42 protein-coding genes and 4 pseudogenes (1 of these 46 running past the window's edge) are annotated in these 57,671 nt (G+C 69.6%); 36 read left to right on the top strand and 10 right to left on the bottom strand.

Going from position 1 to position 57,671, the window contains the following annotated elements:
• From ACFV9M_RS19240 to ACFV9M_RS19220, 5 genes are all read left to right on the top strand, one after another.
• Window positions 1–756: the 3' portion of a class I SAM-dependent RNA methyltransferase gene (locus tag ACFV9M_RS19240; RefSeq protein WP_385070608.1), read on the top strand. The gene continues 600 nt to the left of window position 1, outside the view; only the last 756 of its 1,356 coding nucleotides appear in the window; its start codon lies off the left edge, out of view; its stop codon occupies window positions 754–756.
• A 47-nt stretch (window positions 757–803) separates the two neighbouring features.
• Complete coding sequence (locus ACFV9M_RS19235) at window positions 804–1,589, top strand: hypothetical protein (RefSeq protein WP_385070611.1); 786 nt, start codon at window positions 804–806, stop codon at window positions 1,587–1,589.
• A complete protein-coding gene (locus ACFV9M_RS19230; RefSeq protein WP_385070613.1) occupies window positions 1,586–2,872 on the top strand; it encodes an MFS transporter in 1,287 nt (428 codons plus the stop codon). Before ACFV9M_RS19235 ends, ACFV9M_RS19230 begins: the two co-directional genes overlap by 4 nt.
• Window positions 2,873–3,031: 159 nt before the next feature.
• On the top strand, window positions 3,032–3,889 hold the full coding sequence (locus ACFV9M_RS19225) for an IS5 family transposase (RefSeq protein ID WP_385070616.1): 858 nt from the start codon (window positions 3,032–3,034) through the stop codon (window positions 3,887–3,889).
• Window positions 3,890–3,905: 16 nt separating this feature from the next.
• Entirely contained in the window at window positions 3,906–4,310 is a 405-nt protein-coding gene (locus ACFV9M_RS19220; RefSeq protein ID WP_385070619.1) for a hypothetical protein, read from the top strand.
• 788 nt (window positions 4,311–5,098) lie between these two features.
• On the opposite strand, the gene ACFV9M_RS19215 is transcribed toward ACFV9M_RS19220, so the two are convergent.
• The 3 genes from ACFV9M_RS19215 to ACFV9M_RS19205 all read right to left on the bottom strand — a co-directional run bounded on the left by ACFV9M_RS19215 (window position 5,099) and on the right by ACFV9M_RS19205 (window position 8,690).
• Window positions 5,099–5,254, bottom strand: coding sequence for a hypothetical protein (locus tag ACFV9M_RS19215; protein WP_385070622.1), 156 nt, complete (start codon window positions 5,252–5,254; stop codon window positions 5,099–5,101).
• A gap of 17 nt (window positions 5,255–5,271) precedes the next feature.
• Window positions 5,272–8,322: a glycosyl hydrolase gene (locus ACFV9M_RS19210; RefSeq protein WP_385070625.1), complete on the bottom strand. Its 3,051-nt coding sequence runs from the start codon at window positions 8,320–8,322 to the stop codon at window positions 5,272–5,274.
• Between the two features lie 245 nt (window positions 8,323–8,567).
• The gene (locus ACFV9M_RS19205) at window positions 8,568–8,690 is read right to left on the bottom strand and encodes a hypothetical protein (RefSeq protein ID WP_385070628.1); all 123 of its coding nucleotides are present in this window, start codon (window positions 8,688–8,690) and stop codon (window positions 8,568–8,570) included.
• On the opposite strand from ACFV9M_RS19205, the gene ACFV9M_RS19200 reads away from it, so the two are divergent.
• On the top strand, window positions 8,685–8,984 hold the full coding sequence (locus ACFV9M_RS19200) for a hypothetical protein (protein WP_385070631.1): 300 nt from the start codon (window positions 8,685–8,687) through the stop codon (window positions 8,982–8,984). The two genes, ACFV9M_RS19205 and ACFV9M_RS19200, sit on opposite strands and share 6 nt — an antisense overlap.
• A 489-nt stretch (window positions 8,985–9,473) precedes the next feature.
• Here the strand turns inward: ACFV9M_RS19200 and ACFV9M_RS19195 are convergent, their stop codons facing one another.
• The gene (locus ACFV9M_RS19195; RefSeq protein WP_385070634.1) at window positions 9,474–10,199 is read right to left on the bottom strand and encodes a dienelactone hydrolase family protein; all 726 of its coding nucleotides are present in this window, start codon (window positions 10,197–10,199) and stop codon (window positions 9,474–9,476) included.
• Window positions 10,200–10,865: 666 nt separating this feature from the next.
• Between ACFV9M_RS19195 and ACFV9M_RS19190 the strand changes: the two genes are divergently transcribed.
• From ACFV9M_RS19190 to ACFV9M_RS19125, 14 genes are all read left to right on the top strand, one after another.
• Window positions 10,866–11,462: an ATP-dependent Clp protease proteolytic subunit gene (locus tag ACFV9M_RS19190; RefSeq protein WP_385070715.1), complete on the top strand. Its 597-nt coding sequence runs from the start codon at window positions 10,866–10,868 to the stop codon at window positions 11,460–11,462.
• A 62-nt stretch (window positions 11,463–11,524) separates the two neighbouring features.
• A complete protein-coding gene (locus tag ACFV9M_RS19185) occupies window positions 11,525–12,181 on the top strand; it encodes an ATP-dependent Clp protease proteolytic subunit (RefSeq protein ID WP_385070637.1) in 657 nt (218 codons plus the stop codon).
• 655 nt (window positions 12,182–12,836) lie between these two features.
• Window positions 12,837–14,030, top strand: a complete 1,194-nt coding sequence (locus ACFV9M_RS19180) for a cytochrome P450 (protein WP_385070717.1) — start codon at window positions 12,837–12,839, stop codon at window positions 14,028–14,030.
• A 165-nt stretch (window positions 14,031–14,195) separates the two neighbouring features.
• Window positions 14,196–15,248 (top strand): methyltransferase, encoded by a 1,053-nt coding sequence (locus tag ACFV9M_RS19175; protein WP_385070640.1) that lies wholly within the window; start codon window positions 14,196–14,198, stop codon window positions 15,246–15,248.
• Window positions 15,249–15,686: 438 nt separating this feature from the next.
• Entirely contained in the window at window positions 15,687–16,433 is a 747-nt protein-coding gene (locus ACFV9M_RS19170; protein ID WP_385070643.1) for an SDR family NAD(P)-dependent oxidoreductase, read from the top strand.
• Between the two features lie 93 nt (window positions 16,434–16,526).
• On the top strand, window positions 16,527–17,627 hold the full coding sequence (locus ACFV9M_RS19165) for an SIS domain-containing protein (protein WP_385070646.1): 1,101 nt from the start codon (window positions 16,527–16,529) through the stop codon (window positions 17,625–17,627).
• A 100-nt stretch (window positions 17,628–17,727) separates the two neighbouring features.
• Entirely contained in the window at window positions 17,728–24,939 is a 7,212-nt protein-coding gene (locus tag ACFV9M_RS19160; protein WP_385070649.1) for an amino acid adenylation domain-containing protein, read from the top strand.
• The gene (locus ACFV9M_RS19155) at window positions 24,936–26,111 is read left to right on the top strand and encodes an FAD-dependent monooxygenase (protein WP_385070651.1); all 1,176 of its coding nucleotides are present in this window, start codon (window positions 24,936–24,938) and stop codon (window positions 26,109–26,111) included. Before ACFV9M_RS19160 ends, ACFV9M_RS19155 begins: the two co-directional genes overlap by 4 nt.
• A gap of 95 nt (window positions 26,112–26,206) precedes the next feature.
• On the top strand, window positions 26,207–27,175 hold the full coding sequence (locus ACFV9M_RS19150; protein WP_385070653.1) for a cytochrome P450: 969 nt from the start codon (window positions 26,207–26,209) through the stop codon (window positions 27,173–27,175).
• Entirely contained in the window at window positions 27,168–28,238 is a 1,071-nt protein-coding gene (gene pdhA, locus ACFV9M_RS19145) for a pyruvate dehydrogenase (acetyl-transferring) E1 component subunit alpha (RefSeq protein WP_385070656.1), read from the top strand. Before ACFV9M_RS19150 ends, pdhA begins: the two co-directional genes overlap by 8 nt.
• A 3-nt stretch (window positions 28,239–28,241) precedes the next feature.
• A complete protein-coding gene (locus ACFV9M_RS19140; RefSeq protein WP_385070658.1) occupies window positions 28,242–29,225 on the top strand; it encodes an alpha-ketoacid dehydrogenase subunit beta in 984 nt (327 codons plus the stop codon).
• A complete protein-coding gene (locus ACFV9M_RS19135) occupies window positions 29,218–30,570 on the top strand; it encodes a dihydrolipoamide acetyltransferase family protein (RefSeq protein WP_385070660.1) in 1,353 nt (450 codons plus the stop codon). Before ACFV9M_RS19140 ends, ACFV9M_RS19135 begins: the two co-directional genes overlap by 8 nt.
• 73 nt (window positions 30,571–30,643) lie before the next feature.
• The gene (locus tag ACFV9M_RS19130) at window positions 30,644–31,117 is read left to right on the top strand and encodes an aminotransferase class I/II-fold pyridoxal phosphate-dependent enzyme (protein ID WP_385070662.1); all 474 of its coding nucleotides are present in this window, start codon (window positions 30,644–30,646) and stop codon (window positions 31,115–31,117) included.
• A gap of 39 nt (window positions 31,118–31,156) precedes the next feature.
• Complete coding sequence (locus ACFV9M_RS19125) at window positions 31,157–32,317, top strand: acyl-CoA dehydrogenase family protein (RefSeq protein ID WP_385070665.1); 1,161 nt, start codon at window positions 31,157–31,159, stop codon at window positions 32,315–32,317.
• Between the two features lie 68 nt (window positions 32,318–32,385).
• On the opposite strand, the gene ACFV9M_RS19120 is transcribed toward ACFV9M_RS19125, so the two are convergent.
• Window positions 32,386–32,760 (bottom strand): winged helix-turn-helix transcriptional regulator, encoded by a 375-nt coding sequence (locus ACFV9M_RS19120; RefSeq protein ID WP_385070668.1) that lies wholly within the window; start codon window positions 32,758–32,760, stop codon window positions 32,386–32,388.
• A 77-nt stretch (window positions 32,761–32,837) separates the two neighbouring features.
• Between ACFV9M_RS19120 and ACFV9M_RS19115 the strand changes: the two genes are divergently transcribed.
• Entirely contained in the window at window positions 32,838–33,248 is a 411-nt protein-coding gene (locus tag ACFV9M_RS19115; protein ID WP_385070671.1) for a RidA family protein, read from the top strand.
• 550 nt (window positions 33,249–33,798) lie between these two features.
• Here the strand turns inward: ACFV9M_RS19115 and ACFV9M_RS19110 are convergent.
• Window positions 33,799–34,575 (bottom strand): IclR family transcriptional regulator, encoded by a 777-nt coding sequence (locus tag ACFV9M_RS19110; protein ID WP_385070674.1) that lies wholly within the window; start codon window positions 34,573–34,575, stop codon window positions 33,799–33,801.
• Between the two features lie 69 nt (window positions 34,576–34,644).
• Here ACFV9M_RS19110 and ACFV9M_RS19105 point away from each other — a divergent pair, with 69 nt between their 5' ends.
• The 9 genes and pseudogenes from ACFV9M_RS19105 to ACFV9M_RS19065 all read left to right on the top strand — a co-directional run.
• Window positions 34,645–35,805 (top strand): cupin domain-containing protein, encoded by a 1,161-nt coding sequence (locus ACFV9M_RS19105; RefSeq protein WP_385070677.1) that lies wholly within the window; start codon window positions 34,645–34,647, stop codon window positions 35,803–35,805.
• Window positions 35,806–35,807: 2 nt separating this feature from the next.
• On the top strand, window positions 35,808–36,635 hold the full coding sequence (locus ACFV9M_RS19100) for a fumarylacetoacetate hydrolase family protein (protein WP_385070680.1): 828 nt from the start codon (window positions 35,808–35,810) through the stop codon (window positions 36,633–36,635).
• A complete protein-coding gene (locus tag ACFV9M_RS19095) occupies window positions 36,632–37,267 on the top strand; it encodes a maleylpyruvate isomerase N-terminal domain-containing protein (RefSeq protein ID WP_385070683.1) in 636 nt (211 codons plus the stop codon). Before ACFV9M_RS19100 ends, ACFV9M_RS19095 begins: the two co-directional genes overlap by 4 nt.
• Window positions 37,268–37,279: 12 nt before the next feature.
• Window positions 37,280–38,548, top strand: coding sequence for an FAD-dependent monooxygenase (locus ACFV9M_RS19090; protein WP_385070685.1), 1,269 nt, complete (start codon window positions 37,280–37,282; stop codon window positions 38,546–38,548).
• A pseudogene (locus ACFV9M_RS19085) lies at window positions 38,545–38,756 on the top strand (3-oxoadipyl-CoA thiolase); the annotation flags it as partial. The gene ACFV9M_RS19090 and the pseudogene ACFV9M_RS19085, both read left to right, overlap by 4 nt.
• A gap of 14 nt (window positions 38,757–38,770) precedes the next feature.
• A complete protein-coding gene (locus tag ACFV9M_RS19080) occupies window positions 38,771–38,932 on the top strand; it encodes a hypothetical protein (protein WP_385070688.1) in 162 nt (53 codons plus the stop codon).
• Between the two features lie 81 nt (window positions 38,933–39,013).
• On the top strand, window positions 39,014–39,622 hold the full coding sequence (locus tag ACFV9M_RS19075) for a TetR/AcrR family transcriptional regulator (RefSeq protein WP_385070691.1): 609 nt from the start codon (window positions 39,014–39,016) through the stop codon (window positions 39,620–39,622).
• A 438-nt stretch (window positions 39,623–40,060) separates the two neighbouring features.
• Window positions 40,061–40,348: pseudogene (locus ACFV9M_RS19070) on the top strand (MBL fold metallo-hydrolase); the annotation flags it as partial.
• Between the two features lie 148 nt (window positions 40,349–40,496).
• Window positions 40,497–41,040: pseudogene (locus ACFV9M_RS19065) on the top strand (SDR family oxidoreductase); the annotation flags it as partial.
• A gap of 93 nt (window positions 41,041–41,133) precedes the next feature.
• Here ACFV9M_RS19065 and ACFV9M_RS19060 read toward each other — a convergent pair.
• Window positions 41,134–42,030: a LysR family transcriptional regulator gene (locus ACFV9M_RS19060; protein ID WP_385070693.1), complete on the bottom strand. Its 897-nt coding sequence runs from the start codon at window positions 42,028–42,030 to the stop codon at window positions 41,134–41,136.
• A 357-nt stretch (window positions 42,031–42,387) separates the two neighbouring features.
• Here ACFV9M_RS19060 and ACFV9M_RS19055 point away from each other — a divergent pair, with 357 nt between their 5' ends.
• Window positions 42,388–43,035 (top strand): TetR/AcrR family transcriptional regulator, encoded by a 648-nt coding sequence (locus tag ACFV9M_RS19055; protein ID WP_385070695.1) that lies wholly within the window; start codon window positions 42,388–42,390, stop codon window positions 43,033–43,035.
• A 29-nt stretch (window positions 43,036–43,064) separates the two neighbouring features.
• Here ACFV9M_RS19055 and ACFV9M_RS19050 read toward each other — a convergent pair whose 3' ends face one another.
• Window positions 43,065–44,084, bottom strand: coding sequence for an amidase (locus ACFV9M_RS19050; RefSeq protein ID WP_385070698.1), 1,020 nt, complete (start codon window positions 44,082–44,084; stop codon window positions 43,065–43,067).
• A gap of 37 nt (window positions 44,085–44,121) precedes the next feature.
• Here ACFV9M_RS19050 and ACFV9M_RS19045 point away from each other — a divergent pair, with 37 nt between their 5' ends.
• From ACFV9M_RS19045 to ACFV9M_RS19025, 5 genes are all read left to right on the top strand, one after another.
• A complete protein-coding gene (locus ACFV9M_RS19045) occupies window positions 44,122–44,277 on the top strand; it encodes a hypothetical protein (RefSeq protein WP_385070701.1) in 156 nt (51 codons plus the stop codon).
• A 372-nt stretch (window positions 44,278–44,649) separates the two neighbouring features.
• Window positions 44,650–48,339, top strand: coding sequence for a LamG-like jellyroll fold domain-containing protein (locus tag ACFV9M_RS19040; protein WP_385070705.1), 3,690 nt, complete (start codon window positions 44,650–44,652; stop codon window positions 48,337–48,339).
• Between the two features lie 198 nt (window positions 48,340–48,537).
• Window positions 48,538–55,029, top strand: a complete 6,492-nt coding sequence (locus ACFV9M_RS19035) for an RHS repeat-associated core domain-containing protein (RefSeq protein WP_385070707.1) — start codon at window positions 48,538–48,540, stop codon at window positions 55,027–55,029.
• Window positions 55,030–55,133: 104 nt separating this feature from the next.
• Window positions 55,134–55,565: a hypothetical protein gene (locus ACFV9M_RS19030; protein ID WP_385070709.1), complete on the top strand. Its 432-nt coding sequence runs from the start codon at window positions 55,134–55,136 to the stop codon at window positions 55,563–55,565.
• Between the two features lie 361 nt (window positions 55,566–55,926).
• A complete protein-coding gene (locus tag ACFV9M_RS19025) occupies window positions 55,927–56,271 on the top strand; it encodes a hypothetical protein (RefSeq protein WP_385070719.1) in 345 nt (114 codons plus the stop codon).
• Between the two features lie 128 nt (window positions 56,272–56,399).
• On the opposite strand, the gene ACFV9M_RS19020 is transcribed toward ACFV9M_RS19025, so the two are convergent.
• Entirely contained in the window at window positions 56,400–57,083 is a 684-nt protein-coding gene (locus tag ACFV9M_RS19020; protein ID WP_385102496.1) for a transposase family protein, read from the bottom strand.
• A gap of 303 nt (window positions 57,084–57,386) precedes the next feature.
• Window positions 57,387–57,671: pseudogene (locus ACFV9M_RS19015) on the bottom strand (ISAzo13 family transposase); the annotation flags it as partial.

The raw sequence follows: 57,671 nt of genomic DNA, 5'->3' as shown, positions 1-57,671 counted from the left end.
CGCGACTGGAGCGGCATGGCCTCGATCGAGGCGATCGCGGCGACGGGCTCGCAGGACCGTCAGGTGATCCTCACCCCGCGGCCGGGCGCACGCCTGCCGATCGTGGAGCTGGACCGGCCGGTGTCGGTGATGCGGGTCGGTGAGAAGGACGGCGGCGTCCACCGCGTCCACGGCCGCCCCTTCGTCCGCGAGCGCGCCGACGGCCGTACCCACCGGGTCGGCAGCGGCGGCTTCTGGCAGGTCCACCCGAAGGCCGCGGACACCCTGGTGACCGCCGTCATGCAGGGCCTGCTGCCGCGCAAGGGCGACACGGCCCTCGACCTGTACTGCGGCGTGGGCCTGTTCGCGGGCGCGCTCGCCGACCGGATCGGCGAGAAGGGCGCGGTGCTCGGCATCGAGTCCGGCAAGCGCGCCGTCGAGGACGCCCGCCACAACCTCGCCGACTTCGACCGGGTCCGGATCGAGCAGGGCAAGGTCGAAAGCGTCCTGCCGCGGACCGGGATCACCGAGGTCGACCTCATCGTCCTGGACCCGCCCCGCGCGGGCGCCGGACGGGCGACGGTGGACCACCTGACCTCGCTCGGGGCACGGCGGATCGCGTACGTGGCGTGCGACCCGGCGGCCCTGGCACGGGACCTGGGGTACTTCCGGGACGGGGGGTACCGGGTGCGGACGTTGCGGGCGTTCGATCTGTTTCCGATGACCCATCATGTGGAGTGCGTCGCGATCCTTGAACCGGTCTCGAAGGGCTCCTGACCTGCGGTTTTGTGTGTGCGCATTATGTGCGGTGTGGGCGTTACGGGATGAAGGACCGCCCGTCCCTGGGAAGCCGCACCGATGGCCCCAATCTGCTCGGCGGGGAGACGACACACGGCGTCACAGTCGACCTGCCCGCGACCGACACGGCGGCGGACTGGTCCGTCCAGGCCCTGACGGCGCTCGGGCTCGGAACACGGCCCTGGTTCGACGGCGGCGACGTGGTCCTCGACCTCATCAGCCCGGGACGCGACCTGCCGACGGCGCGGGACTGGGACCCGCTGCGCGCGGTCGGATTCCACGCCTGTGCCCACCCGCTGCGCATGCCCTCAACCACCCCGGGCGACGACCCGACCGAGCAGGCCGCTCGCCTGCTGGACGCCGTCCCCGACGCGGGCGTCGGTTATCTCGCCGCCCGCTGGTCCGAAGACCCGGACATCCGCGCGACCATGGCGGACCTGCCGCGCGCCGAACTGTCCTTCAACTACGTCGGCGCACTCCTGAACACCGACACGGGCCGGGACGACACCACCCTGTTCGCCGTAACCGACCAGCTCGGCCCCGCGGGCAATGAGGAGGCCGATCGCTATCACCTGGTCGCCGTCGTCTTCGAACACGACGGTGAGCAGGGGGTGTTCACCTGGAAGTACGATCCCCGGGCCGTCGACGAGGACGCGGTGCGCTCCGTGGCGAAGGAAACGGCCGCCCACTTCGAGCGGCTCGTGCGAGGGCCGGACAAGGGCGGAGCGGCGACGGTCGGCATGAGCCTCGCGGAAGTAAACACGATGCTCGCGAACCTGACCCGCGAGCGCAACACGGAAGGCCCCCGATGACCACGACGGACACCCCCACCAAGCGGCCCCTGATCGCTTTGGTTGCGGCGAACTACTTGTCCTGGATCGGAAACACGATGACACTCGTCGCTGTTCCGCTCTACGTCCTCGACATATCCGGCAGCGCCGCAGAGGCGGGGGCGGCGGGCTTCGCCGGGGCACTGCCGATGATCATCGCCGGGCTCGCGGGCGGAGTGATCGCCGACCGGGTGGGGGCGCGGCGCACCAGTGTGTGGGCCGATGTGCTGGCCGGCGTCTTCATGGCCGCGGTACCGCTGCTGCACAGCACAGTCGGGCTCGCGCTGCCCGCCCTGATGACACTGCTCTTCCTCCGGACGCTGGCCGACGCGCCGGGCGCCGCGGCGCGACTGTCCCTGCTTCCCCGCGTGACCGCACTGGCCCAGGTCCGTTCGGAGACGGCCAATTCGCTGTTCCACTCGGCGCAACGGGTCGCGTTCGTGGTCGGCCCACCGGCGGCCGGTGTGCTCGCGAGCATCACCGGCCCTGCCGCGGTCCTCTACTTCGACGCCCTGACCTTCCTGCTGTCCGGCCTGTTCATCGCGATCGCGGTGCCCCGAACGCGCCCCGCCGCCGCGGAGCAGGGCCAGGACCAGGACCAGGGCGAACGGCCCGGACTGGTGCGGGAGGTGAGCGAGGGCGCGCGGTACATCCTGCGGACCCCTGTCCTCGCCGCGATCATCAGCGTGGTGGTGTGCACCAACTTCCTCGACGACGCGCTCACGCCGGTGCTGCTGCCTTTCTACAGCCGGGAAGTGCTGGGCAACGCCGACCTGGTCGGCTGGCTGCTCGCCGCCAACGGAATCGGCGCCGTGGTGGGTTCCTTCGGATATGCCCCAGCCAGCCGCCGACTTCTGCGCAACCGCTGGGCGACCTTCGTGGGCTGCTTCGCGTTGATCTGCGTCGCCCGCCTCGTGATGGTGCTGGAACCGGGCTTGTGGCCGATGCTCCTGGTGACCTTCGCGATCGGACTCGCCAGCGGGCCGATCAACCCGCTCGTCACCGGAGTCGTCGAACGTGCCACGCCGGAGCGGATGTTGGGCCGCATCTGGGGCGCCGTCATGGCCATGGCTTTCGCGGCCGCACCGATCGGCATCTTCCTCAACGGCTGGCTCACGGAACAACTGGGCCTGCGCACCACGCTGGCTGTCTTCGGCGGCCTGTACGTCCTGCTCATCGCGTACGCCCTGACGAACCGGGCACTACGGCGGCTCGCCGACGAGACCAAGGAGACCCCTGACGAAGTGCAGTCACCGGCGCTGTAGCCCCGGAATCGCGGTGTAGGCCCTTCCCCCGCCGGAGTGAACGCATGTTCACTCCGGCGGGGGAAGGGCCGGAGTCTAAGTGGGTGTTCTGCGAGTCGTCGTGACCGGTTGTCCGGTTTGAGGGGTTGCGGTTGACCGCTTCTGCGGTGTGCTGGAGACGTGGCTGAGCGGCAGCCGTACCCGAGCGATCTGTCGGATGAGGCATGGGAGTTGATCCGGCCGGTCATCACGGCCTGGAAGGGACAGCACCGCTCGGTCAGCGGCCATGAGGGCCGGTACGAGATGCGGGAGATCGTCAACGCGATCCTGTACCAGGCCCGGGTCGGCTGCCAGTGGCGCTATCTGCCGCACGACTTCCCGCCCTACACCGCGGTCTACTACTACTTCGGGCTCTGGCGCGACGACGGCACTGACCAGACCATTCATGACCTGCTGCGCTGGCAGGTCCGCGAGTCCAAGGGCCGGCACGAGGACCCGTCCGCGGTCGTGATGGACTCCCAGACCGTGCACGTCTCGGTCAACGCCCCGAAGAAGACGACCGGACTGGATCCGGGCAAGAAGAGCCGGGGCCGCAAGCGGGGCATCGCCACCGACATGCTCGGTCTGCTCATTGCCGTGATCGTGGTCGCCGCGAGCGTGCACGACAACGCCATCGGGATCACGCTGCTGGACCAGGTGGCCGCCGACAACCCCGGCGTGGTCAAGAGCTGGGTCGATGCCGGGTTCAAGAACGCCGTCATCGAGCACGGCCGGTCACTGGGCATCGACGTCGAGGTGGTGTCGCGTGATCCGCAGACCAAGGGATTCGCCCCGGCACCGAAGCGGTGGATCGTCGAGCAGACCTTCGGCACCCTCATGCTGCATCGGCGCCTTGCCCGCGATTACGAGACCCTGCCGGCCAGTTCGGCGTCCTGGATCCGCTGGTCGATGACCGACGTCATGACCCACCGGCTCACCGCCAGGACCACTCCCACCTGGCGCGGCCCGCCACCGGCCCGCCTGCCCGGACCGGCATGAACGCGTGGGAGTGAGCATGCAGGAGTTCCTGACGCAGATCGAGATCCGCGAGGCCGCCGGCCGTGATCTCGCCGAGCGGCTCCGCAGCCAGATCGCCGAGCTCACCGCCCAACTCGCGGCCGCCGAACAGGCTCTGGAGCGACTGAAGATCACCAGGGAGACCATCCTGGAAATCGTCCCGGACCTTCCCGGCGGTCTCGCTCCGCTGCCTTCGGCCTACCGCCAGATCCTCGCCCTTTTCGAAAGCACTACGGACGGACTGCACCCGAAGGATGTCTGTCTCGCCCTGGATACCGGCATCGAACCCCGTCACGTCGAAGGCATCCGCGCCAAACTGAAACGCCTGGTCAACCGAGGCATCCTCACCGAACCCGAGCCCGGTCTCTTCCAGCTACCGCAGCCCGTCCAGCCCCCGGACTGAGCGCGGCGAAAGCTCACAGAACACCCACTCAGAGCCCTGCCGGGTTTGTGGAGAGGCTAGACGGGTTGAGCGGACGGCCAAGACAAAGGCCCAGGCTTGGCAGCCGTGGCAGCTGGTGCATAGCCTCCCAGCAGCCCGGAGTACGGCCTCAGCGCTCTGCGGCTGTGACGCTCATTTGACGCTCTGGGCGACCAACAGCCCCCTGGCGGGACCGCAAAACCCGGTCTGACCTGCATGTTCTCCCACGTTGGCGCAACGTGACATCTTTCCGATGACGCATCATGTGGAGTGTGTCGCGATCCTTGAACCGGCCGAAAAAGGCCGCTGACCTGCTCTTTTAGTCGATGTGCATGATGTGCGACATGGGCGTTACGGGCGATGTCTTGACGCTCAATTGACGCTCTCCGAGGTGTCTTGACGCTCGTTCTGATGGGACGTCAGGTGGATACTGGGGTGCCGACCTGGGTTGCGGCGTGGGCTGAACGCCGTGCGTGGGCTGAACGCCGTGCGTGGGCGGTTCCGCTCCTGCCCGAGGGGTAGCGCGCGCCGCCGCGGCGGTCCGGGCCGCCCTTGACCGCTTGGCGCGGACCCTGACGGTCGATGTGGTGGGTTGTAGGCGCCGAGGTCGCTGGACCTGCCGGACTCACGGGCTGTCCTGGCTGTTCGTGACGCTCACTCGACGCTCTGGGTGTCAGAAAGGTCACTCAAGGGAGGCGCAGGGCAGCCTTGACCTGCGTGTTGAAGGTCACTTCGCCGCCGGACCAGGTGATGAAGGTGTTCTTGGCCAGCTAGGCCGTGCGGTCGGCCTCCGACAGCGCCGTCAGGTACTTCGTGGCGGAGCGCTGGAGGCAGGTCTTCAGCAGGTATTCGTCGTAGTTGCGCGCTGTGAGCGGTCCGAAGCCCTCCCGTGCAAGGCGCTGGGGGTGCACACCGATGGTGTGCACCCCCAGCCGTGTGGTGATCAGTTGACCCTGGTGATGCCGTAGGGAGTCAGGGTGACGGGTCCGACGAGGCCGTTGGCCTGCGCGGTGCGGGTGGACAGTGCGCTGGAGAGGGTGCGCAGTCGGTTGATGAGGGTGGTCGAGACGCGGACGGTGAGGGTGTTCCTGCCGGCGTGCAGGTAGGCGCCGATGTCTGCGGTCGCGTTGAGCTGGTTGACGGCGGTGACCTTGGTGCCGTTGACCGTGAGGGCGTACGAGTCGGTGACCTGGCCCAGGTCGAGCCGGGCCCCGGTGCCCTTCTTCCAGGTGGCGGGCAGAGTGACGGTCGTGGTGTAGGTGCCGGTCCCGGAGGTGTCCTTCAGCTCCGGGATGTCGGTCCAGGGCCGGAGTTGGTCGATGTCGACGTGGACGGTCTCCTTGCTGGTCTTCGTTCCTGCCGTGCCGGTGGTGCCGTAGGCCGCGGCGGGTTGCCAGTCCTGGACGTCCAGGCTCCAGGAACGGGTGGTGAGGTCGCTCGCGGAACCGGGGGAGGCGACGGTGGTCCTGACGGTGCGTCCGTTGCTCAGACGCGTGGTGTAGGTGCCCGCCTCCGCGGCTTCCACGGCGAGGCTTCCGTCGGCCAGGACCGTGGCCGCGTCGGCGGTGGTGGACACCACGTGCGGGGCCTCGCCGGTGTGGGAACGGGTGCCGGTGAAGCGGCTCGGATCGCGGGTGAGGGCGATGACCTGGCTGTCGTCCCCGGACAATGACACGTGCACGGTGACGCTCTCGCCCTTGGTCGTGTACTGGGCGATCGGAGTGACGGCACCGGTCCAGGTGTTGAGCAGGTACGGGACGCCACGGCCCTGCAGGGTGACGTCGGTGTCGACCGGCTTGGCCGAGGTGTTGGGGTCGAAGAGGGTGGCGGGCTCGTCGTCCTGGGTGACCGAGCCCTGGTTGTACAGCCAGTAGAAGTCGGTGTCGGCGTCGGAGCGGTGGACGGAGACGATCGGACCGGGGGTGGCCGGCTCCGCGGACGGTCGGATGCCCAGCCGCTGGAGCAGGCCCGGTACCGCGGCTTCGGACGTCACGACGTGTACCGACTTCTGCTTGAGCAGGGAGGCGATCACGGGCTGGAGATCGTTGTCGCCCTTGGCGTCCAGGCCGGGAACGGTGCCGGGAGCCGTGCCCACCACGATCACCGGAAGACCGGCCTCGGCGTAGGAGAGGATCTTCTTGGCGGTGGCCACCGGGATGCTGGTGCGCGAGGGCGCGGAGGTGGGCAGTTGCTCGCTGTCCAGGACGAGAGCCTTGTAGGCCGGGCCGTCCGTGGCGAGACGCTTGTTCTTGACGGTGGCGTTGGGCAGGTTGAGCAGGGTCGGGTTGACGTAGTCGCGGGTGTAGCCGTGCTCCGCGAGGGCCGGGTCGGACCAGTACTGCAGGTCGTTCTGCGTGTAGGGCTGCGGGTACACGTAGTTCTGCATGTAGACGGCGACGTCGGTCTTCGCCTCGCCCTGGGTGAGGACGAGCTGGTTGCGGGCGAAGTAGTCGTTGTACGCCTTGGCGTCTGCCGCCCAGTTGGGGTTACGGGGCCCCCAGGAGCCGGAGAAGCTGGACGGGAACAGCGAGTAGCCCGGCCACACCGACGAGCTTCCCGTGTCGGAAGGGTAGGTGTGGTAGACGAGCTTGGTCACGCCGCCGGCGAACGCCTTGTTCATCCGGATGACCTGGTCCTGCAGGGTCTGCGCATACGCCTGGTTCAGCGCCGCCGACCCCTCGATGGAGTACCACTTGTTCCCGGTCATGTGGTTGGCGGAGGCTTCGGGGAGGTAGTTGTCGACCTCGTCGCCGAACCAGAGGGTCTCGGTCTCCGGCCGGTCCAGGTTCGCCGCGGCCTGGATGGAGTCGACCGCCGCGCCGTTGTCGCCGTAGGGCTGCAGTCGTACGGCGTAGTTGTAGGTGCTCTTCGCCCACTTCTTCAGGGGCGTGACGTGGTTGTCGAGCCACAGGTCGGTGCGCACCTGGTAGAAGTCGTTGCGGAACTTCGCGGACGTCTTGCTGTCGAACTGGAAGGCGGGTGTCGCCCCGCCGAATCCCGAGCTGGGCAGGTTCACCAGCAGAGGCAGGTAGTCGGTGAGGGAGTAGCCGGTGGCACGCTTGAAGTCGGACGCCATGGAGTTGCTCCAGGTGTCCGTGGGACTGCCGCGGTCCGCGCTGTGGGAGTCGTAGAGGAAGTCGCCGCCGTTCGTCCGCATCAGCTGCCTGACGGGTGCGAAATGCTTGTCCATGTTCCCGGTCAGCAGGTTCGTGCCGGCCTTCGTCAGCAGGTCGGGCTGCGCCTGCACGCCCACGCTCCAGAAGGCCAGGAGCTGCCAGTCGGCGCCGGCCGGGGCGGACCAGTCGAGGGTGCCGGTGGTGGTGCCGCCCTGGACGCCCTTGGTGTTCGTGCCCTTCACTCGGCCGGTGAGATCCACGACGGAGTCCTTGTCGAGGGTGTTCTGGCCGCTCGTGGAGCAGGTACCGGCGCACCGGAAGGCGAGGACGGAGACGAGTGTGGTGCGGTTGGTGGTGTCCGGCTTCGGCAGCGCACCCGAGAACGCCTTGCCACCGCCGACGACCGAAACACCGTAGGCGAGTTGCTTGCGCGCCTGGTCATCGTCGATGGAGAAGCCGTCCGGAGCGTCGACCGGACCGTGCGACAGACTGAGCGTGATGCCGAGGGAGTTGGCGGTCCGGTACAGCGCGGCGAGCTGGTCGATGGCGGGAAAGGAACCCTGACCGATCTCGGCGCCGGCGATCCCGGCCGTCGCCATCTCCTTGAGCTCACCCTGTAGTTCGCCGGTGGACGCGCCGGGAGCCAGGGTCCAGCGGACCCAGGGGCGGTCCGCCGAACCAGGGTCGCTGAAGTTGGCGGCGGTCAGCCGTGCCCCCAGGCCGGCGGAACCGGCTTCCCTTGCGGCACCGTGCGTGCCCGCAGCACTGCTCGGGACCGTGATTCCTACACATAGGGCGCCCAGCATGGCCAGGGCCGCCGACAGCGGTATCCCAGTGCGGCGCCCGGACGGCAGACGTCTACCTATCAACGCAGTCACGCCTTTCCTGTCATCGGCCCCATTGCCGACGCTGATTGAATCGATTCAATAGTGAACCGAGCCTTCCCGCAGAGATGCTCTGCGGGATGTCCGAGACAGTAGGTACGCTTTTCGGCCGGGTCAACCCATGCGGCAGACGTATTTGTTGTCGCGGTGTGGTGCGGAGGCTTCTGTTCGGGAGGGTCGGGAAATTGAACCTTTTCAAACGAGGATGGCCCCGCTTCCGGCCGTGCGCTTCGCGTCTGTCACACGAGCGGCTCTGTTCCGTAGTCGGTGGTGAGGCCGGCGTTCACGGCGGCGCGGTCGAGTTCGAGGCCGTTGCGGAAGCCGTACCGCCGGAAGGTTACGCGGCTCCGCTCCTCGTGCATGCCGAGGCATTCACCTGGTACGTGGCAGGACCGGGCGTCGAGATCAATCCCCTCGGCAGTTTCCACGACCACCCCGGCTCCCACGCCGACCTGCGTATCGCGACGGTCCGCCTCACCGGTCACAGCGCATACGATCTCGCTGCGGATCATGCGCAGATCGCCTGGAGCGCCCGCGACGGCCGCCCGTACGCCGCCCTCACGTGCCTCAACGGAGTCGAGCGGATCTTCGCCGGCCAGGCACGCTTCGACCCCCTGACGTCCCAGCGCCAGTTCGCTCTCCTCTGCCTTCAGTAGCCGTCTGGTTCTCGGCCCGCAGACGGGCCAGCTCCTCGGCCCAACTGGGCACGGAGCCGCACGGCGGTTCGGGCGCGGACCGGCCGGCGTCCTTGCGGACCCATGTGCGCAGCGTCTCCCGTGCACTTACCGGCGGACGCGCGGTACAGCGCGACGGCATCTTTCCGGAACTTCTCCGGATACGGAGACTTGCGTCCCACCTGGGCATCCCTCCCTGGACGAGCGAGATCCATCAGCAGGGTGTCGACTCCAGAAGGTCAGCCTCACTCGTCTCCGCCGGCTCCAGGCCCTCGGCCACCAAGTGGCCCTCACCCCGACAGCAGCCTGACTGACCCGTTCCACCGACATTCGTTCCGCAAGCGGCCCGGATGCTACCGCCTGCCGTCCCGATATCGATTTGCCGATCAGCGTCCCGACACCCACCTCAGTCGCGCCGTCTGATTGACAGAGCCCACAAGGGCTTCCCGCCGAGGGAAGGCCCCCTGTGCGTCATTCCGCCAAGGGCAAGCACTCGGTGAGCAGGTCGACGACGTCGCGCCAAGCGCGCTGTGCGTGCCGCGGGTGGTGGGCGACGCCGGGGACCACCGGCTGGTCGACGGGGGGGTGGTGGAAGGCGTGCACGGCGCCGCCGTAGAGCACGAGACGCCAGTCGACACCCGCGTCCTGTATCTCGGTGGCGAACGCCTCGCGCTGTGCCGGAGGCATGATCGGGTCCTCCGATCCGACCCCGGCCCACACCGGGCACCGGATGCGTGCCGCCTCGCCCGGTCGGCCGGTGGTGAGTGCGTTGACTGTGCCGATCGCCCGCAGGTCGACGCCGTCGCGGCCGAGTTCCAGCGCGATCGCACCCCCGGTGCCGTAACCGATGGCGGCGATTCGGTCGGGGTCGGTGCGCGGTTCGGCGCGCAGGATACCGAGGGCCGCGTGGCCGATGTCCCGCATCCTCCGTGGGGCGCAGAGCAGAGGGGTGACGCGCGCCAGCATCTCCTCGGGGTCGGTGAACCAGCGTCCGCCGTTGATGTCGAAGGCCAGTGCCACATAGCCGAGTTCGGCCAGGGCGTCGGCGCGGCGCCGCTGGAAGTCGTTCAGCCCCGGTCCCTCGGGGCCGATCAGGACCGCGGGCCGACGGCCGCTGCCGGCCGGGAGCGCGAGGTGGCTGACCATGGTCAGGCCGTCGGCCGGATAAGTGACCGTGCGCGTCGTAACCGTCGTCATGCGAACAGACTGTAATGACCACGGAGCCTGTTCCGGACGGCTGCTGCCACCGAAGGTGAGGGCTCGGTATACGTCTGACGTGCAGTCTTCCTTGGCGGATTGCCGCCTGTGGGTCGACCGGACGGCTGACGTCGCTCGCGTACCGGTGTTGACGCAGAGTCAGAAAAGAGGGGGCAGTGAAACACCGGGGTCGGCATTCCTCTTGCGTGGGTCTCGTGATCACGAAGTCGCCATCGGGGAACGGGCAGTGCGTTGTTCGTGGGCGGGTGATCGCGTCCGGACCGTCCGGCCTTTCCGGGCCGGCGTTTCGTTCTGGCTTGATCCAGGCGCCGATTATTCCCCTATGTGCCCATGAATGAGTGGGCGGGCTCGCGGCCCGGGCCTTCTTTCGACCGGGAGAGGGGAGATGTATCCCCCCTAATTTCAAGCCACTTGGGTGCGGTGCGCGTTCTCTGCTCTCAGCGAAGCGCTCGCCTTTTCCCAACCGTGCAGGCTGAAGCACGTGTTAGCTTCACAGTGCGTGAGGTGGGGCGAGCGCACCTGCCTCTACGCCTGGTGGGCACCGGATTGACGGACGGAGTCCTAGCCCCGTCAAAGGTGCCGCGCGCGAACAAAGGAGTGAAACAGATGAGCAATCGGCAGTTACCTCTCGAAGCACAGCAGACGATGCCCTATGCCCGCGCCAACGGTGACGCCATTGGCGTGGATGCGGTCTACAACCGCCTTCTCGACGACCGGATCATCTTTCTGGGCAAGGAAGTCGACGACGAAATCGCCAACCGCATTACCGCGCAGATGCTGATGCTCGCCTCGGATCCGACCCGTGACATCTACCTGTACATCCACTCGCCCGGTGGCTCGGTCACCGCAGGCATGGCTGTATACGACACGATGCAGTACATCAAGAACGATGTCGTGACCATTGCGATGGGATTCTGTGCCTCCATGGGGCAGTTCCTCCTCACCGCCGGTACGAAGGGCAAGCGTTTCGCGCTGCCGCACACCAAGATCCTGATGCACCAGCCCTCGGCGGGCCTCGGGGGCTCGGCCTCCGACATCAAGGTCTACATGGACCAACTGATCCGCACCAAGCAGGAGATGGCCGAGCTCATCGGCCACCACTCCGGCCAGGACGCCGAGACGATCACGCGTGACTCCGACCGGGACCGCTGGTTCACCGCCCAAGAGGCCAAGGAGTACGGCCTGATCGACGAGGTCCTGTCGTCGGGCGACAATCACCCCACCCTCGGATCGATCGCCTAGCCGCCTTCCTGACCGGCACGCTCGGCCATCCCCCAGAAGGGCCAAGTCCAGTGAGCACGTCCATGTCCACCCCAGCGGCGGGTCCGTCCGGATCCGGCCGTCTGCGCCCTGAAAGCCGCTACGTGACGCCGCGCTTCGTCGAGCGCACCGCGCAGGGCACCAGGGAGTACGATCCTTACGCGAAGCTCTTCGAGGAGCGTGTGATCTTCCTCGGCCACGAGCTCGACGACGTTGTGGCGAACGACATCATGGCCCAGTTGCTGTGCCTTGAGTCCCTGGATCCGCAGCGGGACATCTCCATGTACATCAACTCGCCCGGTGGCGACCTCACGTCGCTCACCGCGGTGTACGACACGATGCAGTTCGTGCAGCCCGACATCCAGACGGTCTGCCTGGGGCAGGCCAACTCGGTGGCCGCCGTGGTCCTGGCTGCGGGTACGTCCGGCAAGCGCCTGGCGCTACCAGGGGCCCGGGTCGTCCTCAGTCAGCCGCACAGCCCCGGCAGCCAGGGCCAGGTCTCCGACCTGGTGATCCATGGCCGCGAGGTGCAGCGCCAGCGAGAGCTTGTCGAGGGGTTCCTCGCCCGCCACACCGGCCGTGATGTCGCCAAGGTCCACGAGGACATCGAGCGCGACCGCGTGCTCACGGCGGAGCAGGCACTGGCGTTCGGGATCGTCGACCAGGTGGTGACCCCGCGTTCGGTCGCAGGGGTCCGCTGACTCCTCCCGTTCCTTCTGCGCTGCCGGCGCCGGCCCCATAGACCGGGGCCGGGCGCTTGAGCGCTGTGCACCATTCCGAACACCGTGAGCCCGGCGCAAGCGAAGAAGTATCTCGCCGGGCTCATTGGCATGTCCGAAATTCGTGAGTGTTCCGGAAACTGGCGGCAGCTTTGCTTTCCCGTGGGTCGGCGACGCAATTTCAGAAGTTCCTACGAACCGCCAGCCATCCCGTCGCGATGTTCGAGTTGAGTAGGGGTGCCGGACGTCAGAGTTTCCATCAGACGACTTCAAGCCGCTGGGCGAACTGCGTTCGGCAGAGTCCTGACCATTACGCCGCGTTGGCCAGGGATTCAGCGGTTGCGCAGCGCATGATTCACGCCACTGGTGCGGATGTGAGAACCTTGAACACCTTGTGTGATCACCGGGTTTGGTGTTGTATCTGCGGCCAGAGAAACCATCTATGTGAACGGCCGTGGCGAGGCGAAGCATCACGCCCGCTTCGGCGTTGTCAAGTGAGCGGCCGTGCTCTGGGTGGTCGGCGGGGGCCGGTAACCCGGGCTTGAGGGAAGGGTATTCCGTCGTGACCGAGACCGAGAAAGCCGCCGCCGATCCCGCGATACCCGACTTAACCGACCGGCCCGACAGCCCCGGCGGGATCGAGGTGCTCGCCTCGCTCAGCCCCGACTTCACCGCCGACCCGTACGTCGCCTACGCGCGGCTGCGCGAGCGCGGTCCGGTGCACCAGGTAGTCACACCCGACAGGGGCAGGGTGTGGCTCGTGGTCGGGTACGAGGCCGCGCGCGAGGCCTTCACCGCCCCGCAGCTCAGCCGGGACTGGCAGCGCGAGTGGCGGCAGACCGGCTGGAGCCCGCCGTACGCCCTGAACATGCTCGGCAACGCCAACATGCTGATGAGCGACCCGCCCCACCACACCCGGCTGCGGAAGCTGGTGGCGCAGGAGTTCACGGCTCGGCGGGTCGAGGGGATGCGGGGCCGCATCCAGGAGATCACCGACGAGCTGCTGGACCGCATGACGGCGGACGGAGCGCGCCGCGCCGACCTCATCGACGCGTTCGCCTCCCCGCTCCCCATGATCGTCATCTCCGAACTGCTCGGCGTCCCCGGCCTGGACCGCGCCGCCTTCCACGCCTGGTCCAACGAGACCCTCGCGCCCACCAGCCCCGAGGCGGAGAAGGAGGCGTATGAGCAGGTCATGCCGTATCTCACGGGGCTCATCGCCGCCAAGCGCGAGAGCCCCGGGGAGGACCTGCTCAGCGCCCTCGTCCACACGGTCGACGAGGGCGGCGACCGGCTCACCGAGGACGAGCTGGTCTCGTTGGCCTTCCTGCTGCTCGTTGCCGGGCACGAGACGACGGTCAACACGATCGGCAACGCGGTGCGCGCGCTCTTCGCGCACCCCGAGCAGATGGCGGCCGTACGGGCCGATCCGGCGGGACTGGCGGCGGGGGTGGTGGAGGAGACGCTGCGCTACGACGGGCCGGTGGAGACCACCACGCCGCGCATCGCTCTGGAGGAGACCGAGATCGGCGGCGTACGGGTGCCGCGCGGTGCCATCGTGCTGATCGCCATGGCCGGCGCGGACCGCGACCCGGCGCGCTTCCCCGATCCGGAACGCTTCGACGTACGACGGCGCGAGGCCCGGGGCCATCTCTCCTTCGGACACGGGATCCACTTCTGCCTGGGCGCCCCCCTCGCCCGCCTCGAGGGCGAGGTGGCGCTGCGCACGCTACTGGAGCGCTGCCCGGACCTGACGGCGGACGGGGAGCCGGGGGAGTGGCTCCCGGGGATGCTGATCCGGGGGGTGCGGGAGCTGCCGGTGCGGTGGTGATACGCCCGCCGCGGGCGGGCTGACGGGCGGGTGAGCGGTTGCGGCACGCCGTATGTCTATTTCCGCATTGAGTGTCAACCGGAGAAAACTGGACGTTGCGGAACTTGGCTACTCCATGGCCGAAAGCGCTTGCTCGCGATCTGCAAGAAACGTGGAGGACAAACTGTGAAGGAATCGTCGGAGACGGCCTTGGACGAGCTGTGGAAGCTGGTGTACACCAGCTTCAGGTTCCCGTTCATGCACGCCGCTATGCGTCTTGAACTCTTCACCCTGCTCAAGAACCGTCCGGGCCGCAGTCTTGACGAGATCACCGCCGAGCTCGGGCTGCAGGAACGTGCCGGACACGTGCTGCTCCTCGGGTGCTGCGCGTTCGGCCTCGTACGCAAGGAGGGCGACGGCTACCACAACACGGCGGCCACCGACCTGCTGGCTGGCGATCAGGACGCGTTCATGCCGGTGATCGTCCGCTACACCCACGAGATGCTGTACCAGCCGATGGGCTGGCTCCACGAGTCGCTGGTGAACAACGAGAACGAGGGGCTGCATCGCGAACTGCTCGCCGATTCCCCGGCGACCACGCTCTACGAGCTCCTGGGAGAGGACAAGAACCTGGAGCAGGTCTTCACGGCCATGATGGAGCACCAGAGTCGCTCGGTGGTCGAGGACCTCGTCAACGCCGTGGACTTCTCGTCGTACAAGAAGGTGCTGGACGTCGGCGGAGGCACCGGGACCAACTCCATCGGTTTCGCGCAGCGCTGGCCGCATCTTCAGGCAACCATCCTCGAACTGCCCAACGTGGCGGAGATGGCCGCCGCCCGCATCGCCGAGGCGGGCCTCTCCGAGCGCATCAACGCGGTCGGGACCGACATCTGGAAGGACGAGTTCCCCTCGTCCCACGACTGCGTCGTCTACTCCCGTTTCCTTGAGATCTGGTCGCCCGATCAGGTCCGCGACCTCTTCGCGAAGACGTACCGCGCGCTGGAGCCGGGCGGTCACATGGTGATCGTCGCGTGTGCCCAGGACGACGACGAGACCGGGCCCGCGCACGCCGCGTTCATGGCGGGGTACGTCCAGACGATCGCGTCACCCGAGGGCCGTATCTACACGGCGCGGGAATTCGAGCAGTGGTACACCGAAGCCGGCTTCGAGCCGATGGACCGCCAGTACCCGGGCCGCTTCGACGTCATCCTGCGTGCCCGCAAGCCGATCGCCCGGTGAGTCCGGTCCGTTCCATGCCGCCCTGCCGATCCGTCAGGCGGGCGACTCCGACCGTCTGACACGGGGCGGTCCGCCCGTCAGGGCGCGGCCGGATCACTTCGACGGGGCCCTGCGCCCGTGTGACGCACCCTTCGGGTCCTCATGTCCGTGCACCCATGCGTTCCCGTATCCCCCACCCGGGCGCCGTGCGCCAACGTACAGGCCCGTCCCATCCCTCCAGGCAGCACGCGTGTGTGCGAGCTGCACGCATCCGTGCGGCTCCGCGCGCGGCCGCGCGACGGCGCTGGGCGCCGCCCCGCGCTGCCGACACCTGATCCGGACCGGATCACCGTCACCCCTGTCGTCACCCCACCCGCCCCGCCCCGCCTCCTTGGTGTCGGGGCGGGGCGGCGTGCCCTGTTCGTGTCCTCGGCGCCGCATCCAAGAAAGGAAGCTTGAGTGAATTCGCCTGACAGGCTTGCCATCGTTACCGGCGGAACCAAGGGAATTGGTCTCGCTTTCAGTCGCCGTCTGACCCGGATGGGATTCCGGGTGGTCGCCACGTACCGTAGTGACGAAGAGTCGGCGAATCTTGCTCTGCAAGAGGTGGAGAAGGGGCTGTCTGTCGTACGGTCGAATGTGTCCGACCCCGACGAAGTCGCCGAACTCGCGGAACTCGTACGGACCGAGCACGGAGTCCCGCAGGTCCTGGTGAACAATGCCGGTCTCAATATCGACCGTCCGGTGCTTGAGATTTCCGACTCCGACTGGCGCCGGGTACTGGACACCAATCTGTCCGGCCCGTTCTATATGACGCGGGCCTTCGCCCCGGTCATGCTGGAGGCCGGCGGCGGTTCCATCGTCAACATCGGTGCGACCACAGCGATTCGGCCCCGGATGAACGGCGCCAACTACTGTTCGAGCAAAGCCGGGATGCTTCATCTCACCAAGTGCCTGGCCATGGAACTCGCTCCGAGTATTCGCGTGAACTGCCTCATTCCGGGGATGATCGACACGGAAGAGATGCGTACGCGCTACCGCTTGGCCGAGCCGGAGTACATGGATGCGTTGCTGAGTGAGATACCGCAGCGCCGGATAGGTGCCACCGACGAGATGGCGGACGCGCTGGAATTCCTGGTGGGCGAGGGGGCCGCGTACATCACGGGGCAGAAACTGATTGTGGACGGCGGTCAGTTCATGTGGTGAAGCACTCGGTGCGCAACCGGGGCGCACGTTCGCTCCTGCTGGAATCGCCAGCACTCCATTAATTTCATTGATTTCCTAGGAAGGGGAATGCTCATGAGATCACGCCTTGAGCGCTACCAGCAGTTCCTGGAGCAGGAGTACCGCACAGGGTTCACCAAGTTCGACGAGTATGACATATCCGGCATCTCTTCCGGCCTCCTGAGGAGGCTGAAGGACGGTCACTTCACTCGTATCGTCTTCAGCGGAATGGGCTGCTCGGCCATCGTGTCGGACGTGATAAAAGTGTTCTTCAACTCGATCCGCAGCGACCTCGAAGTGTATGTCTTCAACGACTACGACTTCGAGTACCTTGTTCCGCGCGCGGTGATCGAGGACGAGCGCACGCTCATCATCCTGAGTTCGTACAGCGGCTACTCCAACGAGCCGGTCCGTGCCTTCCACGCGCTGCGCCCCATGCACGACCGGGTACTGCTGCTCACCTCGGGCGGCCGGCTCGGCGAGCTGGGCGAGGAGCACGGCGTGTCCATCGCGCGCTGGACGCTGAGCAAGCCGGACCGCGAGTACCCGCTGTTCCACGTGGGTCAGTACTTCTCGATCCTGGTTGACATGTTCCTGCAGCTCGGCCTGCTGGACAAGGACTACGGGCCCGAGGTCCGTTCCCTGGCCGAGGACCTGCGGACCGACTTCACCCCCGAGTTGCGTGCCCTGGCAGCGGACGCCGCCGCGCGCAGCGAGAACGCCAACGTCATCATGCTCGGTTCACCCAAGTGGCACGAGAGCCTGCTGAAGTTGGCCAAGATGCACTTCAACGAAATCGCCATGGTGCCGGCGACGCGCAACTATTTCCACGAGTTCTGCCACAGCGAGGTGGCCACGCTCACCGACCCTGAGCGCAGGCACAGCATCCTCGTCTTCTCTGACCCGGAAGAGGACGAATACACCCGGGCCAAGCGGAAGAATCTGGTGTCGTTGCTGACTGCACCGATCCCGCAGAACGCAAAGGTCACCGTCACCGAGATCGAACTCGACCAGTCGACTTTCATCCGGCAGTACTTCACCGCTCTGGAGTTCGTCCAGTACCTCACTCTCGATCTGGGCAGGGCGCGGGAGACGAAGTCGCGCAACCTCATATCCGAGGCTGCGGGAAACCCCTGGTACCACGGCAGCACCATCGCCGCGGAGAACGGCGGCTGATACGGGTGTACGGCGTCGGCCACGGCGAGCGTAGGGCATTGGAGAAGACAGTCGAACAGCTCAGGAAATGAAGGCAAGAGCCGAGGAAAATGGAGCGATCGTGAATCGACGGGAGCGTTACTCCCTCACGGCCTACCAGCAGGACATTTGGGCTGCGAACTCTCTCTTTCCAGATCTCCCGCAGTTCAACTGCTTCATCACCGACCGGTTCACCGGTGACGTGGACGTCGACCTCCTCAAGGCGTGCCTGCGCCGTGCGGTCGACCGCAACGACGCATTCCGGATCCGGATCGACCCGGAGGAGGGAACTCCGCGCCAGTGGGTCGAGGATGAGGCTTACGGCATCCCGACGATCGACCTTTCCGACGCCCCATCGCCGCGGGATTCCTGCGAGGCGTGGATCAAGGACGCGTTCGACGTGCCTTTCGAGGTGGAACGCAGCCGGCTGTTTACGCTCGCGGTTCTCAAGGAGGGCGAGGGAGTCTTTCATTCCTACGTCAAGGTGCACCACATCGTCGCGGACGCCTGGGGCCTGCACCTCTTCATGTCCCAAGTCCGTGCCGAATACGACCAGGCACGGAGGACCGGGCGGTTCGAAGAGCCGTCCGTGCCGTCGTACCTGGAATTCACAGAGGACGAGCGCCGCTACCGTGCCTCGGACGACTACACGGATGACCGGGCCCATTTCCAGGCGCAGTTGCGGGGTGTCTCCCCGGCCCTCTTCCGCCGCTCGGCCCCGGCCGGCTCCCGCAGCAGTGCCCGCCACAGCTTCATGATCGAACGCGGTGTCATCGAGAGCATCCGTGAACGCGGCCATTCGGTCTTCGCGTTCGTCGCGGGCGCCTTCGCCGTCTACCTGTCGCGGGTGCACGGCAGCGACGAAGTCGTCCTGGGCGTACCGCTGCTGAACCGGCCCACCACTGCGCAGAAGCAGACCGTAGGCCACTTCGCGAACACCCTGCCGCTGCGGGTGACAGCCGGCGAGGACCGTACGATGAGCGAGCTCGTCGCCGAGGTGCAGGCATCGACCCGGGAGCTCAAGCCCCACGAGCGCTTCTCCCTGGGCGACCTGCTGCGCTGCGTACCGCTCCAGGAGAGCGGCCCCAAGCGGCTGTTCGACACCACCATCGCCTATCTGCGCTGGCCCGGTCCGCTGGCCGTCCAGGGCGTGGAGTACGAGACCGTCGTGCAGGCGCGTGCCCACGACGACGACGTGCTGGCCGTGGTCGTCAACGAACTGGACGACATCGGTGACGTCCTGGTCGACATGGACTACGCCCTGGACGTGTTCGACGCGGACTTCCCCGTGGAGTCGGTGGCCACCCACATCGAGGCGATCCTCAAGGGAGCGCTCGCGGGGGCGGACCTGCCGCTGTCGCAGATCCCCATGATCGGCGAGGCGGAGCGGGCCGCCCTGATCGCGACGGGCACCGGCCCGGTGCACGCGTTCACCGAGGACGCCACTGTCCACGCGCTCTTCGAGCGGCAGGCGGCACGGACGCCCGACCGGGTGGCCGTCGTCACCGACGACCCCGCACAGTCGCTGACCTTCGCCCGCCTCGACGGCTGGGCCAACCACATCGCGCACCAGCTGCGTGAGGACGGCGTGCAGACGGGCGACCGGGTCGCCGTGGTGGCCGAGCGCGGCCCACACCTCGTCGCAGCGGTCCTGGGCGTCCTCAAGGCAGGTGCGGCCTACGTCCCTGTCGACCCGGGCCACCCCGAGGAGCGGGTCCGGTTCGTCCTGGCGGATAGCCAGGTGGCAGCGGTGCTGCTGGGCGGCACCGTGCCCACCGCCCTGGTGGGCGACGCCGTGCCCGTACGGCGCCTGGAGGCCGCGGCGTCCACCGTGCCCGCCGCACCCGTCCCGCTGGGCGGACCGCAGGACCTCGCGTACGTCATCTACACCTCCGGATCCACCGGGCGGCCCAAGGGCGTGCAGATCGAACACCGCTCCGTGGTGAACCGGCTGGAGTGGATGCAGCGCCGCTACCCGGTCGGCGAGGGGGACGTCCTGCTGCAGAAGACGCCGGCGACCTTCGACGTGTCGGTGTGGGAGCTGTTCTGGTGGGCGCTCACCGGGGCTGGCCTGGCGCTGTTGCCGCCCCGGGGGGAGCGCGACCCCGAAGCCATCCTCCGCACCGTACGAGCACACCGGGTGAGCGTGGTCCACTTCGTGCCGTCGATGCTCGGTCCCTTCCTCGACCTGGTCGAGGAGGACCCGGCCCGAGCGGCGGACGCGGCATCCCTGCGCCAGGTGTTCTGCAGCGGTGAGGCGCTGACACCGGCTCATGTGAACCGTTTCAACCGGGTGTTCGCGGCTGCCGGTGCCACGGCTCCCCGGCTGGTCAACCTCTACGGCCCCACCGAGGCCACGGTCGACGTCACGTACTACGACTGCCCCGGCGGAACGGACGGGGAGGTGCGCCGGGTGCCGATCGGGCGGCCGATCGACAACATCCGGTTGTACGTGGTCGGCGCGCACGGGCACCTCCAGCCCGCCGGCGTCGCCGGTGAGCTGTGCATCGCGGGCGTGGGCGTGGCGCGCGGCTATCTGGACCGCCCCGAGCTGGACGCCGCGGCGTTCGTGGCAGACCCGTTCACGCCTGGCGGGCGCATGTACCGGACCGGCGACAGGGCGCGGTGGCTGGCGGACGGCACCCTGGAGTACCTGGGGCGACTGGACGATCAGGTCAAGATCCGCGGCAACCGCGTGGAGCTGGGCGAGGTGGGCAACCGCCTGGCGGCCTGCCCGGGCGTGCGGGACGCCCTCGTGGTGGACCGGACCGCGCCGGGCCGTGGCGTGCACCTGGTGGGCTACTACGTGGCGGACGAGGAGGTGGGGGCGGCCCGCCTCCGGTCCCGACTCCTGGACTCCCTGCCGGAGTTCATGATCCCGGCGTACTTCGTGCGGATCGACCGGATACCGCTGACCACGAACGGCAAGGCCGACCGGCGGCGGCTGCCCGCACCCAGGGTGGAGACGGACACCGGCGCGCAGACGCCGTCCAACGAGACCGAGGCGAAGCTCGCGGCGGCCTGGGCGGCCGTACTGGGAACCGACGCGGTCGGCGTCGACCAGGACTACTACTCCCTGGGCGGGGACTCGATCCAGATGCTCCGCATCCAGGCGGAGGCACGGCGTGCAGGGGTCCACTTCACCCTGGCAGACATGGTTCGCAACCCTACCGTCGCCGCGCTCGCGGCGGCCGCGACGACCGCGCCGCGGGAGGAAGAGGACGCACCGCTCGCTCCGTTCGCCCTGGTCCCGAGCGTCGACCGGGCGCGGCTGACCGGCCTGGCGGACGCCTACCCGGCCACCCGGCTGCACCTGGGCCTGCTCTACCACAGCCGGGAGCACGAGAGGTCGTCCGTCTACCACGACGTCTTCCGCTACTCGCTGAAGTCGCCGTGGGACGAGCAGGCGCTGCGCCGCGCCTTCGACGGCCTGGTACGGCGCCATCCGGTGCTGCGCTCCGCCTTCGACCTCGGCGGCTACTCCGAGCCGCTCCAGCTGGTGCACCGGCAGGCCGACGGCGGACTGCAGATCGTGGACCTGCCCAGCCTCGGCGAGCAGGAGGCGCAGGACGAGGTGGACCGGCACGTCCAGGAACGGCGCTACCACGAGTACCGTCTGGACCGGCCGCCGCTGTACCTGTTCCGCATGCACGTCCTGCGCGACCGCCTGGAGCTGGTGTTCAGCTTCCACCACGCGATCCTCGACGGCTGGAGCGTGGCCACGCTGGTGCGCGAACTGCTCCAGGACTTCCTCCACCACGCCGGACAGCCCGTCGCCGCCGTCCCGTCGCAGGAGCTGCCCTCGCCGGCCCTGTACGTACGCGAGGAGCGCCGGGCCCTCGCCTCGGAGGAGAGCAAGCAGTACTGGCAGCGGCTGCTCGACGGCGCCGAACCGGCCCAGCTCGACGGCCTGCGGCCCTACGAGCCCGCGGGCGACACGGGTCTCATCGTGCACCAGGTGGAGCTGCCGGACGGCCTGGCCGACCGGGTGGGCCGCCTGGCGCGCACCCACGACCTGCCGGTCAAGTCCCTGCTGCTCGCAGCGCACTGCCTGACGCTGCGGCTGTTCTCCGACGTGGAGGACATCACCACCGGCCTGGTCACCGGCGGACGGCCGGAGCAGGCCGACGCCGAACGGATCACCGGGCTGTTCCTGGAGACGCTGCCGCTGCGCCTGGACGCCCAGCCGCGTTCCTGGCTGGACGCGGCACGCGCGGTGTACGCACAGGAGCGGGAGAGCCATCCCCACCGGCGCTACCCGCTCAGCGCCATCCAGGAGGCCCGTGGCGGGGACGTCGTCTTCGACACGGCCTTCAACTACGTCGACCCGCACGTGCTCACGTCGCTCTTCGAGGGCACCGGCATGGAGCTGACCGAGTTCAGGACCTGGGAGGAAACGAACTTCAAGCTCCTGGTCAACGCCGTGGTCGACCCGGTGGACGAGCGCCTGTGGCTGCGTATGGACTGCGACGGACGCACCTTCTCGCGCTCCCAGGTCGAGAGCATCGGACAGACGTACGTCGCCATCCTCCGGCGGATCACCGGGCAACCCGAAGGGAACGTGGACTTCGCCTTCCTGGGCGGCGGGCGCGTACCCGCCGCGCAGCTCGCGGGGGAGGCGCCCGCGGACGTCATCCGGCTGATCGGCGAGCACGTCGCCCGTACGCCCGACGCGGTGGCCGTCAGCTGCGGTGCGCGCAGCTGGACGTACGCCCAGCTCGACGCGGCCGCGAACCGGATAGCCCACGGCCTCGTCGGCGCCGGGGTGCGCACCGGTTCCACCATCGGCATCGCCATGGACCGTTCGCCCGAGACCCTGGCGACCGTCCTGGGCGTGGGGAAGGCCGGAGCCACCTGCGTTCCGCTCGACGTCAGCTACCCGCGGGCCCGGCTCGCGGTGATGACCGCCCAGGCCGATCCGCTGTGGATCGTCACCAACGAGACGCACGCACTGCTCTTCGACGACTCCTCCCGGCTGCTGAACGTGGACGGGCTGCTCGAGGCCGAACCGGACCCGGGTGGCGCCGCGGAACTGCCGGAGATCACCGGCGAGACCGTCGCCTACCTGCTGTTCACCTCCGGGTCCAGCGGCGAGCCCAAGGGCGTCGAACTCCCGCACCGGGTGCTCGCCAACTACATGCGCTGGCAGGTGCCCTCCGCCAGCGGCGCGGCGGGCGGCAAGACCCTCCAGTTCGCCCCCCTGAGCTTCGATGTGGCGTTCCAGGAGATCTACTCCACACTGTGCGGCGGCGGCACCCTGCAACTGCTCGCCGAGGACGAGCGGCGGGACATGCCGGCCCTGCTGAGGCTCCTGGACCGCGAGGAGGTGGAGCGCGTCTTCATGCCCTACGTGGCGCTCCAGCAGCTCGCGGAGACGTCCCAGGCGCTGGGCGTCCGCCCGCGTGCCCTGCGGGTGATCATCTCCTCCGGTGAGCAGCTGAGGATCACCGACGAGATCCGCCAGTTCTGTGCCGCGCGGCCGGACACCGTACTGGAGAACCAGTACGGGCCGACCGAGACCCACCTGCTGACCCACCACACCATGACCGGCGACCCGGCCCGCTTCCCCGACCTGCCGCCCGTCGGCGTCCCCGTGGACGGCATCGAGCTGCACCTGCTCGACGGCCTCATGCGGCCGGTCCCGGCGGGCGCCAAGGGAGAGATCTACGTCGGCGGGGTGTGCCTGGCCCACGGCTACCGCAACCGTCCCGACCTGACCGAGCAGCGCTTCGTACCGCACCCGTCCGGTGAGACGGGTGCCCGCCTCTACCGCACGGGCGACCTCGCCAGGGTCATGCCCGACGGCAACCTCGCATGGCTGGGCCGCGCCGACTCCCAGGTGAAGGTGCGTGGCTTCCGGGTCGAGCCGGCCGAGGTCGAACTGGCCATCGCCAAGCTCGCCGAGGAGCAGTCCGCGTCCGGTATCCGCGAGGCGGCGGTGGTGTCGCGGCGCCGGGAGGGCGGCGACGCGTTCCTCGCGGCGTTCCTCGTCGGCGACGCCGAGGCCGTGGACCTGGATGAGGTGCGCAGCCGGTTGCGGGCGGTGCTGCCGGACCACATGATGCCCTCGCACCTGGAGTGGCTGGCGAGCCTGCCCCTGACGCCCAGCGGCAAGCGGGACGACGCGCTGCTGAGCCGCATGCCGCTGGCCGCGCCGTCGTCGGACGCCACCGAACCCGCCGACGAGCACGAGAAGGCGCTGGTGGGCATCCTGGCGGAACTGCTGGAACTGCCCGCGGTGGGCGTGCGGGACAACTTCTTCGACATCGGGGGCACCTCACTGACCGCGATGCGGCTGGTGATGACGATCGAGAAGCGCTACGGCGTCAGCGTTCCGCTCTCGGCGTTCGTCGCCGCCCCGACCGTCGCCGGGCTGGCCCAACGCCTGCGGGGCAGCGGCGCGGCGGCCCGGTTCGACCCGGTCGTACCGATCCGCACCGAGGGGGACAAGCCGCCGCTGATCCTGGTCCATCCGCTGGGCGGCCATGTGCTGTGCTACGTACGCCTCGCCCGTCACCTACCGCAGGACCAGCCGGTCTACGCGCTTCAGGCGTGGGGGACCGTGCCGGGCACGGAGCCGCTCAGCTCGATCCCGGAGATGGCGGCGGGCTACCTGGAGGCCGTGCGGCGCGCGTGTCCCGAAGGGCCGTACGTGATCGGAGGATGGTCCTTCGGCGGCTTCATCGCCTTCGAGATGGCGCGCCGGCTGCGCCGCAGTGACCCGGGCGCCCTGCACGGCACCGTGCTGATCGACCCGATCGCTGTCAAGCGGGGGGAGCGGCCCGACATCGCCGACCACTCGCTGCTGGAGTGGTTCTTCTGGGAGCTGCTGTGGATGGAGCGCGGTGGCACCGCACCGGTGGTCTCGCTGCCGGACGGTCTGGAGGAGGAGGCGAAGTTCGACTTCATCGTCGGACACGCCACGCAGGCAGGCGTCCTGCCCGCAGGCAGCTCGCGCACCACCGTGCGGCGCCTGTTCCAGATGTTCAAGGCGCACTGGCGGGCGATCCTCACCTACCAGCCCGAACCGGGCGACGAGGACGTGGTGCTGCTGCGCGCGACCTCGGAGCTGCCGGAGATCCTCCAGCCGATGCACGGAGCAGCACAGAGCCTGCATGAGGACCCCACCAACGGCTGGGGCGACCTGACCACGGGCCGGCTCCAGGTGGTCGACGTCCCCGGTGACCACCTGGTGCTCCTGGAGGAACCGCACGTGAACGTCGTTGCCGAGAAGGTGGCACAGGCGGTGGCCGGCCGACCGGGCCGACGACTGTCGGAGAGGAGTGGGAAATGACGGAGTCCCCCCCGCGCAAGGCCCTCGTCGTCGGAGCGGGCATCGGCGGCCTCGCCGCCGCCGCGGCGCTGCGCCGTGTGGGCGTCGAGGTACAGGTCTTCGAGCGGGCTCCCGAGCTGCGGCCGGGTACCACGGCGGTGTCGCTGATGTGCAACGCGGTCCTGGCACTGCGCAGCATCGACATCGACATCGCCCCGGGCCTGGACAAGCGTGGTGCGGTGTTCGACGAGCTCAAGTTCCTCACTCGGCGGGGCCGTCCGATCAGGGCGCTTCCGTTCCGGGAGGTCTCGGACCGGCTGGGGGCGTCGAACTACGCCGTCCACCGGGCCGATCTCCAGCAGACGCTGCTGGACGCCCTCGGGGACGAGAGCGTCGTCGAACTCGATGCCGCGGCGGCGGAGTTCGTCAGCGGCGAGGACGGGGTCGAGGTCACCTTCGAGGACGGCAGGACCGCCTCGGGCGACTTCCTGATCGGGGCGGACGGCTTCAACTCGGCGATTCGCAGGCAGGTGGCGGGCGCCGACGAGCCGCGGCCCGGCAACTACGCGTGCTGGCTGGCCACGGTGCCCTTCACGCACCCGCGGATGAGCAAGGGCTACGCAGCGCACTACTGGGGGCGTGGACAGCGTTTCGGCCTCGCCGACATCGGCCGTGGTCGCGCCTACTGGTGGGCGACGAAGAACGTGCCCCCGGGCGCCTCCGGACACCTGCGGCGCGGCAAGGAAGGGCTCGCGGGCCTCTTCGCGGGCTGGGCCGACGAGGTGCAGGAGGCGATCCGCACCACCCCCGAGGAATCGATCGTCCGCATCACCGCCCAGGACCGCCCGTTCCTCCAGCGGTGGGGCACCGGACGCACGACCCTGCTCGGCGACGCGGCCCACCCGATGCTCGTGAGTCTGGGCCAGGGGGCGGCGCTGGCCATCGAGGACGCCGTCGTCCTCGCCCAGCACCTGCGCGCGACAGCGGACCCGGTCGCGGCGCTGCGCGGCTACGAGGACGAGCGCAGGCCGCGGACGGAGGGGCTGGTCGCCGCGGCCCGTGCGCTGAGCGAGACTGAGCAGCTGGAGGGCCTCTTTCCCGCCCTGGCGCGCGACCTCTACTTCCGGTTCGCACCGCTGTCCAAGCTCACCGGTCAGAACGAAGCGGTCCTCACCTGGCCCCCACTGGGCTGACCACACCCCATGACCGCTGATGGCCGACCCGCGGGTGGGCAACACGCGCCCACCCGCGGCCGCACCGGTATCCCCACTCTTCATGGGAGCACATCATGGATCTGTCCCATCCGCTGTTCACCCTCGACCCGTTCGCCGCCGACGCCCGAGCGGAAGCTCAGCGGCTGCTTGAGGCCGGACCCGTCGTACCGGTCGACGTGGTCGGTGTGCCCGTCTGGGCGGTCACCCGCCACGCCGTCGCCCAACAGATTGTCGAGGACCCGAGCTTCTCGATGAACTCCGGCAACCGGGGAGCCCTGCAGCGCGGTGAGGTCCCCGCAGGCCGGCCCCTGATGGAGATCATCACCACCGCGCTCTTCGACACCACCGAACAGCCGACGCAGGTGACCGCCACCGAGGAGGCGCTCCACAGCTTCATGGCCGAACCGGCCGCGAGCAAGGCCGCCGATCCTGGCGACGACCTCACCTCCATACCGGTCGAACACCACACCAGCGGTTCCATCACCCACGACGAACTCGTCGACACCCTCATGCTCATGCTGACCGCCGGACACCAGACGACCACCAACTTCTTCACCGACTCCCTCCTCGCTCTCATGACCCACCCCGAGCAGCTGGGGCGGGTGCGTGCCGGCGAGGTGTCGTGGCAGTCGTTGACCGAATCGGTGCCGGCCTGGGACTCGCCGGTCGACCAGGGCGCGTTCCGGTACCCGGCGCAGGACATCGAGATCGGGGGAGTGCTGATCCGCGCCGGCGAGCCGGTGATGACGTCGTACGTGTCTCTGGGGCATGACCCCGCCCAACACGGTCCGCTTGCCGCGTCGTTCGGCGTCACGCGTGACACCCGTCACCTGTCCTTCGGGCACGGCCCGCACCTCTGCGTGGGCGCGCCGCTGGCCCGCCTCGAGGCGCACATAGCGCTCCCGGCGTTCTTCGACCGCTTCGACGCCGAACTGGCCGTCCCCAGGGACGAGGTCGAACCGGTCCACTCGCTGGCACTCAACGGCGTCCGTGCCGTTCCCGCCATCATCCGGCCGCGCCAAGAGGCTGTGGCTGGTGGCTGACTTCGATCCGCAGCCGGTCGCCCTCATCACCCCCGAGGGCCTGCCGGTGGACCACCCGCAGTTCGACGTCACGCTGTCATCGGAGGAACTGACCGAACTGTACGAGTGGATGGTCGTCACCCGCGCCGTGGACGCGGAGTTCGTCAACCTCCAGCGGCAGGGGCAGCTGGCCCTGTACCCCTCGTGCAGGGGACAGGAAGCGGCCCAGGTCGGCTGCGCCGCCGCCCTGCGCCGCGACGACTGGCTCTTCCCGCAGTACCGCGAGCTCGGGCTGTTCCTGATGCGCGGGATTCCCGCCTCCGCGGTCGGTGCGGTGTGGCGCGGTACCTGGCACGGCGGCTGGGGCTTTCCCGAGCACGCCTGCGCGGCGATGTCCATCCCCATTGGCACGCACGCCCTGCACGCCGTCGGCGCGGCCATGGCGGCGCCCAGGCTCGGCGAGGACTCCCTGACCGTCGCTTTCATCGGGGACGGCGCGACGAGTGAGGGAGACGTGCACGAGGCGCTGAACTTCGCCGCCGTGACGGCGGCACCGTGTGTGTTCTACATCCAGAACAACCAGTGGGCGATCTCCGTGCCCCTCTCCGAGCAGACACGGGCCCCCTCCCTCGCGCACAAGGCCGTCGGTTACGGCATGCCGGGGGTACGGGTTGACGGAAACGACGTCCTCGCCTGCCGGGCGGTGACCGAACAGGCCGCCGCTCGGGCCAGGTCGGGCGGCGGACCGACCCTCATCGAGGCGGTCACCTACCGGCTCGCTCCCCACACCACCTCCGACGACCCGACCCGGTACCGCACACAGGACGAGGTCGACCACTGGGAGCGGCTCGACCCACTGCCCCGCTACCGGCGCCACCTTACCCACCGGGGCCTGTGGCACGAGGAGGTTGAGGACCGTGCCCGGGACAGGGCGGCCCGGATGTGCGCCGAGCTGCGGGACGGCGTGTTCGACGCTCCCGACGTGCCGCCCACCGAGTTGTTCGCCCACGTACTGCACGAGCCGACGAAGGACCTGCTGGAGCAGTCCGGACAGCTGCTCGCCGAACTGTCCCGGAAGGAGTGAGCCGTGGCGGCGACCATGGTGGAAGCGATCAACACGGCGCTGCGCGAGGCCATGGCCGAGGACGAGCGAGTCGTCGTCTTCGGCCAGGACGTGGCTCGCCAGGGCGGAGTCTTCCGGGTGACCGAGGGCCTCGCCGAGCGGTTCGGCCCCCAGCGCTGCTTCGACACACCGCTCGCCGAGTCGGCGATCGTCGGAGTGGCCCTGGGCATGGCACTGCGGGGACTGCGTCCGGTGCCCGAGATCCAGTTCGACGGGTTCACCTATCCCGCACTGGACCAGATCGTCAGCCACCTGGCCAAGTACCGCAACCGCACCCGCGGCCGGCTCTCGGTGCCCGTGACACTGCGCGTCCCGTCCTTCGGCGGCATCGGCGCGGTGGAGCACCACTCGGAGTCCACCGAGACGTTCTGGGCGCACACGGCGGGGCTGCGGGTGGTGACGCCCGCCACGGCTGCGGACGCCCATGCCCTGCTCCGGCAGTCCATCGACTGTGACGACCCGGTGATCTTCCTGGAGCCCAAGCGGCGCTACTGGCAGAGCGGTGACGCGACGGACGAAGCGCCTGCGGCGGGCTTGGAGCACGCACTGGTCCGCCGCAGCGGTACGGACGTCACGGTGGTCGCCTACGGCGGCACCGTCGGCACCGCGCTCGACGCCGCGGAGACCGCCCGGCGCGAGCACGGCTGGGAGCTGGAAGTGGTCGACCTGCGCTCCCTGGCCCCCCTCGACTTCCCTACGATCGCCGCCTCGGTGTCCCGCACCGGGCGCTGCGTCGTCCTGCACGAGGGCCCGCGCACCCTGGGACTGGGAGCGGAGATCGCGGCCAGGGTGCAGGAGGAACTGTTCTGGGACCTGGAGGCCCCCGTGCTGCGGGTCACGGGATTCGACACTCCGTATCCGCCCGCACGATGGGAGAAGGCATGGCTTCCGGGCGTCGACCGGTTGCTCGACAGCATCGACCGGTCCTTCGGGTACGGCCATGACTGACGCCGCGGATCGCACGGTCCGGGAGTTCCTCGTGCCCGACCTGGGGGAGGGGCTGCTCGACGCGACCATCGTCGAATGGCTGGTGGTGCCGGGGGACACCGTCACCGTCAACCAGCCGCTGTGCGTCCTGGAGACAGCCAAGGCCGAGGTGGAGATCCCGTCCCCGTACGCCGGGACCGTCGTGGAACGGCGCGGCGAGTGCGGACAGACCCTGCCGGTGGGCACACCGCTGATCTTCATCGACAGCGGGGCGCCCGCAGGCACCGGCAGGGGGCTGGGCGTCCCTGAGGACCCAGGTGCGGCCACGAGTGCCGGGCCGGACACGGCCGTCGGCGCGGTCAGCGCCGACCGTACCGGCGCTGATGCGGGACCGGTGCTCGTCGGATACGGCACGCGTGCAGGGACGGACACCGGGCTGCGCGCGGTCCGCAGACGCCCCGCTCCCCGCCGTTCGCCGTCCATCGTGCCGACCGACACCGGGCGCCCCCGCGCCAAGCCGCCCGTACGGCATCTCGCCCGCAGGCTCGGGGTGGACCTGGCCGCGCTGGGCGCCGGCTCGGGTCCGGAGGGCACCATCACCCGCACGGACGTCCACGCGGCGGCGGCTTCCCTCACCACGGGGACCGCCGGGGGCGGTGGGAGCGACTCCGGGACACGTTCGATCCCCGTGCGCGGCGTCCGCGCACGCACGGCAGCACACATGGAGCGTGCACGCCGGGAGATCCCGGATGCCCACTGCTCCCTCGTCGTCGACTTCTCCCGCCTGCTTGTCCTGCGCGACGGGCTGCGCGCGCAGGACGCCGAGCACGCCGCCACGCCCTTCGCCCTCCTGCTGCGGCTCCTGACGCTCACTCTGCGCGAACACCCCAGGCTCAACGCCACGTATGTCCAGGACGGCCCCGAGGTCCGTACGTACGACGCAGTGCACCTGGGCATCGGCGCGGCCACACCGCGCGGCCTGGTCGTGCCCGTGGTGCGCGACGCCCAGGACCTGTCGACTGTGCGGCTCGCCCAGGAGGTGGCGCGGCTGGCGGACGGGGCGCGCGTGGGCACACTCACCCCCCGCGAGCTGACCGGCTCCACCTTCACGGTCTCCAATTTCGGCGCACTCGGCCTGGACGAGGGCGTGCCGGTCGTCAACCACCCCGAGGCGGCGATCCTCGGCGTGGGGTCCATCCGTCCCCGCCCCCACGTCGTGGACGGCGACCGGCTCGCTGTACGGCCCACTGCGAAGCTCACCTGCGCGTTCGACCACCGGGTGTGTGATGGCGCCGAGGCCGCGGCCTTCCTCACCGCACTGGGCGCACTCGTGGAGGACCCCGGCACCATCCTGCTGCGGCTGTGAGCGGGCACCCCTCGCACTCACTCCCTGTCCACACCTCCTGACTCCCCGCACCCGAGGAAAGGACACCACCACAGTGCCGTCGGCACAGCCCCTGCCGCCCACGGGCCCGCGCCTGCGCAGGGCCGATCGCATCCAGAACTTCCGCCCGTCCGTCTTCACCGAGACCCGCGAGCTCGCCGAGCGGTACGGTGCGATCGACCTGGGCCAGGGGGCACCCGGACTGAGCGCCCCCCGCGCGCTTCTGGACGACGCCATGGCGGCCATCGCCGACGGGCACAACCAGTACCCGCCCGCAGCGGGCCTGGCCGAGTCGCGGCGGGCGATCGCGGACAGCCGGTTGCGTCGCTCCGGAATCCGTTACGACGCCGACCGCGAGGTCGTCGTCACCGCCGGAGCGACCGAGGCCGTCACAGCGGCCCTGCCGGCACTGTGCAACCCCGGGGACGAGGTGCTCACCCTTGACCCCTGCTACGACGCCTGCGAAGCCGCCGCCTCGCTGGCGGGCGCCCGGCTCGTCGCCGTCCCGCTGGCGACGTGGCAGGCCTGATCCGCGTACGAACCCCCTCACCTAAGGACCGACGAAACCATGGACCATCGCCTCACCCCCGAGCACGAGGAACTACGCCGCACGGTCGCCGAGTTCGCCCAGGACGTGGTGGCCCCGAAGATCGGGGATCTGTACGAGCGCCATGAGTTCCCGTACGAGATCGTGCGGGAGATGGGGCGGATGGGGCTGTTCGGGCTGCCGTTCCCACAGGAGTACGGCGGGATGGGCGGGGACTACCTGGCCCTGGGGATCGCGTTGGAGGAGCTGGCGCGGGTGGACTCCTCGGTGGCGATCACGCTGGAGGCGGGTGTCTCGCTGGGTGCGATGCCGGTGTTCCGGTTCGGGACGGAGGAGCAGAAGCGGCAGTGGCTGCCGCGGTTGTGCGCGGGGGAGATGCTGGGGGCGTTCGGGCTGACGGAGCCGGAGTGCGGTTCGGATGCGGGCGGGACGCGGACGACGGCGGTGCGGGACGAGGCGACGGGTGAGTGGGTGATCAACGGGTCGAAGTGCTTCATCACCAACTCGGGTACGGACATCACGGGTCTGGTGACGGTGACGGCGGTGACGGGTCGCAAGCCGGACGGGCGGCCGCTGATCTCGTCGATCATCGTGCCGTCGGGGACGCCGGGCTTCACGGTGGCGGCGCCGTACTCAAAGGTGGGCTGGAACGCGTCGGACACGCGTGGGCTGTCGTTCTCGGACGTGCGGGTGCCGGGTGGGAATCTGCTGGGTGAGGAGGGGCGTGGGTACGCGCAGTTCCTGCGGATTCTGGACGAGGGGCGGGTGGCGATCGCGGCGCTGGCGACGGGATTGGCGCAGGGGTGTGTGGACGAGTCGGTGAAGTACGCGGGTGAGCGTCGCGCGTTCGGGCGCCCGATCGGTGACTACCAGGCGATCCAGTTCAAGATCGCGGACATGGGGATGCGGGCCCACATGGCGCGGGTGGGCTGGCGGGACGCGGCGTCGCGGTTGGTGCGGGGGGAGTCGTTCAAGAAGGAGGCGGCGGTGGCGAAGCTGTACTCCTCGACGGTGGCGGTGGACAACGCGCGTGAGGCGACGCAGATCCATGGTGGGTACGGGTTCATGAACGAGTACCCGGTGGCGCGGATGTGGCGGGACTCCAAGATCCTGGAGATCGGCGAGGGCACGAGCGAGGTCCAGCGCATGCTGATCGCGAGGGAACTGGGCCTCCCGGCCTGAGTTCTCGCAGGCCGCAGTGCAAGGTCGCCGCAACGCTCTCTTGCACCTCGGCCGAAGCGGGAGAAGGGTCAGAGTCCTGCTTCTTCTTCCGTTGCGTCGAAGGCTGCGCGTGCGCGTGTGATGGCGGGCAGGTTCTCCGAAGCCCACGCCAGCAGCACGTCGATGGGAGGCCGAAGAGTCTTGCCGAGTGGCGTGATCCGATACCTGACCGCCACCGGGCGGGTGGAGACGACCTCGCGCTCGATCACGCCGTTTCGTTCGAGTCGCCGAAGTGTCGTGGTCAGCGACTTCTGTGTGACCTGGGGGACGGCTCGGCGTAGTTCGTTGAAGCGGCACGGGCGCTCGCAGAGCTCGTTGAGGACGCTGAGCGACCACTTGTCGAGGACCTGGTCGAGCAGTTCGCGGTGCGGGGCGTCGATGCGGAGTTCGTCCTCGGTATCCATGGCGAAACCTGGTCTCGTTGAAGTGTGCTTTTCCTACTAGGTAGCTTACGGATACCTAGTTCGAAGGGGAAGCAGTCATGACTGTTCAGCACTTCACGCCGGAAGGCATGCTCCAGCCGGTCCCGTACCACCACGTGGCCGTGGGTACAGGGACGCGGCACGTCCACGTCAGCGGGCAGATCGCACGCCAGGCCGACGGGACTCCGGTCGCTCCCGGCGAGCTGGCCGGGCAGGTCGCCCAGGCACTGCGTAACACCTCCGCCGGGTTGGCGGGCGCGGGCGCGTCATTCGCGGACGTGCTGCGCCTGACGTTTTACGTAACCCGGTGGAGCCCGGAGAAGATCGGTGACTTCATGGCCGGCGTGGAAGCCGTTGCCGATGAGATCGGGCTCCGGATCCCTATGCCGCCGGCGTCCCTGATCGGGGTCGACTACCTCTTCGAGCCGGATGTGCTCGTCGAGGTCGAAGCAACCGCGCTGCTCGGCTGATTCTGACGCAGATGCCTTCCAGGTTCGTCTTGACGCGGTTGCCCTGAAAGGGGAGGCGGTGGGCGGCCGATCGTCGCCGGCGGACGTGCAGCGTCACTACTGCGGCAGCCCTGCGCGCAGGCACCCGCCCCCCGGCTACGCGCTGAAGTATCAGGTGAGACGGAGAGTCGAGGCCGAGGCCACCCAGAAGTTCAGCTCCCGAGCCGAGCACCTTGCTGCTGAAGAATGGGACGGTGCCCGACAATGGGGCCTGCCAGGCCGGGTCGACTGGTCGCGGTCACCGGTTCGGCCCAGTGAAGTCGCCAGGCGCCGCTGTCCACCGTGCTGCTCAGAGACACCACAAGGAGTCAGAGACACCACGAGGAGAAGGCAGTGGTGATCGACTGGAGATCGGGGTTCAGGCAGTCCAACTCTCTCTCGCCTCATCACGCGGGCCCCTCAGCGCACCGTCCCATGACTCCGGGCTGAGCCGGGGACGCACCAAGGCGCCTCGTGGCGCACATGCGGCGTGGCCCGGGCCGGAGAAGTCCGCGAGGTCGGCTGGACTGCATCAGGGCTGGTCGGCCAAGTCCCTCTGGAGGGCGTGCGCCGCGGCCTCCAGCGTGGCGACCAGGGGGCGCAGGTGCTGCGGGTCGTAGCGAACGCTGGGCATCGAGACGGAGAGGCCGGCCAGCGCGGTGCCGTCCCGGTCGCGCACCGGGACGCCGACGGCGACGAGACCGCGTTCGGACCGCTCCCTGTTGACCGCGAAGCCGTTGCGGCGCAGGCGCCGCAGCTCCGTCCGCAGCCGCGCGAGGTCGGGGCGGTCGGCCGGGCGGTCGAGGTAGCGCTCGGGGGCGTAGACCTCCTCGACTTCCCCGTCGGCCAGGTCGGCGAGCAGCAGGAGTCCCGCCGTGGTGCGGTGGGCCGGGAAGACCATGCCCTCCCGGGAGCCGACCCGCAGGGCCTGCCGGGACTCGACGCTGGCGATGAACCGCACCGTGTCCCCGGTGCGCACGATCAGGTTCGTCGTCTCGTCGAGGAGATCGACGACCCGATGCAGGTGGGGAAGGGCCACCGTGCGCAGCCGTGACGCGAGGGACTGGGAGTGGGCGGCCAGCTCCAGCACCGGACCGGCGCGATAGACCCGGTCCTCGCCCCGCACGGCGAAGTCCCGGTAGACGAGCATCGCCAGGATGCGGTGGGCCGTCGACCGGGCGACACCCAGGCGCTCCGCCAACTGCGCCACGGTCGCGCCGCCCTCCATCTGCAGGATGGCCGCCGTCCGCAGCGCGTGGTCCACGCTGGCGATCGGATAGGGCGGCGGCGTCTTCAGCGGCTTGTCCATCGTGGGCCTCCGAATTCTGCTGTCCAGAATCTCCATGTTCTCTCAGCAGACACGCTGCACGCTGGCCCTGTGACTGAGTCCTTCCTCACCCAAGACATCGCTACGGGCTCCCCGGTCCGGCTTCAAGCCGTCGCCGCGGAGGGGCAGCCCGAGGTCACCCCGGCGCTCGAGGAGCTGTACCGGGGGTTCGAGCAGGAACTGCTCGTCCCGCTGTGGACCGAGATCGGCGACCTGATGCCGGCCCACCCGCGCTCGCGCGCCGTGCCGCATCTGTGGCGCTGGGAGAAGCTGCGAGAGCTGGCGGCGCAGGCCGGGGAGCTGGTCCCCGTCGGCCGGGGCGGGGAGCGCCGCGCCATCGCGCTGGCCAATCCCTCCCTCGGCGGCCGCCCCTTCGCCACGCCGACGCTGTGGGCGGCCATCCAGTACCTGATGCCCGGCGAGGACGCCCCCGAGCACCGCCACACCCAGCACGCCTTCCGGTTCGTCGTCGAGGGCGCGGGCGTGTGGACGGTCGTCGGCGGCGACCCGGTGCCCATGAACCGCGGTGACTTCCTCCCGCAGGCGGGCTGGAACTGGCACGCCCACCACAACGCGACCTCCGAGCCGATGGCTTGGATCGACGGCCTGGACATCCCCTTCCAGTACGTCACCGAGGCGCAGTTCTTCGAGTTCGGCCGCGACGAGATCAGCGACGCCGAGCGGATCACCCCCGAACGGTCGCGCTCCGAGCGGCTGTGGGGCCACCCGGGCCTGCGCCCGCTGTCCGCCGCCCCCGCCACGCCGGGCAGCCCGCTGCTGTCGTACAAGTGGGAGTACACCGACGCCGCGCTGGCCGACCAGCTGCTGCTGGAGAAGGAGGGCTTCGGCGGCACCGTCGAGCCCGGTCACGCCGCGGTGCGCTACACCAACCCGCACGACGGCTCCGACGTGCTGCCGACGATCCGCGCCGAGTTCCACCGCGTCGCCCGGGGCGCCGAGACCGCACCGGTGCGCGAGACCGGCTCGTCGGTCTACCAGGTCTTCGACGGCTCCGGCGTGGTGACCGTCGCCGGCACGTCCTGGACGGTGACCCGCGGCGACCTGTTCGTCGTCCCCTCCTGGGAGCCGTTCTCCGTCAGGTCCGAGGCCGGCGGCACCGACTCCGACTCCGGCGGCCTCGACCTGTTCCGCTTCTCCGACGCGCCCGTCTTCGAGGCGCTCAAGCTCCACCGCACCCAGAAGGACGCCTGACCATGAAGCTCGCCACCCTCCGCACCACCGACGGCACCCGGGCGGTCCGCCTCGACGGCGAGGTCCTCGTCGACCTCGGCTACCCCGACCTGGGCGCGCTGTTCGCCGAGGACGGCTGGCAGGACAAGGCCGCCGCCGCGACCGGCACCACCCACCCGGTCGAGGGCGCCGACTTCGCGCCGGTCGTCCCCAACCCCTCCAAGGTCGTCTGCGTCGGCCACAACTACACCAACCACATCAAGGAGATGGGCCGGGACCTACCGGACTACCCGACCCTCTTCCCCAAGTTCGCCGAGACCCTGATCGGCGCGAACGACGACATCGTCAAGCCGGCCGAGACCGAGGCGCTCGACTGGGAGGTCGAGCTGGCCGTCGTGATCGGCAAGCGGGTGCGCCGCGCCGACGAGCAGCGGGCCGCCGACGCCATCGCCGGCTTCACCGTCATGAACGACATCTCGCTGCGCGACTGGCAGTTCCGCACCATCGAGTGGACCCAGGGCAAGATCTGGGAGGCCACCACCCCGGTCGGCCCCTACGTCGTCACCCCCGACGAGGTCGGCGGCGTCCGCCCCGCCCTCGAGGTGAGGACGACCGTCGACGGCCAGGTCATGCAGCAGGACGACACCGGCACGCTGCTGTTCGACCCGGTCTCCCTGGTGCAGTACATCTCCACCGCCATCACCCTGAACCCGGGCGACCTCATCGCTACCGGCACCCCGGCCGGCGTGGGCAACGCCCGTGACCCCAAGATCTTCCTGCTGCCCGGCCAGACCGTGGTCACAGAGATCACCGGGCTGGGCGCCTGCACCAACAAGGTGGTCGGGGCATGACCACCGTCGCACGGACCTTCACCGAGGCGCTCGCCTGGGCCCGCACCGGCACCGAGCTCCTGCTCGACGCCGTCGCGAACCTCGACGAGGCCGCCTTCTCGGCCCCCAGCGCGCTGCCCGAGTGGACGCGCAAGCACCTGGTGGCACACGTCGCCGCCAACGCCGATGCCCTGGGCAACCTGGTGCACTGGGCGGCCACCGGCGAGGAGAGGCCGATGTACGCCTCCGTCGAGGAGCGCGCCGCCGGCATCGCCAAGGGCCCCACCCTGTCGGCCGACGAGCTGCGCTCCTGGCTGACCGGATCCGCGCAGCGGCTCGCCGAGCAACTGAACCGGCTCACCGACGAGCAGTGGCAGCACAGGGTCGTCACCGCCCAGGGCCGCACCGTCCCCGCCACCGAGCTGCCGTGGATGCGCGCCCGCGAGGTGTGCGTCCACGCCGTCGACCTCGGCACCGGCGCCGTCACCTTCGCCGGCCTGCCGAGGGGTTTCCTGGCCGCCCTGGTCGAGGAGATCCGCGCCAAGCGCGGGCTGACCGAGCTGCCCGACGGCCCGCTGCCCGAGGTCGCCGCCTGGCTGGCCGGCCGGCCCCATTCGCTCGCCGACGCCCCCGAACTCGGCCCGTGGCTCTGAGAGGTGAGTCCCATGTCCCAACCTGATGTGATCGTCGTCGGCGGCGGCATCGGCGGTCTCGGCGCGGCGTTCTCGCTGATCCGCCAGGGCCTCGCCGTTCGCCTGCTGGAGAGCGCCCCCGCCTTCGGCGAGGTCGGCGCCGGCATCCAGCTCGCCCCCAACTGCACCCGCATCCTCGACGACTACGGCCTTCTGGACGAGGCGAAGAGTCTCGGCGTCGTCCCGGACGCGATGGTCATGCGCGACGCCGTCGACGGCGACGAGCTCACCCGGATCGACCTGCGCGACCTGGAGAAGCGCTACGGCTACCCGTACCTGGTCATCCACCGCAGCGACCTGCACGGCCTGCTGCTGCGCGCCTGTCGGCGCGCCGGTGTCGAGCTGGTCAACGACGCTCGGGTGATGTCGTACGAGAACACCGACGGCGGCGCCCGCGTGACCCTCGCGTCCGGTGAGACCCACGAGGCCGGCCTCGTGATCGCGGCCGACGGCCTGCACTCCGTCGCCCGCAAGCTGTTCGTCGACGACCAGCCCGTCTCCTCGGCGTACGTCGCCTACCGCGGCACCGTCCCCGCCGAGCAGCCGCGGGTGCGGTCCGTCGACCTCGGCGAGGTCGTGGTGTACGTCGGCCCCGCCTGCCACTTCGTCCACTACGGGCTGCGCGGCGGCGAACTGCTCAACCAGGTCGCCGTCTTCGAGTCGCCCAAGGCCCTGGACGGCCGGGAGGACTGGGGCACGCCCGACGAGCTCGACGCCGCCTTCGCCGGGACCTGCGACTTCGTCAAGGACGGCCTGCCGTTCATGTGGCGCGACAAGTGGTGGCGGATGTTCGACCGCGACCCGATCATGAACTGGGTCCATGGCCGGATCGCACTGCTCGGTGACTCCGCGCACCCGCCGCTGCAGTACATCGCGCAGGGCGCGATCATGGCCATCGAGGACGGCTGGGTGCTGGGCGAGCACGTCTCCCGCACCCGCGCCGCGGACGGCACGGTCGACTGGAGCGCCGCGCTCGCCGCGTACGAGGCCGTCCGTCCGGAGCACTGCCGCCGGGTACTGACCACCTCCCGCACGTGGGGCGAGCTGTGGCACCTCGAGGGTCTCGCACGCGAGCAGCGCAACGTGCTGCTGCGCGCCCGCGACACCTACGACTACTCCTTCACCGACTGGCTGTACGGCCCCACCGCGCTGACGCCGGACGAGGAGCCGGAGATGTTCACACCGATCCCACTGGCCTCGGTGGCCGTCGCGGAAGCGGTGACGGCGGGTGGCACGGCATGAGCGGCGCGTACCTCTACGCCGCGGCCCGCACCCCGTTCGGCAGGTGCAACGGCGGCCTGGCCGAGTGCGCCCCGACGACCTCGCCGCCACCGCGCTGACCGGCCTGCTCGCGAAGGCCCCGGACCTCGACCGCGCCGCGATCGGCGACGTGGTCCGGGGCAACGCCAACAGCGCCGGCGAGGACGACCGCAACGTCGGCCGTGTGGCCGATCCCCCAAGCTGGTGGACGCCTGCACGTACCCGCTGACCGGCGCCGGCCGCGCCCTCGTCCACACCGACCACGGCGTCTTCGAGCCCGGCCAGGACGGGGTGCGCGTGCGTGAGACGTACGGGATCACGGTGGCCGAGCCGAGGGAGCGGCTCGCCGTCGACCTGCTCGGCTGAGCCGGGGCCACGCTTTACAGTCCGGCAGACCACCATGCGGTGTGTACGGCAGGCGTGCGGCGGCGCGTTAGGATCCCCGGCATGGCGAACCTTCGGCAGGCACAGAAGCAGATGACGCGTCGGCTGCTGCTGGAGTCGGGTCTGGAGCTGTTCACGGCGAAGGGCTACGCCGCCACCAAGGTCGACGACATCGCGACCGCCGCGGGCACCACCCGGGTGACCTTCTACGCCTACTTCCCCTCCCGCAGCGATCTCATGAAGGCGCTCATCGACGAGCGGCTCAACGAGGCGCTGCGGCGCGTCCGTTCGCCCGAGCACGGCTCCACGGCCCAGGACCTGGTCGCCACCGTGGCCGACGGGACGCCGGAGTCGATCTCGGAGTGGCTGCGACGCACCGCCGACAGCTGGCCGGAGATCCGGCCGATCATCCGCGTGGGCCGGGACGCCGCGGCGGTCGATCCGGAACTGCGTGACCTGGTGGAACGATGGCTGGAGGAGGCCATCAGCGACATCGAGGACGGCCTGACGGCGGCCGGGCGCCTCGCGCCCCACCAGCGCCGCTTCAGGGGGGTGCTGGCGATGGCGGAGCTGGACTATGTCGCCCAGCACTGGGGCGACGCCGACTGGAAGCTCGACCACGAGCAGATGCTCGACGAGCTGAGCGCGAGCTGGGTCCGGCTGCTGACCTGATCCGGCGCGGGCGGCGGCCGCACCGCTCGGCCGCCGCGTCGCGCAGCAGTTCCCGCGGCCGGGCGGCGAAGTGCCGGACGGGCAGCTCGCCGAGGCCGGCGGGCGGGCGGCGACACCCGCCGTTCTGCCGGCCGGCCAGGCGGCGGCGCGGCGCCGGCGCGTCGTGAACAGCACCACCGTCAACACCGTCCTGGGCCCCGTGCCGGCCGGGGAGTTGGGTGTCGTCTCGGTCCACGAGGCGCTGCTGTCGGTGCTCCCGGGCGCGGAGCACGGAGGCCGGCGTGGCGGCGACGGTGGGCCGGTACGAGGGCGCCGGCCACGGGTTCGTCCAGCACTTCTCCTGGATCCCCGAGTACCACCGGGTTTTCACCGAGACCCGTGACTTCCTCACCCGGCACTGAGCGGGCCCTGATCGCGCACAAGTTCGGAAAGAGGGCCATGACACACGACGTCACCGTCCACCCCCTGGTCTCGCCGTGGGGCCGGTTCGGTCTGTACAGCTTCTTCATCGACGCGCCCGAGCCGGCGATCGTCGACACCGGGATCGCCACCTCGCCCGCCGAGGGCATGGCCCCCGCGCTGGAGGCGATCGGGCGCCGTATCGAGGACGTGCGCTGGATCCTGCTGACACACGGTCACATCGACCACGTCGGCGGTGCGCACGCCCTGTGGGAACGCACCGGCCGGCGGGCGCAGGTGGTGATCCACGAGGCCGACGCACCGATGCTCCGCTCCCGGCGGGCGCACGTGGACGACTACCGCGCCGGACGCGGTCGCTACCTCCGCGACCCCGACGGCGAGGCAAAGGTGGCGGCGGCCGCGCACGCCGTCGTCTCCGGGGAGATGGAGCCCACCCTGCCCGTCAAGGGCGGGGCTCGATGCCCTGGCCGACCGCGTGAAGGGCGAACTCGGCACGATCGACGGCCTGTTCGTCAACGCCGGCATCGCGGCCCTCACACCCTTCGAGTCGACGACCGAGGAGGTGTACGACGAACTGTTCGCGATCAACGTCAAGGGCGCCTACTTCACTGTGCAGAAGCTCGCCCCGCTGCTGAGCCCGGGCGCCGGCGTCGTCCTCACCACCTCGGTCGCCAATGTCATCGGCATGCTCGAGACCAGTGTCTACGCGGCCGGCAAAGCGGCTGCGCTCGATGGCCCGCAGCCTCTCCCGTGAACTGCTTCCGCGCCGCATTCGTGTCAACGCGGTCAGTCCCGGTCCCATCGACACGGGAGTGCTGGACCTCACGATGACCCCGGAGGCTGCCGAGCGGTTCAAGGCGCAGCGAGTCGCGGACAATCCCATGCGGCGTTTCGGCACCCCCGACGAGATCGCCAGGGCGGCGGCGTTCCTTGCCTTCGACGCCACTTACACCACCGGCGCCGAGCTCGCCGTGGACGGAGGCGTCACCCAGCTCTGAGCCCGTCCTGCCGTGCTGTCGCGGGCTCGCACGGCATTCCGGAACGCCGTTCGGCAGAAAGGAATGCAGCGGCGCCCGCTTCCTTCCCGGCCGTCAGGACACCGCTGAAAGGGAGGCCGACTCGGACCAGGTCTCCTGACGCAGGAGTTCCAGCAGGGCCATCGCCGCCGGGCCCGCGCCGTGCCGCACCACCGCGATGACGGGCTGGGCCACGACCGGGAACACCGGGCGAACGAGGTGCTCGTGACCGTGGGGCACCGCGGAGGCCGGCACGAGCGTCACCCCCAGCCCGTCGGCCGCCCAGCGCACGGCCGTCGCCGTCTGGGACACCCGGGCGGCCGTCGTCGGGGTCGGATCGTGGTCCCGCAGCACGTGCAGCAGCATGCCGTCGAGCGCGCTGTCGCGGTCGAACCTCACCCACGGCTCCCCCTCCAGTCCCCGCAGCTCGACCCGGTCCGCGGCGAGCTGCTGGCGCCCGGCGCCCAGCACCACGACGAACTCCTCGTCGCCGAGGTGGTGGGCGTCGGCGGGGCTCCGCTCGCACGCCGCCATCAGGGCGAGGTCCAGCGTGCCCCGGCGGCACAGCCGCTCCAGCTCGGCGGAGCTCGGCTCCTCGAAGACGGTGACCTCCAGCCGCGGGAAGCGGCGGCGCAGCGCGCCCAGCGCGCTCGGCAGCTGCCGCGTGCCGAAGCCCATCTGCACCGCGACCGCCAGCTCGCCCACCAGCTCATCGGCACCGGCCCGCGCCGTCGCCCTCGCCTGCCGCGCCGCCCTCACCGCGACCTCCGCCTCCCGCAGGAACGCGCGACCGACCACGGTGGGCACCAGTCCGGTCGGCGTGCGGGCGAACAGTTCCACACCGAGTTCCCGCTCCAGGCCGCGGATCTGCTGGGACACCGACGGCTGAGCGACGTGCAGCAGCTCCGCCGCCGCCGTCACCGAGCCCTCCTCGGCAACGGCCAGGGCGTACTCGAACTGGTGAAGACTCATCGGCTCCCGTTCCCTCCCCGCGGCGGCCCTCGGTCCACCCCGTTGTGATCGTGGACAACCCGGTTCCGCCGGCGGAGATTCCCGTAGGGCACGGCCCGAGCCGATCCGCTCTCCTCGCCGTGGCGGCATCCGCCGCCGCGTGCCCGACCGCGACGGCGTGAGGTGCGACCGCGGCGGGGTTCCTGCTCGCTCACGTCGGGTGTGCGCGAGGTTAGGCTCTCCGTCACGTCGGACCATGGGAATGAGTCGAGGGAGCGAAGCCGTGGAGAACGAGCAGCCCCAGCGGCGCGGACGCGGACGCCCCCGAGAGGTGGTGCGGCGTCGGCCCGGCGAGGGTCCCCCCTGGGCCATGGCCCGATGAGCGATCCGCCGACCACCCGCGCCATCCTGGCCGCGCCGCACAGGGTGCTCCTGCGGGACGGGACCAAGGGGCTGACGCTGGTCGCGGTCGCGCGCGAGGCGCACGTCGACGTCACCACCGTCTCGTACCACTTCGGCACGCGTCACGGGCTCATCGAGGCGCTCATGGACCGCCTCTACGCCGGTCCGACGTCGGAGTTCGCCGCACGGGTCGCCGATCTCCCCGACATCGGCGACCGGTTCCACGCCTATTTCGACGGCGTCCGGTCCATGTACGCCGACCGTGACGCCACCCAGGCCTACTTCGAGATCGCGGTCATGGCGCTGCGCGACCCCGCGCTGCGGTCCCGCCTGGCCCAGCTGAACAAGTGGATCATCAACGAGTTCGGGACCGCCATCGAAGCGGATCCCCAGATGTTCGACCGCGTCCGCGCCGAGCTGACCTTCGCCGCCGTGGACGGCATCGAGTTGCACCGTGCGCTCGCCGGCGACGACTACTCCGCCGACGAGGTCCTCGATCTGCTCGAACGGCTGCTGCGGACGACCCTGCCCGGCGGCGTTGCGGACGTGCGGTCCGCGGAGGAGGGCTCCGGTGGCCGGGACGGCGGTGGCGGGGCGTCGGCGGGCGGCCGTCAGGACTCCTGACCGGCGGGGGACGGCCGGCCCGGCAGCGCTCAGTGAGCGGAGGTGATGAGCGACGGCGGCCTCTTCGCGACCCAGCCCGTGGCCTGTTCGTAGGCGTGGGCCAGTTGCAGCACGGCCAGGTCGGCGTGGTGCTTGCCGATGAGCTGGACGCCCATGGGCAGCCCCTGTCGGCTGAAGCCGACGGGCATGCCCAGCGCGGGCAGGCCGGTCAGTGACCAGCAGGCCGCGGTCTCCATCCAGCGGTGGTAGGTGTCCATGGCGCGTCCGGCGATCTCGGTGGGCCAGTGCACCTTCTTGCCGAAGGGGAACACCTGCGCCGAGGGCGCGAGGATGAAGTCGTAGGTCTCGAACAGCTTCTGTACGGCCGCGTACAGGTCGGTGCGGGCGGCCGCCGCCCGGGAGACGTCGAGGCCGCTGAGTTCGAGTCCCCGCTCGATCTCCCACACCGCTTCGGGCTTGAGCAGCTTCCGCCGGGCGGGGTCGGTGTAGTAGTCGTAGCCCGCCCCGGCGTTGCCCCACCAGCGCCAGGTCAGGAACGTGTCCCAGATCTTGTCCGGGTCGTACGAGGGAAGGGCGCTGTCCACGCCGCATCCGATGGACTCGAACGCGGCGAACGACGTCTCGCACAGGTCGAGCAGCCCCGGCTCGGTGGCCAGGTGGCCGTTCCAGTCCCCGACCCAGGCGATCCGGGTGCCGCGGAAGTTCCGCTGGAGGGAGCGGGTGAACGCCGAGGAGTCGCCGTCGACGGCGAGGGGTGCGCCGGCGTCGGGTCCGGCCATGACGGACAGCAGTGCGGCCAGGTCGGCGGCGGTGTGTGCCATGGGCCCGACGACCGCGGGTGTGGCGATGAAGCCCGATTCGGGTACGCGCCCCCAACTGGGCCGGAATCCGAGGACGTTGTTGAAGGCGGCCGGGTTGCGCAGCGATCCCATGAAGTCGCTGCCGTCGGCCACGGGCAGCATGCGCAGCGCCAGGGCGGAGCCCGCTCCGCCGCTGCTGCCTCCTGCCGTGCGGTCGGGGTCGTAGGCGTTGCCGGTGGTTCCCCACACCGTGTTGTAGGTCTGCGACCCGAGCCCGAACTCGGGTGTGTTGGTCCTGCCGCACCCCGGCACGGACGAGAACCCCTGGCTGGCGGAGACCGGCAAGACCACCACCCAGACCCTCCGGACCGGAGGCGATCTGCCCTCGCACCTCGTCCTCACCGTCGTCGACGCCGAGACCGAGAGCGAAGACGAGGCATAGGACCGGCCTGACCGACCGGCCCGCACCCGAGGAACACGCTCCAGCGACTCCCGACTCCCCGTGGTGCCGAATTCGAGCGGAGCACCAGAACCGGAAATACGCCGGCCGATCCTTATTCGCCGAAATGTCGATGAGAGTTCATCCCGTCCCGGGTTTTTCTATCGCCGGAGGATTCCGCGGGGAGTGTTTGTGTGCGCGCTGCCGAAGCATCTCCCCCTCTCCGCCAAAAGGTGCTTGTCATGTGCAGGAAGTCGATGTTGGAATGTGGCTGCTCCTGGGGGGCTTATCGGGGCTTGACATAGGAAGAAAAAAGGGGGGCCGGTGCGTAGGCGTTTCCGAAGACGCGTGGGGTCGGACGGAATTCTGACGGTCTTGACGGCTGCCGCTCTGCTGCTGGGGTTCACGCCCACGACGGCGCAGGCGGCCGCGCACACAGGCGCCGCCACAGCCGCTGAGGACGCCTCCGTGGAGAGCGAGGCGGCGCAGGCGCTGGTGCAGGCGGAGGAGACCGGTGAACGCGTCGAGGTGACGGGCGAACGGTCGGAGGACACGACCGTCTATGCCAACCCCGGCGGGTCGACGTTCACGCTGGAGCAGTCGGCCGTCCCGCTGCGGGTGGCGACGGCCGACGGGGGCTGGGAGTCTCCGGACGCGACCCTGGTACGCCGGACGGACGGGACGGTGGCACCCAAGGCCGCCGCCGTGAGCATGGAGTTCTCCGGCGGCGGGGGCGACGATCCGCTGGTGCGCATCGAGGAGGACGGCCAGTCTCTCGCGCTGGGGTGGCTCGGCGCACTGCCGGAACCCGAACTGGACGGGACGAGCGCTGTGTACCGCGACGTCCTGAAGGACGTGGATCTTCAAGTCACAGCCTCTGTCGAGGGTTTCCGGCATGTCCTGGTCGTCAGAACCCCCGAGGCCGCCGCACAACCCGAACTGCACCAGATCGAGTACTCGCTGCGGACGTCGCAGCTGAGTGTCGTCGAGAACAACAGCGGCGGCTACAACGCTGTCGACGCCGACGGCAACTGGGTGTTCCGGGCGCCGCGGGCGCAGATGTGGGACTCGGCGGGCGCCGGTGCCGCGGCGCCGGCGGCGGAGACGTCGTCCCTGCGGGCCGCCGACGCCTCGACGGATCCCGGTGAGCAGGCGGACGGCGGCGAGGTGGGTGCCGAGCCGATGGCCGGTGACACGGTCAAGCCGATGGACGTCGCGGTCGACGAGGACTCCCTCACGGTCACGCCCGACCCCGAGCTGCTGGCGGACACCGAGGCCCAGCACTTCCCGCTCTACATCGATCCCACGGTGACCTGGGGCGAGGCGGAGCGGACCCTGCTGCGGTCGGACGGCTACGAGTCGTACGGCTGGGGCAACGGGGACGACAACCTGGGCAAGGGCGTCGGCAAGTGCGGTACCTGGGGCGGGTACTACTGCGGCCCGGGCTATACGCAGCGCCTCTACTTCGAGTTCTCCCCGGCCAACCTCAAGGGCAAGAGGGTGCTGGACGCCACGTTCCGGGTGACCGAGCCATGGGCGTTCCAGTGCGACCCGAGGTGGGTGCAGCTGTACCGGACCAACAACATCTCCTCGTCCACGACGTGGGCGTCGCGCCCCGCCCATCTGGACCTGGTGGGTGACCGGAACGTGTCCGCCGGCCGCGGTTCCTCGTGCGATCCGGACACCCCGGCGGCTCCCATCGAGTTCAACGACGACCCGAACGAGAGCTACGAGAACCTCACGCCGACGGTGAAGAGCTTCGCCGACGGCAAGTTCTCGCGCCTGACCCTGATGCTCAAGGCCAAGGACGAGACGGACGCGTCGGCCTGGAAGCGGTTCCGCAACGACGCGGTCCTGGCCGTCACCTACGTGGGACTGCCCGCGGTACCGACCAGCCCGACGGTCGCGTCCTCGTGCGAGACGAACGCGGCGGACCCGGCCTGGATCTCCGACCCGACACCGAAGTTCAGCGCGCGGGTCCAGGCGGCCGCGGGCGGTGAGGGCGGGGCCAGTCTGCGGGCCCGCTTCTACGTGCAGCGCAAGACGTCCGACGGGTGGTCGGAGGTGGCGACCGAGCCGGTCCGCCCGTCCAGCGGCTACGTGGGGGACAACGCCACGGTGACCGTGGACTCCCCGGTCACACTGGCGCAGAACGCCTCCTACCGGATGGCCGTGTTCACCCGCTCCTACTACAACAGCGGCGACAGTTCGATCGAGAGCCACAGCACGGTGACGACGAAGGGCTGGTGCTACTTCACGATCGACTCGACCCGTCCGAAGGCACCGACGGTCACCGCCCCCGCCGGAGCGGTGTACGCGGTGTGCCCGGACGACGGGGACGGCTGCGGTGAGGCGACGGGCGGGCCCGGCGTCGCGGGGCAGTTCACGTTCACCAAGAACTCCGCCGACGCCAACGTCGTCGCGTTCGAGTACAAGCTCGCCACCGACAAGGTGTGGACGAAGGCGGCCGCGACGAGCACGCTCACCCGCTCGGTCAAGCCGGCGCTCTCGGGCGTCCAGGTCCTGTACGTGCGGGCGGTGGACAGCGTGGGGACCGGCCAGTCGGGGGAGACCGCCGCGATCCGGTTCAACGTCGCCGAAGGCGAAGGCCCCTTTGGGCTGTGGCACTTCGACGACTCCGCCCCGGGCTCGGGGGCGACCGCCGCGGCCGACGCGGGGACGGCGCCGGGCAGCCGGCACGACCTGACGCTGCGCACTGCAGGGGCGGGCTGGTCGACGTTCTCCCGGACCGGTGAGGGAGGACGGTCGCTGTGGCTGAACGACACCACGAACACCGCCAACCAGACCGGATACGCGGACTCGTCCGGCCCCGTGGTCAACTCTCAGTCCTCGTTCACGGTGTCGGCCTGGGCCTACCCGGCGGACGACACCGCGTTCCGCACGGTGCTGTCCCAGACCGGCAGCGACAACAAGGGGTTCTCGCTGTACTACTCGCCGGGCGTCGGCCGCTGGGTGTTCCTGATGTACTGGTGGGAGAACGGCACGCGCAAGTACATCGGCGCGAACGCCGACGCGACGCCGGGCATCACGCTGAAGACCTGGACGCATCTGGCCGGGGTCTACGACGGTGACGCGCACACCCTGAGCCTCTTCGTGAACGGGCAGCGCCAGGGCGACCCGGTGCCGGTTCCCGAGGCGGGCTGGGCGACCGTGGTCGACGGCAACTTCCAGATCGGCCGTGCGGGCGGCTACAACGGCACGTTCAACAACTACTGGAAGGGCCGCGTGGACGAGGTCGCCGCCTTCCAGACCGCTCTGCCGGACGCCGAGGTCGCCAAGGTGGCCAAGCTCCTGACCGCGGACGAGAGCGCCCGCGCCGTGGAACTCGTGGCGGCCTGGCAGCCGCAGGGCAGCACGGGCACCGCCGCCCTCACCGACACGGTCAGCGGTTATGGCCGCGGCCTCCAGCTGAACGGCGGGGCGTCCGTCACCGACGACGCGATCGTGCTGGACGGTGTCGACGACTCGGTCACCGCGCCCGGTCCGGTCGTCGACGACCGGGAGTCCTTCACGGTGACCACCGAGGTCGAACTGGACCAGACGGTCCTGGACGGCAAAGCGAACGGTTACACGGCCCAGGTGCTCGGACAGCGGACGGCCGGCGGTTCGGCGTGGGGTCTGTGGTACCAGCGCACCGGCGTCGAGGAGTACATCGACGAGGAGACGGGCGACCTGCTGACCCGGCCCGTCGGGTTCTGGCGCTTCGGCCGCCTCAACGCCGACGGCTCCTTCACCGCGGTCGACTCCGAGGAGGCGGCGGCCGGTGGCGCGGTACGGCTGACCGGGGTGTACGACGCCCAGGAGGGGACGATCCGGCTTTACCTCGCCTCCACCCAGAACGGTGTGGACACCGCGTACACCGCGGTGATCGGCTCCGGGGAGCTCGCCGGCGGCAAGGGCTTCGTCGACGCGGCCTGGGGCCACTACCTGCCCGGCCGGATCACGGACATCAGGATCTGGGCCGGTGCCGCCGCCGACAGCGACCAGGTCGGCGCCATGGTGGGCGTCGCCCAGGACGACGAGAACGACGACGTGTCCGGCTGATCGGCTGATCCCGTGAGACGGCCGGCCCTGTCCCCTGGGGCCGGCCGTCACACCGGGGCCTTCTTTTGCTCGTACGGCGCGGTGCCCGCACGCACGGCCGCTTACCCATGCTCAGTTCACCCGTGACCCTGATGGGGGTTGTCAGTGTTCGGAAGACGGATGCCACGCGGCAGCCATTGGCATGATCGTGTCAGAAGTGTGCTGTTTCTGCTGGTGTCGGTGGCGGTGGCCGGCGGCGGTCTGACGCCGGTAGCCCAGGCTGCGGGCGGCTCGCCCGACCTGAAGCCCCTGTGGGAACGGCAGGTCACCCCGACCGAGGAGGTGACCGGGCTCGGCGCCGAGGGGGAGCGCGCGGCGGTGTCCACCGGGAGGAAGAAGAACAAGACCCAGGCCGACAGCGCCGAGGCCGAGCAGCGGGCCGCCTGGCCGCAGGGCGGCAGCGGCCGGATATCCGTCTCCGCCGCGGGCAGGAAAGCCCCGGCGCAGGTCGGCGGACTGCCCGTCGCCGTCGCCGCTCCCGAGGCGGCGACGTCGCCCGCCGACGGAACCGTGCGGGTGAAGGTACTGGGCCACCGGGCCGCGACCGACGCCGGTGTCCGCGGCGTCGTGCTCACCGCCGAGGCCACCGAGGCGGGGACCGCCGACATCAGCGTGGACTACGGCGCCTTCGCCTCCGCGTACGGCGGTGGCTGGTCGGGCCGTCTGGGCCTGGTCCGGCTGCCGGAGTGTGCCCTGACCACACCGGAGAAGGCCGAGTGCCGCACCACCACCGAGGTGGCGTCGGCCAACGACGTCTCCGGCCGGACCGTCACCGGAACGGTCGCTCTGTCGGCCGCCGCCCCCACCGTGCTGGCCCTCGCCGCGACCACGTCGGGGGAATCCGCATCCGGTTCGGGCACCTACGCGGCGACTCAGCTGTCTCCCTCCTCCACCTGGGAGGCCGGCGGGTCGTCCGGGGCGTTCACCTGGTCCCACCCCGTGCAGGTCCCGCCCGCGCCCGGACCGTCTGCGGACCTCACCCTGAGCTACGACTCCGGGGCGGTCGACGGGAGAACCGCTTCGACGAACAACCAGTCCACCCAGATCGGCGAGGGCTTCACCTCCACCGCCGACTCCTACATCGAGCGCACCTACGGGGCGTGCGACGAGGACGGGCAGACGGACAAGTTCGACCTGTGCTGGAAGTTCGACAACGCCAGCCTCGTCCTGAACGGCAAGTCGTCCGAACTGGTCAAGGACGACACCACGGGCACGTGGCGGCTGAAGAACGACGACGCCTCGACGGTGACCCTGTCCACCGGCGCCGACAACGGCGACGACAACGGTGAGCACTGGACCGTCACCACCGGGGACGGCACCCGGTACGTCTTCGGCCTGAACAAGCTGACCGGCGCCGGCACCGAGCGCACCAACTCCGTGTGGACCGTCCCGGTGTTCGGCGACGACTCCGGTGAACCCGGCTACAGCCAGGGCGGCGCGTTCGCCGACCGGGCCGTCACCCAGGCGTGGCGGTGGAACCTCGACTACGTCGAGGACCTGCACGACAACGCCATGTCGTACTGGTACACCAAGGAGACCAACTCCTACGCCAAGAACGGCGCGAGCACCGCCACCGCCTCCTACACCCGGGGCGGCTACCTCACCAAGATCCTCTACGGGCAGCGCGCCACGACCCTGTTCACCGGCGTGACATCCGCCAAGGTCGAGTTCGCGTACGCCGAGCGCTGCACCGCCTCCGACTGCTCCGAACTGACGGACTCCACCGCCCCGAACTGGCCGGACGTCCCCTTCGACTCGATCTGCGCCTCGGGTGACGACTGCCTTGCGACCGGACCGTCGTTCTTCACCCGCAAGCGGCTGACCGAGATCGACACCTACGTCTGGTCCGCCGGCACGAGCGCGTTCACAGCCGTCGACACCTGGAAGCTGACCCAGCAGTACCTCGACGGCGGTGACATCGGTGACACCACCGACCAGACCCTGACGCTCAAGAGCGTGCAGCGCACCGGCAAGAACGGCACCGCGATCGGCCTGAACCCGGTCACCTTCACCTACGACATGCGGCCCAACCGCGTGGACGGCGACCGGGACGACATCCTGCCGCTGACCAAGCCCCGCATCCGCACGGTCACCTCGGAGACCGGTTCCATCACCGACGTGACCCTCTCGGACCCGGAATGCGTGCGCGGCAGCTCCGTGCCTGCGGCCGAGGACGAGAACACGTCGTCCTGCTACCCGCAGTACTGGCACGTCAACGGCGCCGAGGAAGCCTCCGTCGACTGGTTCCACAAGTACCGCGTCACCGACGTGGTCACCAGCGACCCCACCGGCCACGGCGCGACCATGGAGAGCCACTACGCCTACGGCACCCCGGCCTGGCACTACAACGACTCACCCTTCACCCCGGCCGACGAACGCACCTGGTCCATCTGGCGCGGCTACCGCACCGTCACCGTCACCCAGGGCTCCGGCTCCGGCCTGTCGAAGAAGACCTCGGTCTACCTCCAGGGCATGAACGGCGACCGGCTCCTGGCCGCCGACGGCACCCTGGACCCGGACGCCCGGCGCACCGCGACCGTGCCCGGCACGGACCTCACCGGCCTGGACGTGCCCGACCAGACCGACAGCGAGCAGTTCGCCGGCTTCCTCCGCCAGGAGATCACCTACAACGGCGCGACCCCCCTCTCCGTCACCGTCAGCGACCCCTGGTCGAAGCGGACCGCCACCCAGCACAAGTCGTACGCCGACACCGAGGCGTACTACGTCCGCACCGCCAGAACCACCGGCCACACCTATCTCACGGCCACCCAGTCCTGGCGCTCCACCGCCTCGGCCACCACCTACGACGACTACGGCATGGCCGTGAAGGCCGAGAGCACCGGTGACGTCGCCAAGACCGGCGACGAGACCTGCACCCGCACCTGGTACGCCCGCAACGACAGCCTCGGCATCAACTCCCTCACCTCGCGCACCCGCACGGTGGGCCGGGCGTGCTCCGTCGCCGAGGCGGACCTGTCCCTGCCCACCGGCGCGGCGACCTCCGGTGACATCGTCTCCGACACGGCCACCGTCTACGACTCGGCCAGCGCCACGGCCTGGACCACGACGCAGACCCCCACCAAGGGCGAGGCGACGTGGAACGGCCGCGCCTCGGCCTACCCGGCCACCGCCTCCGAGGGCGAGCGCGCCCCGTCGTCCTGGCAGACCGTCAGCCGCGTCACCTACGACACCCTCGGCCGCCCCGCCACCACCACGGACCCCGCCGGCAACCCGACGACCGTCACCTACACCCCCGCCGACACCGGTCCGCTCACCCGCACGCAGACCAAGGACGCCAAGCTCTACAGCACCTACGCCTACATCGACCCGGCGCGGGGCCAGACCACCAAGACCTTCGACCCGAACAACCGGATCACGGAGACGGCCTACGACGCGCTGGGCCGCACCACATCGGTGTGGCTCCCGAACCGCAGCCACGCCGGCGGACAGAGCGCCAGCTACGTCTTCGACTACTCGATCTCCAGCACCGCCCCCTCCTGGACCTCCACCGGCACCCTGAGGGCGGACGGCACCACCTACTCCACCTCCTACACGATCTACGACTCGCTCCTGCGCACCCTCCAGACGCAGACCCCCGGTGCCACCAGCGGCCGGATCCTGACCGACACCCGCTACGACAGCCGGGGCCTGGCCTACGAGGCGTACGCCGACATCTTCGACACCGCCGCGCCGTCCGGGACGTACGCGCAGACCGAGTACGGGGAAGCCCCCAGCCTGACCAGGACCGGGTACGACGCCGCCGGACGCCCGACCACGACGACCTTCCTGGTCGGCGGCGTCCAGAAGTGGCAGACCACCACCACCTACACCGGTGACTCCACCGCCACCAGCGCCGTCACCGGCGGCTCCGCGAGCCGCACGATCACCGACGCTCTCGGCCGCACGGTCGAGACCCGCCAGTACGCGAGCACCTCGCCCGCGGACAGCGAGTACGGCACGGGTGTGGGCGCCGACTTCGCCAGGACCCGGTTCACCTACACACCCGCCGACAGACAGAAGACGATCACCGGCCCGGACGGCGCGGTCTGGTCGTACGCCTACGACCTGTACGGCCGCCAGGTCTCCGCGACCGACCCGGACAAGGGCACCACGACCACCGGCTACACGGCACTCGACCAGGAGGCCTGGACCAAGTCGGCCGGCGGGCAGGCGGTGATCTCCGCCTACGACGTGCTCGGCCGGGTCATCGACACCTGGAAGTCGGCGGCCGGCGCGGACCTCACGAACGCGTCGGTCCTCGCGGCGCAGAAGACGGACGCCAACAAGCTCACCCACCTCACCTACGACACCGTGACCTCGGGCAAGGGCAAGGCCGCCACGTCCACGCGGTACGTCGGGGGAGCAGCCGGCGGCAAGGCGTACACGCAGGCCGTCACCGAGTACGACAGCCGCTACAACGTCACCGGCTCGAAGCTCACCCTTCCCGCCGACGAGCAACTGGTCACCTCGGGCGCCCTCGACTCCAACGTCCTGGACTTCACCGCCCACTACAAGATCGACGGCACCCTGGAGCAGACGACCGAACCCGCGGCCGGCGGCCTCCCGGCGGAGACCATCGAGTACGACTACTCCGCCCAGGGCCTGCCCACCACGCTCAGCGCCGGCGGCAAGGGCATCGTCCTGAACACCATCTACACCGACCTCGGCCAGGTCTCCACCCTCCGCCTCGGCGCCTCGGAAGCGACCGGCACGAACAAGGTCGACATCGCCTACGGCTACGAGGACGGCACCCACCGCCTCCTCCAGACCCAGGTCCATGCACAGACCCACGCCTACGACGCGCTCAACCTGCACTACACCTACGACGACGCCGGCAACGTCACCGAGATCGCCGACACCACCACCCTCGCGGGCACCGGCAAGGCCGACACCCAGTGCTTCGCCTACGACGGCTACCAGCGCGTGACCGAGGCATGGACACCGACCACCGGAGACTGCGCGGACAGCGGGCGCACCGTCACCAACCTCGGCGGCGCGGCCCCCTACTGGACGAGCTACACCTACGACGACGCCGGCCAGCGGGCGACCGAGACCACCCACGGCAGCAGCGGCTCGACGACCACCACCTACTGCTACAAGGAAGGCACCGCCCAGCCCCACACCCTCCTCGCCACCACCACCGGCACCTGCACCGGTACCACGGCCCAGTACGCCTACGACGCCGACGGCAACACGACGAAGCGCCCGGACGACAGCACCGCGCAGAAGCTCGACTGGGACAGCGAGGGCCGGCTCACGCGCCTGACCGAGGACCCGACCGGTGCCGCCCGCGCCACGGACTACCTCTACGCGGCCGACGGAAACCTGCTCATCCGCCGCAACACCGCCGGCGACGGGGAGACCGTCCTGTACCTGGGCGCCACCGAGGTGCACCTGAAGGGAGGCAAGGCGTGGGCCAACCGCTACTACACCCACGGCGGCGAGACCGTCGCCCTGTGCAGCAACCAGTCCGGCACGTCGAAGACCACCTACCTCACCGGTGACCAGCACGACACCAACACCGTGGCGATCACCTCCGACACCCAGGCCCTGACCAAGCGGTACCTGACCCCCTTCGGCACCGAACGAGGCAGCAGCGCCGCAAGCTGGCCGGACGACAAGGCGTTCCTGGGCAAGACGAAGGACAGCGACACCGGCCTCACACACGTCGGCGCACGCGAATACGACGCCGCAATCGGCCAATTCATCAGCGTCGACCCACTCCTGCAGACCGACATCCCCCAGACCCTCAACGGCTACAGCTACGCCGCGCAGAACCCGATCACCCAGGCGGACCCCAGCGGCATGGGCCTGGCCTGCGGAGGGCACGGTGATGACGCCGCCTGTCCGACGAGGCCCGACGGTACCCCGGGGAATGGCCGACCCAACGAAGCCGTCAAGCCCGTGTATGCCTGCCCTAGCCTCATCAACCCGCAGTGCCCGGAGTACACGGGCGGCACCGCTAGCGGCGGATCGGGGAGCCGATCGGGCAGCGGGACCGCCAGCGGATCGCGCAACGGGACGCTCAGTATGCCGGGCAGCACGAAGGCGGACACGCCGCATATGGGTGCGCCGTACAAGTCGGAGTGGAGCCTGTGGGACTACTTCAGTCCCTCCATGTCTCACTCGATCGCACTGTACGACGACCTGACGAAGGGTGCGTGCGCTGCCGGACTCAAGCTGTCGTGCGCCCTGTGGAAGCACTATCGCGGGGCCAGCGGGGACGACTACGACCTGGACGCGGCCACGGTGGACGACCTGTTGAACGATGCGGGAATGCGCGGACTCATCAGTCGTCAGGTGAGCAGTTGGGGACGTGAAGCGGCCGGTAGCTGCAAGGGAAGCAAGGCGTGTACCTTCAGCGCGGACAGCGGCTGGCTCCCGGGAACCTTCAAAGGCCTCGACGCCAAGAACGCCATCGGCAACGTGAAGTACCGCATCAACGCCTCGGTGACGGTCGGCGCAGACGATCGCGTCACCAGCACCTATCGTGTCAACCTCTTCAAGAACTGGAACTTCGACCGGGGGAAGAAGGCAGCTGTCCCATACAGCGGGGCCTCGATCGACTTGGGCCAGTTCCTGGATCTCCATGAGCACGGATACGCGAGGGAGTACGACATGCTCGGTACCAGCTCACTGCATGACTTCTAGCCGATGGGAATCAGTGCGACATGAAGATTCGGATCAACGGACGCAGACTGGCCTGCAGGTTCCTTCTGCCAGCTCTTGTTGCACTGGCCTGCTGGGGGTGTGGTGTGGCTGATGCGGAGTCGAGCGTTCGAGCCGGCGTGCAGGACGGCTCTCGGATGTACGACGAGTGCGCCGACGGACGGAGCCTTGAGAAGATCCAGCAGGTCTACGGTCTCGCCATTCCCGCCGCGGCGGAGAACCTGCGGTACTGCGAACAGGAGAACTGGTCGGGCAGCGAAGGGGAATTGCAGTTCGATACGTCCAGAAAATTGCTGCACGCGTTCCTCTCCGAGTCCGGGCAGGACAACTTGCAGTTGGTGAAGGGCGAGCCCGCGAACACGGAGAGGGAATGGCAGGAAATCCCTACCGGAGTACAGATGGAAAGCGGCACCTACGTCAACCGGATCGGCGGATGCGACAACGCCATCATGCTCGATGTCCAACCGTTGACGGCCGAGCGAGTGCGCGTCTACCTCAGTGTGATATGTGCTTCATGACCGGTTCGGTGTGGGCCGCGGCGCTCTGATGCGCTGCCCGTCTACAGACGGCTCGGCCTCTCGGGCACCGAGAGGCCGAGCCGCCTGGTCAGACAGGTGCAGCCGTAACCCCGGTCGCTGGCCGCCTGGCTTCGTTCACTCCTCTTAACCTCGCGCTTTCGCGAGGTGGGGTGTCCGAGGCTTGATCAAATAAGCGCACGCAGCAGCCCACTCTCCAACGCCCACGGCCCAGGTAGCTGCGGGAGGGGACCGCTCCCGTTTCTGGTCCGTTCTGTGTGCCGCCCTCATCGCGCCGGCGGCCCTGGCGGCCGGTGCCGCGTGCTTGACGATCTTCAGGTGCAGGTTGATCCGGGTGCGGGAGATGACCGCCGCCCGGATGTCCGGCCGCCACGTCGGCCGGGACGGGGCGCGCCACGGCTCGCCCGGCCGCCAGCCCTCCCCGCGCGGGCGCTCGCGCAGCTTGGCGGTGGTGGTGGCGGCAGCTCCCCTCTCCACCGGCGCTGGTGGCGGCAACTCCGCACAGCAGAAAGCCGTCCATGTGGACGACGGCTGCAAGGACTGGGGCTTGCTGTCCAGCGTCTGCCGCAGCGTCGGAGAGGTCTTCTACGGCGCCGTCAGCAACGTCCCGCACGCCGTCGAGTACGCCGGCTGGATCTGGGACGACGACTGCTGGGGTGGCGGCCCGGGCACCCACCCCGGGCTGTGACTACGGCGCCCGGTTCGACCAGTGGGTGGCCGAGCACGGTGACGACATCGAAGGCGACGCCTATCTCGTTCCCAGCGCCGCAGCCGCCTTCCTGACCCACAAGCCGACCAGCCTCAAAGGCAGGCCCATCAGCTTCTCCGCCGCAAGGAAAGTGAAGATCGACATGCCGCATATACTCGATCGGCACACCGCGGAGGGGAAGACCTATCAGCAGAGCGTCCGCGACGTGGAACTCCAGGGCAGCGTGCGCTACGAAGGACAAGTTCTACGACCACATGACTCCGAAGCAGATAGAGAGCGCCGTCCGTCAGGCCTGTCGAAACGCTGGAAGTCCGATCAAAACGCAGGGAGACCGCTACCTCGTGAGAGGTGCCGGCAAGGGAATGACGATCGGGCTCTGGTGCAACAAGGTGACGCAAACAATCGAAACGGCATATCCGATCGGGCGTGGATGATGTTTCGGGTCTTCGTGGAAGCCGAGTCGCTGGAAAAAGCCGGGTCCGGCGCGATCTGGGGCTCTTGCCGTCCACTGCGAGGCCGCGGAGCCCGGTTGGCTTCAGGCGGCGGTCGGCGAGCCAGCGCCCGACAGCCAGGTCCAGCGCGTCGCCGTCGATGCGGGCCAGCAGTCGGCGGACCGTGGTCCCGGCGGGCAGGACCCGCCTGGGCAGAAGCGGATCGGGGTCGGCACCGACCTGTTCCAGCACATACCCAGGGGCATCGGCGATCCATTCGCCGACCGCCAGCAGCGAGGTCGCTCCGGCCAGCACCGCGCACGCGGTGAGAGCGAGCACAGCGGCCAGGCGGTGGCGCACCCCGCGTGGGTCACGCGGGTCCGGCACCTCAGCCAGCCGCTCCAGCAGGCCCGGGACCTCCCCGGGTCCGACCTGCGGATTCTCGCGCAGTTGGTCAAGGGCAGGCGGGATCAGAGATGATGCGTCGGCAGGCACGGTCTTCCACTTGGATCACGGGGCGTAGAGAACTCCATGATCTTGGAAGCCGTGCCTGTCACGTTCCGGGAGCACCGCTGAGCCGGCAGTTCACCACGAACCGGGCGTCACGCGACTACGCCGAAGCCCTGGGGAGTGTCGAAAAATAAGTCCTTGGTCTTGGCGTGGTCATGAGCTCGCGAGATCGCGCCCGGCGATCGCGGCAAGTTGTTGGGCCGTGGTCACGGTGAGGGCGCCGGTGGAGGCGGTGTGACCGAGTGCGGTGAGTACTGGGGTGGCGTCCCAGAGGGTCGCGCCGATCCGGCTCTTACTCAGGCCAGTCGCCTCGGCGAGCACGGCGTTCGTCATGGACCAGCGCTTTTTGAGGAGGAAGACGACGAGTTGGTCGGCGGCGGACAGCCGTCTGCCGCCGGCACCGGGGCCACCATCGGGACGTTTTCCGGGAAGGAGGAT

Origin of the sequence: Streptomyces sp. NPDC059895, from assembly GCF_042731035.1 — a bacterium.
Classification (GTDB): Bacteria; Actinomycetota; Actinomycetes; order Streptomycetales; family Streptomycetaceae; genus Streptomyces.
Note: the sequence above shows the minus strand (reverse complement) of the source record. Positions and strands in the feature narration are given on the sequence as shown.

Bases quoted from the DNA above. Each gene is read 5' to 3' on its own strand.
- ACFV9M_RS19235 (WP_385070611.1), top strand. From the start codon at position 804: ATGAAGGACCGCCCGTCCCTGGGAAGCCGCACCGATGGCCCCAATCTG.
- ACFV9M_RS19230 (WP_385070613.1), top strand. From the start codon at position 1,586: ATGACCACGACGGACACCCCCACCAAGCGGCCCCTGATCGCTTTGGTT.
- ACFV9M_RS19220 (WP_385070619.1), top strand. From the start codon at position 3,906: ATGCAGGAGTTCCTGACGCAGATCGAGATCCGCGAGGCCGCCGGCCGT.
- ACFV9M_RS19205 (WP_385070628.1), bottom strand. From the start codon at position 8,690: ATGCACGAGGAGCGGAGCCGCGTAACCTTCCGGCGGTACGGCTTCCGC.
- ACFV9M_RS19195 (WP_385070634.1), bottom strand. From the start codon at position 10,199: ATGACGACGGTTACGACGCGCACGGTCACTTATCCGGCCGACGGCCTG.
- ACFV9M_RS19190 (WP_385070715.1), top strand. From the start codon at position 10,866: ATGCCCTATGCCCGCGCCAACGGTGACGCCATTGGCGTGGATGCGGTC.
- ACFV9M_RS19185 (WP_385070637.1), top strand. From the start codon at position 11,525: ATGTCCACCCCAGCGGCGGGTCCGTCCGGATCCGGCCGTCTGCGCCCT.
- ACFV9M_RS19165 (WP_385070646.1), top strand. From the start codon at position 16,527: ATGAGATCACGCCTTGAGCGCTACCAGCAGTTCCTGGAGCAGGAGTAC.
- ACFV9M_RS19155 (WP_385070651.1), top strand. From the start codon at position 24,936: ATGACGGAGTCCCCCCCGCGCAAGGCCCTCGTCGTCGGAGCGGGCATC.
- ACFV9M_RS19150 (WP_385070653.1), top strand. From the start codon at position 26,207: ATGGATCTGTCCCATCCGCTGTTCACCCTCGACCCGTTCGCCGCCGAC.
- ACFV9M_RS19135 (WP_385070660.1), top strand. From the start codon at position 29,218: ATGACTGACGCCGCGGATCGCACGGTCCGGGAGTTCCTCGTGCCCGAC.
- ACFV9M_RS19125 (WP_385070665.1), top strand. From the start codon at position 31,157: ATGGACCATCGCCTCACCCCCGAGCACGAGGAACTACGCCGCACGGTC.
- ACFV9M_RS19120 (WP_385070668.1), bottom strand. From the start codon at position 32,760: ATGGATACCGAGGACGAACTCCGCATCGACGCCCCGCACCGCGAACTG.
- ACFV9M_RS19115 (WP_385070671.1), top strand. From the start codon at position 32,838: ATGACTGTTCAGCACTTCACGCCGGAAGGCATGCTCCAGCCGGTCCCG.
- ACFV9M_RS19110 (WP_385070674.1), bottom strand. From the start codon at position 34,575: ATGGACAAGCCGCTGAAGACGCCGCCGCCCTATCCGATCGCCAGCGTG.
- ACFV9M_RS19100 (WP_385070680.1), top strand. From the start codon at position 35,808: ATGAAGCTCGCCACCCTCCGCACCACCGACGGCACCCGGGCGGTCCGC.
- ACFV9M_RS19095 (WP_385070683.1), top strand. From the start codon at position 36,632: ATGACCACCGTCGCACGGACCTTCACCGAGGCGCTCGCCTGGGCCCGC.
- ACFV9M_RS19090 (WP_385070685.1), top strand. From the start codon at position 37,280: ATGTCCCAACCTGATGTGATCGTCGTCGGCGGCGGCATCGGCGGTCTC.
- ACFV9M_RS19075 (WP_385070691.1), top strand. From the start codon at position 39,014: ATGGCGAACCTTCGGCAGGCACAGAAGCAGATGACGCGTCGGCTGCTG.
- ACFV9M_RS19060 (WP_385070693.1), bottom strand. From the start codon at position 42,030: ATGAGTCTTCACCAGTTCGAGTACGCCCTGGCCGTTGCCGAGGAGGGC.
- ACFV9M_RS19055 (WP_385070695.1), top strand. From the start codon at position 42,388: ATGAGCGATCCGCCGACCACCCGCGCCATCCTGGCCGCGCCGCACAGG.
- ACFV9M_RS19025 (WP_385070719.1), top strand. From the start codon at position 55,927: ATGACCGCCGCCCGGATGTCCGGCCGCCACGTCGGCCGGGACGGGGCG.